The sequence below is a fragment of the Streptomyces sp. NPDC018026 genome (genome assembly GCF_044327745.1).
Lineage (GTDB): Bacteria > Actinomycetota > Actinomycetes > Streptomycetales > Streptomycetaceae > Streptomyces > Streptomyces rubrogriseus.
The window spans coordinates 890,508-945,654 of record NZ_JBIRFY010000002.1; the positions used below are offsets into that span (position 1 = coordinate 890,508).

The 55,147-nt window shown below is 73.0% G+C and carries 55 protein-coding genes (2 of these 55 only partly in view); 28 read left to right on the forward strand and 27 right to left on the reverse strand.

Features of this window, described 5'->3' with window-relative positions:
- Positions 1-640: the 3' portion of a polysaccharide deacetylase family protein gene (locus ACH4D3_RS09595; RefSeq protein WP_398318626.1), read on the forward strand. Its footprint begins 371 nt before the window's first position; the window shows 640 of its 1,011 coding nt (coding positions 372-1,011); the start codon falls outside the window, past its left edge; the stop codon is at positions 638-640.
- Positions 641-703: 63 nt separating this feature from the next.
- Here the strand turns inward: ACH4D3_RS09595 and ACH4D3_RS09600 are convergent, their stop codons facing one another.
- Positions 704-1,042, reverse strand: coding sequence for a MazG-like family protein (locus ACH4D3_RS09600; RefSeq protein WP_398318629.1), 339 nt, complete (start codon positions 1,040-1,042; stop codon positions 704-706).
- 30 nt (positions 1,043-1,072) lie between these two features.
- On the reverse strand, positions 1,073-1,615 hold the full coding sequence (locus tag ACH4D3_RS09605) for a DoxX family protein (protein ID WP_398318953.1): 543 nt from the start codon (positions 1,613-1,615) through the stop codon (positions 1,073-1,075).
- 186 nt (positions 1,616-1,801) lie between these two features.
- On the opposite strand from ACH4D3_RS09605, the gene ACH4D3_RS09610 reads away from it, so the two are divergent.
- Complete coding sequence (locus ACH4D3_RS09610) at positions 1,802-2,128, forward strand: nuclear transport factor 2 family protein (protein ID WP_398318632.1); 327 nt, start codon at positions 1,802-1,804, stop codon at positions 2,126-2,128.
- Between the two features lie 224 nt (positions 2,129-2,352).
- On the opposite strand, the gene ACH4D3_RS09615 is transcribed toward ACH4D3_RS09610, so the two are convergent.
- A complete protein-coding gene (locus tag ACH4D3_RS09615; RefSeq protein WP_398318635.1) occupies positions 2,353-3,198 on the reverse strand; it encodes an SDR family oxidoreductase in 846 nt (281 codons plus the stop codon).
- A gap of 132 nt (positions 3,199-3,330) precedes the next feature.
- On the opposite strand from ACH4D3_RS09615, the gene ACH4D3_RS09620 reads away from it, so the two are divergent.
- On the forward strand, positions 3,331-5,025 hold the full coding sequence (locus ACH4D3_RS09620) for an alkaline phosphatase D family protein (RefSeq protein WP_398318638.1): 1,695 nt from the start codon (positions 3,331-3,333) through the stop codon (positions 5,023-5,025).
- Here ACH4D3_RS09620 and ACH4D3_RS09625 read toward each other — a convergent pair.
- Positions 5,012-6,052 (reverse strand): Gfo/Idh/MocA family protein, encoded by a 1,041-nt coding sequence (locus ACH4D3_RS09625; protein WP_398318641.1) that lies wholly within the window; start codon positions 6,050-6,052, stop codon positions 5,012-5,014. The genes ACH4D3_RS09620 and ACH4D3_RS09625 overlap by 14 nt on opposite strands.
- Before the next feature lie 149 nt (positions 6,053-6,201).
- Here ACH4D3_RS09625 and ACH4D3_RS09630 point away from each other — a divergent pair, with 149 nt between their 5' ends.
- The 6 genes from ACH4D3_RS09630 (at position 6,202) to ACH4D3_RS09655 (ending at position 12,260) form a co-directional block, all read left to right on the forward strand.
- Entirely contained in the window at positions 6,202-7,497 is a 1,296-nt protein-coding gene (locus ACH4D3_RS09630) for a multidrug effflux MFS transporter (protein WP_398318644.1), read from the forward strand.
- Complete coding sequence (locus ACH4D3_RS09635) at positions 7,458-8,630, forward strand: serine hydrolase domain-containing protein (protein ID WP_398318647.1); 1,173 nt, start codon at positions 7,458-7,460, stop codon at positions 8,628-8,630. Before ACH4D3_RS09630 ends, ACH4D3_RS09635 begins: the two co-directional genes overlap by 40 nt.
- A gap of 404 nt (positions 8,631-9,034) precedes the next feature.
- Positions 9,035-10,015: a small ribosomal subunit Rsm22 family protein gene (locus ACH4D3_RS09640; RefSeq protein WP_398318650.1), complete on the forward strand. Its 981-nt coding sequence runs from the start codon at positions 9,035-9,037 to the stop codon at positions 10,013-10,015.
- A 31-nt stretch (positions 10,016-10,046) separates the two neighbouring features.
- Positions 10,047-10,709: a response regulator transcription factor gene (locus ACH4D3_RS09645; RefSeq protein ID WP_398318956.1), complete on the forward strand. Its 663-nt coding sequence runs from the start codon at positions 10,047-10,049 to the stop codon at positions 10,707-10,709.
- Between the two features lie 63 nt (positions 10,710-10,772).
- On the forward strand, positions 10,773-11,420 hold the full coding sequence (locus ACH4D3_RS09650; RefSeq protein WP_398318653.1) for a TetR/AcrR family transcriptional regulator: 648 nt from the start codon (positions 10,773-10,775) through the stop codon (positions 11,418-11,420).
- Positions 11,421-11,525: 105 nt separating this feature from the next.
- Complete coding sequence (locus tag ACH4D3_RS09655; protein WP_398318656.1) at positions 11,526-12,260, forward strand: bifunctional DNA primase/polymerase; 735 nt, start codon at positions 11,526-11,528, stop codon at positions 12,258-12,260.
- Between the two features lie 15 nt (positions 12,261-12,275).
- Here ACH4D3_RS09655 and ACH4D3_RS09660 read toward each other — a convergent pair whose 3' ends face one another.
- The 7 genes from ACH4D3_RS09660 to ACH4D3_RS09690 form a co-directional block, all read right to left on the reverse strand.
- The gene (locus ACH4D3_RS09660) at positions 12,276-13,265 is read right to left on the reverse strand and encodes a hypothetical protein (protein ID WP_398318659.1); all 990 of its coding nucleotides are present in this window, start codon (positions 13,263-13,265) and stop codon (positions 12,276-12,278) included.
- On the reverse strand, positions 13,225-14,097 hold the full coding sequence (gene efeU, locus ACH4D3_RS09665) for an iron uptake transporter permease EfeU (RefSeq protein ID WP_398318662.1): 873 nt from the start codon (positions 14,095-14,097) through the stop codon (positions 13,225-13,227). The genes ACH4D3_RS09660 and efeU overlap by 41 nt, the downstream gene beginning before the upstream one ends.
- A gap of 2 nt (positions 14,098-14,099) precedes the next feature.
- Positions 14,100-15,362: an iron uptake transporter deferrochelatase/peroxidase subunit gene (efeB, locus tag ACH4D3_RS09670; RefSeq protein ID WP_398318665.1), complete on the reverse strand. Its 1,263-nt coding sequence runs from the start codon at positions 15,360-15,362 to the stop codon at positions 14,100-14,102.
- 14 nt (positions 15,363-15,376) lie between these two features.
- On the reverse strand, positions 15,377-16,519 hold the full coding sequence (efeO, locus tag ACH4D3_RS09675; RefSeq protein WP_398318668.1) for an iron uptake system protein EfeO: 1,143 nt from the start codon (positions 16,517-16,519) through the stop codon (positions 15,377-15,379).
- Positions 16,520-16,739: 220 nt separating this feature from the next.
- Entirely contained in the window at positions 16,740-17,582 is an 843-nt protein-coding gene (locus tag ACH4D3_RS09680; protein ID WP_398318671.1) for a heme ABC transporter ATP-binding protein, read from the reverse strand.
- Positions 17,579-18,670: a FecCD family ABC transporter permease gene (locus ACH4D3_RS09685; RefSeq protein WP_398318674.1), complete on the reverse strand. Its 1,092-nt coding sequence runs from the start codon at positions 18,668-18,670 to the stop codon at positions 17,579-17,581. Before ACH4D3_RS09685 ends, ACH4D3_RS09680 begins: the two co-directional genes overlap by 4 nt.
- Positions 18,667-19,695 carry a hemin ABC transporter substrate-binding protein gene (locus ACH4D3_RS09690; protein ID WP_398318677.1) on the reverse strand — a complete coding sequence of 343 codons (1,029 nt, stop codon included), beginning with the start codon at positions 19,693-19,695 and terminating at the stop codon, positions 18,667-18,669. The genes ACH4D3_RS09685 and ACH4D3_RS09690 overlap by 4 nt, the downstream gene beginning before the upstream one ends.
- 103 nt (positions 19,696-19,798) lie before the next feature.
- Between ACH4D3_RS09690 and ACH4D3_RS09695 the strand changes: the two genes are divergently transcribed.
- Genes ACH4D3_RS09695 through ACH4D3_RS09710 form a run of 4 tightly spaced genes read left to right on the forward strand, consistent with a single transcriptional unit; the run spans position 19,799 to position 24,367 of the window.
- On the forward strand, positions 19,799-21,229 hold the full coding sequence (locus ACH4D3_RS09695) for an HtaA domain-containing protein (RefSeq protein WP_398318680.1): 1,431 nt from the start codon (positions 19,799-19,801) through the stop codon (positions 21,227-21,229).
- A 29-nt stretch (positions 21,230-21,258) separates the two neighbouring features.
- Positions 21,259-22,890: an HtaA domain-containing protein gene (locus tag ACH4D3_RS09700; protein ID WP_398318683.1), complete on the forward strand. Its 1,632-nt coding sequence runs from the start codon at positions 21,259-21,261 to the stop codon at positions 22,888-22,890.
- 53 nt (positions 22,891-22,943) lie between these two features.
- Positions 22,944-23,714 carry a hypothetical protein gene (locus ACH4D3_RS09705; protein WP_398318686.1) on the forward strand — a complete coding sequence of 257 codons (771 nt, stop codon included), beginning with the start codon at positions 22,944-22,946 and terminating at the stop codon, positions 23,712-23,714.
- A gap of 8 nt (positions 23,715-23,722) precedes the next feature.
- Positions 23,723-24,367: a PhzF family phenazine biosynthesis protein gene (locus tag ACH4D3_RS09710; protein ID WP_398318689.1), complete on the forward strand. Its 645-nt coding sequence runs from the start codon at positions 23,723-23,725 to the stop codon at positions 24,365-24,367.
- 1 nt (position 24,368) lies between these two features.
- On the opposite strand, the gene ACH4D3_RS09715 is transcribed toward ACH4D3_RS09710, so the two are convergent.
- Positions 24,369-25,016, reverse strand: coding sequence for a heme oxygenase (biliverdin-producing) (locus tag ACH4D3_RS09715; RefSeq protein ID WP_398318692.1), 648 nt, complete (start codon positions 25,014-25,016; stop codon positions 24,369-24,371).
- Between the two features lie 132 nt (positions 25,017-25,148).
- Positions 25,149-26,006, reverse strand: coding sequence for a type I methionyl aminopeptidase (gene map, locus ACH4D3_RS09720; protein WP_398318695.1), 858 nt, complete (start codon positions 26,004-26,006; stop codon positions 25,149-25,151).
- 58 nt (positions 26,007-26,064) lie between these two features.
- Here map and ACH4D3_RS09725 point away from each other — a divergent pair, with 58 nt between their 5' ends.
- Positions 26,065-26,307 carry a hypothetical protein gene (locus ACH4D3_RS09725; RefSeq protein ID WP_398318698.1) on the forward strand — a complete coding sequence of 81 codons (243 nt, stop codon included), beginning with the start codon at positions 26,065-26,067 and terminating at the stop codon, positions 26,305-26,307.
- A 15-nt stretch (positions 26,308-26,322) separates the two neighbouring features.
- On the opposite strand, the gene ACH4D3_RS09730 is transcribed toward ACH4D3_RS09725, so the two are convergent.
- Positions 26,323-27,666: an MFS transporter gene (locus ACH4D3_RS09730; RefSeq protein ID WP_398318701.1), complete on the reverse strand. Its 1,344-nt coding sequence runs from the start codon at positions 27,664-27,666 to the stop codon at positions 26,323-26,325.
- Positions 27,667-28,032: 366 nt separating this feature from the next.
- Positions 28,033-28,647: a hypothetical protein gene (locus ACH4D3_RS09735; protein ID WP_398318704.1), complete on the reverse strand. Its 615-nt coding sequence runs from the start codon at positions 28,645-28,647 to the stop codon at positions 28,033-28,035.
- Between the two features lie 131 nt (positions 28,648-28,778).
- On the opposite strand from ACH4D3_RS09735, the gene npdG reads away from it, so the two are divergent.
- Positions 28,779-29,498: an NADPH-dependent F420 reductase gene (gene npdG / locus ACH4D3_RS09740; RefSeq protein ID WP_398318707.1), complete on the forward strand. Its 720-nt coding sequence runs from the start codon at positions 28,779-28,781 to the stop codon at positions 29,496-29,498.
- Positions 29,499-29,551: 53 nt separating this feature from the next.
- The gene (locus ACH4D3_RS09745) at positions 29,552-29,752 is read left to right on the forward strand and encodes a hypothetical protein (protein ID WP_016326075.1); all 201 of its coding nucleotides are present in this window, start codon (positions 29,552-29,554) and stop codon (positions 29,750-29,752) included.
- Between the two features lie 22 nt (positions 29,753-29,774).
- Here the strand turns inward: ACH4D3_RS09745 and ACH4D3_RS09750 are convergent, their stop codons facing one another.
- Entirely contained in the window at positions 29,775-30,572 is a 798-nt protein-coding gene (locus ACH4D3_RS09750) for a site-2 protease family protein (protein ID WP_003976552.1), read from the reverse strand.
- Positions 30,573-30,784: 212 nt separating this feature from the next.
- Here ACH4D3_RS09750 and ACH4D3_RS09755 point away from each other — a divergent pair, with 212 nt between their 5' ends.
- The gene (locus tag ACH4D3_RS09755) at positions 30,785-34,696 is read left to right on the forward strand and encodes a BTAD domain-containing putative transcriptional regulator (RefSeq protein ID WP_398318711.1); all 3,912 of its coding nucleotides are present in this window, start codon (positions 30,785-30,787) and stop codon (positions 34,694-34,696) included.
- 35 nt (positions 34,697-34,731) lie between these two features.
- Here the strand turns inward: ACH4D3_RS09755 and ACH4D3_RS09760 are convergent, their stop codons facing one another.
- The 3 genes from ACH4D3_RS09760 to panB form a co-directional block, all read right to left on the reverse strand.
- A complete protein-coding gene (locus ACH4D3_RS09760) occupies positions 34,732-35,565 on the reverse strand; it encodes an ABC transporter permease (RefSeq protein WP_398318714.1) in 834 nt (277 codons plus the stop codon).
- Positions 35,562-36,599 carry an ATP-binding cassette domain-containing protein gene (locus tag ACH4D3_RS09765; protein ID WP_398318717.1) on the reverse strand — a complete coding sequence of 346 codons (1,038 nt, stop codon included), beginning with the start codon at positions 36,597-36,599 and terminating at the stop codon, positions 35,562-35,564. The genes ACH4D3_RS09760 and ACH4D3_RS09765 overlap by 4 nt, the downstream gene beginning before the upstream one ends.
- Positions 36,600-36,795: 196 nt before the next feature.
- Complete coding sequence (gene panB, locus ACH4D3_RS09770; protein ID WP_333753865.1) at positions 36,796-37,671, reverse strand: 3-methyl-2-oxobutanoate hydroxymethyltransferase; 876 nt, start codon at positions 37,669-37,671, stop codon at positions 36,796-36,798.
- Between the two features lie 319 nt (positions 37,672-37,990).
- On the opposite strand from panB, the gene ACH4D3_RS09775 reads away from it, so the two are divergent.
- The 5 genes from ACH4D3_RS09775 (at position 37,991) to ACH4D3_RS09795 (ending at position 42,490) form a co-directional block, all read left to right on the forward strand.
- The gene (locus tag ACH4D3_RS09775; protein ID WP_398318720.1) at positions 37,991-39,043 is read left to right on the forward strand and encodes an endonuclease/exonuclease/phosphatase family protein; all 1,053 of its coding nucleotides are present in this window, start codon (positions 37,991-37,993) and stop codon (positions 39,041-39,043) included.
- Between the two features lie 121 nt (positions 39,044-39,164).
- A complete protein-coding gene (locus ACH4D3_RS09780) occupies positions 39,165-40,391 on the forward strand; it encodes an MFS transporter (protein ID WP_398318723.1) in 1,227 nt (408 codons plus the stop codon).
- A gap of 73 nt (positions 40,392-40,464) precedes the next feature.
- Positions 40,465-41,376 (forward strand): alpha/beta fold hydrolase, encoded by a 912-nt coding sequence (locus ACH4D3_RS09785; protein ID WP_398318726.1) that lies wholly within the window; start codon positions 40,465-40,467, stop codon positions 41,374-41,376.
- A 44-nt stretch (positions 41,377-41,420) separates the two neighbouring features.
- A complete protein-coding gene (locus ACH4D3_RS09790; RefSeq protein ID WP_398318729.1) occupies positions 41,421-42,275 on the forward strand; it encodes a helix-turn-helix domain-containing protein in 855 nt (284 codons plus the stop codon).
- Positions 42,272-42,490 (forward strand): DUF397 domain-containing protein, encoded by a 219-nt coding sequence (locus tag ACH4D3_RS09795; RefSeq protein WP_398318732.1) that lies wholly within the window; start codon positions 42,272-42,274, stop codon positions 42,488-42,490. Before ACH4D3_RS09790 ends, ACH4D3_RS09795 begins: the two co-directional genes overlap by 4 nt.
- On the opposite strand, the gene ACH4D3_RS09800 is transcribed toward ACH4D3_RS09795, so the two are convergent.
- From ACH4D3_RS09800 to ACH4D3_RS09810, 3 genes are all read right to left on the reverse strand, one after another.
- Positions 42,474-43,148, reverse strand: coding sequence for a hypothetical protein (locus tag ACH4D3_RS09800; RefSeq protein WP_398318735.1), 675 nt, complete (start codon positions 43,146-43,148; stop codon positions 42,474-42,476). The genes ACH4D3_RS09795 and ACH4D3_RS09800 overlap by 17 nt on opposite strands.
- Positions 43,149-43,194: 46 nt before the next feature.
- Positions 43,195-44,022, reverse strand: coding sequence for an MBL fold metallo-hydrolase (locus ACH4D3_RS09805; RefSeq protein WP_398318738.1), 828 nt, complete (start codon positions 44,020-44,022; stop codon positions 43,195-43,197).
- Positions 44,023-44,177: 155 nt separating this feature from the next.
- Positions 44,178-44,402 carry a hypothetical protein gene (locus tag ACH4D3_RS09810; RefSeq protein WP_398318741.1) on the reverse strand — a complete coding sequence of 75 codons (225 nt, stop codon included), beginning with the start codon at positions 44,400-44,402 and terminating at the stop codon, positions 44,178-44,180.
- 472 nt (positions 44,403-44,874) lie between these two features.
- Here ACH4D3_RS09810 and ACH4D3_RS09815 point away from each other — a divergent pair, with 472 nt between their 5' ends.
- Entirely contained in the window at positions 44,875-46,968 is a 2,094-nt protein-coding gene (locus tag ACH4D3_RS09815; protein WP_398318743.1) for a WD40 repeat domain-containing serine/threonine protein kinase, read from the forward strand.
- A 24-nt stretch (positions 46,969-46,992) separates the two neighbouring features.
- On the opposite strand, the gene ACH4D3_RS09820 is transcribed toward ACH4D3_RS09815, so the two are convergent.
- Complete coding sequence (locus tag ACH4D3_RS09820) at positions 46,993-47,571, reverse strand: TetR/AcrR family transcriptional regulator (protein ID WP_398318745.1); 579 nt, start codon at positions 47,569-47,571, stop codon at positions 46,993-46,995.
- Between the two features lie 90 nt (positions 47,572-47,661).
- On the opposite strand from ACH4D3_RS09820, the gene ACH4D3_RS09825 reads away from it, so the two are divergent.
- A complete protein-coding gene (locus tag ACH4D3_RS09825) occupies positions 47,662-48,108 on the forward strand; it encodes an anthrone oxygenase family protein (RefSeq protein WP_398318747.1) in 447 nt (148 codons plus the stop codon).
- A gap of 33 nt (positions 48,109-48,141) precedes the next feature.
- Here the strand turns inward: ACH4D3_RS09825 and glnA are convergent, their stop codons facing one another.
- Complete coding sequence (glnA, locus tag ACH4D3_RS09830) at positions 48,142-49,503, reverse strand: type I glutamate--ammonia ligase (protein ID WP_003976572.1); 1,362 nt, start codon at positions 49,501-49,503, stop codon at positions 48,142-48,144.
- Between the two features lie 291 nt (positions 49,504-49,794).
- Here glnA and ACH4D3_RS09835 point away from each other — a divergent pair, with 291 nt between their 5' ends.
- The 3 genes from ACH4D3_RS09835 (at position 49,795) to ACH4D3_RS09845 (ending at position 52,932) form a co-directional block, all read left to right on the forward strand.
- A complete protein-coding gene (locus ACH4D3_RS09835) occupies positions 49,795-50,463 on the forward strand; it encodes a DUF3105 domain-containing protein (protein ID WP_398318749.1) in 669 nt (222 codons plus the stop codon).
- Positions 50,460-51,086, forward strand: a complete 627-nt coding sequence (locus ACH4D3_RS09840; protein ID WP_398318752.1) for a DUF305 domain-containing protein — start codon at positions 50,460-50,462, stop codon at positions 51,084-51,086. The genes ACH4D3_RS09835 and ACH4D3_RS09840 overlap by 4 nt, the downstream gene beginning before the upstream one ends.
- An 82-nt stretch (positions 51,087-51,168) precedes the next feature.
- Positions 51,169-52,932, forward strand: a complete 1,764-nt coding sequence (locus tag ACH4D3_RS09845) for an NAD+ synthase (protein WP_398318755.1) — start codon at positions 51,169-51,171, stop codon at positions 52,930-52,932.
- Positions 52,933-52,979: 47 nt separating this feature from the next.
- Here the strand turns inward: ACH4D3_RS09845 and ACH4D3_RS09850 are convergent, their stop codons facing one another.
- The 3 genes from ACH4D3_RS09850 to ACH4D3_RS09860 are packed head-to-tail and all read right to left on the reverse strand — an operon-like array spanning position 52,980 to position 53,997.
- Positions 52,980-53,426, reverse strand: a complete 447-nt coding sequence (locus ACH4D3_RS09850) for a VOC family protein (protein ID WP_398318758.1) — start codon at positions 53,424-53,426, stop codon at positions 52,980-52,982.
- Positions 53,427-53,482: 56 nt separating this feature from the next.
- On the reverse strand, positions 53,483-53,737 hold the full coding sequence (locus tag ACH4D3_RS09855; protein ID WP_003976577.1) for a Txe/YoeB family addiction module toxin: 255 nt from the start codon (positions 53,735-53,737) through the stop codon (positions 53,483-53,485).
- A complete protein-coding gene (locus ACH4D3_RS09860) occupies positions 53,734-53,997 on the reverse strand; it encodes a type II toxin-antitoxin system Phd/YefM family antitoxin (RefSeq protein ID WP_109031721.1) in 264 nt (87 codons plus the stop codon). Before ACH4D3_RS09860 ends, ACH4D3_RS09855 begins: the two co-directional genes overlap by 4 nt.
- Before the next feature lie 174 nt (positions 53,998-54,171).
- Between ACH4D3_RS09860 and ACH4D3_RS09865 the strand changes: the two genes are divergently transcribed.
- Positions 54,172-55,147, forward strand: partial view of a bifunctional [glutamine synthetase] adenylyltransferase/[glutamine synthetase]-adenylyl-L-tyrosine phosphorylase gene (locus ACH4D3_RS09865; RefSeq protein WP_398318763.1) — the beginning only. 2,036 nt of this gene lie beyond the right edge of the window; 976 of the gene's 3,012 nt are visible here — the first part of the coding sequence; it begins with the start codon at positions 54,172-54,174; its stop codon lies off the right edge, out of view.

A 55,147-nucleotide genomic window follows, 5' to 3' on the forward strand; every position in this document is an offset into this window, starting at 1 on the left:
GCAGGCCGTCGCGGGCGCCGGCGGCGGTACGCCCAAGCTGTTCCGGCCGCCGTACGGCGAGACCAACGCCACGCTCCGGTCGGTCGAGGCCAAGTACGGGCTGACCGAGGTGATCTGGGACGTCGACTCCCAGGACTGGAACAACGCCAGTACCGACGCGATCGTGCAGGCCGTCTCACGGCTCGGCAACGGCCAGGTCATCCTCATGCACGACTGGCCCGCCAACACGCTCGCGGCCATCCCGCGCATCGCCCAGACCCTGGCGGGCAAGGGCCTGTGCTCCGGCATGATCTCGCCGCAGACCGGCCGTGCGGTCGCTCCCGACGGCAGCGGCGGAGGAGGAGACGGCGGGGGAGGAGACGGCGGGGGCGGGGGTGCCTGTACCGCGACGCTGTCCGCCGGGCAGCGGTGGGGTGACCGGTACAACCTCAACGTCTCCGTCAGCGGGGCCGACGACTGGACGGTGACGATGAACGTGCCGTCCCCGACGAAGGTCATGTCGACCTGGAACATCAACGCGAGCTATCCCAGCGCGCAGACGCTGACCGCCAAGTCGAACGGCAGCGGCAACAACTGGGGTGCCACCATCCAGGCCAACGGCAACTGGACCTGGCCCAGCGTGTCCTGCAGCGCGGGCTGACCGAGCCGGGCCCCCGGTCCGTGCCCGTGAGCACAGCCCACGGGTACGGACCTCTCCGGTCACTCACTCACCCAGCGACCGACCCGCGACCCGCGCCAGATGCCGCCCGAACACCTCGCGCGCCTCGGGCGTCAGCGTCCGCAGGGCCACCATCGCCGTGATCACGACGTCGCACAGCTCCGCCTGCACGTCGTCCCAGGTGTGCGTGACGCCCTTCCTCGGGTTCTGGCCGGTCGCGCCGATCACCGCCTCGGCGACCTCGCCGACCTCCTCCGACAGCTTCAGGATGCGCAGCAGCAGGCCCTCCCTGCCGCCGACGGGCTGGTCCGCCTCCAGCCACTTCCACAGGTCGTCGACCGTGCTCCAGGGGTCGGTCGGCGGGCGGTCCGGGTCGTCGCTCATGTGGAGCAGCGTGCCACGTTCCAGCGGGCGTCAGTCGAACAGCGTCTCCTGGCGCCCCTCGGCCGCCCTGCGCAGCCGCCGGTTCCGCGCCCCCACGACCACCGTCGTGGCCGCCGCCGTCACCGCGAAGGCGGCCGGGACCATCCAGTTCCGGTTGACCGCGTGACCGAGGGCGTGGTCGAGGGAGAGCCGGCCGGGGCCCGAGACCGCGAGCCCGGCCGCCGTCAGGCCGAGGGAGACGGCGTACTCGTAGCCGCCCGACTGGGCGAAGAAGCCGTTCGGGGCGTGCACCGCCGCGGCGCCCGCCATCGAGCCGGCCGCGGCCGCACCCGCCGCGGGGGTGGCCAGTCCCAGCGCCAGCAGGGTTCCGCCGCCCGCCTCGGCGAGACCCGCCGCGGCGGCGCTGGCCCGGCCCGGCGCGTAGCCCATGGCCGCCATGGCCCGACCGGTCTCCCCGAGGCCGCCGCCGCCGAACCAGCCGAGCAGCTTCTGCGTGCCGTGCGCGGCCAGGACCCCGCCGGTCCCCAGGCGGAGCAGCAGCAGTCCGAGATCCCGCCGGTCACAGCAGTTCACGTCGACTCCCTCGCGTCCCTCGCGGACGGTGACGGCTCGTCCGTCCACCGTCCACCGTCCACCGTCGCCCGTCCGCGGCGTCCGGGCCCGTCGCCGGGCGCCGTTCGGGTGGTGGCGGGCGACGGCGGGTGAGGGCGGGCGGTACGCCCGGTGGCGGGGGCGCGGAGCCGGTGTGACGCTGCCGCCATGACGATTCAGACCACGCGACTCAGCGACCCGGCCGTCCGCGCCTTCGTCGCCGCCGTCAACGCCCACGACCGCGAGGCCTTCCGCGCGCTGCTCGCGCCGGACGCCACCATGGCCGACGACGGGGACGACCGGAACCTCGACCAGTGGATCGACCAGGAGATCTTCTCCTCCAACGGCCACATGGAGGTCGACAACGAGTCGAACGGCGGTCGCGCCCTGATCGCCCGCTACCGCAACGACACCTGGGGCGAGATGCGCACCCGGTGGGACTTCACCGTCGACGACGACGGCCGGATCGCCCGCTTCGAGACCGGGCAGGCGTAGCCGGGAAACGGTGCGGCAGCCGTTCCGCCCACCGGTGCGACCGGTGTGACTGAACGGCTGCCGCCTCCCCCCTCGGTATGGCATGTGGTGCGTTGTGGATGCCCAACGCCTCATATGTGAAAGTCTGGTGAAGGAGATTTGAGCATACGTCCGCCACCGGCCGCAATACGGCGGACCATGAAATTCCGATTGTATGAATCGATGTGTGTGTCCGCGGCCCGCGCTCAGCCGCGCCCCACGAACGGCATCGCCGTCGCCATGACCGTCGCGAACTGGACGTTGGCCTCCAGGGGCAGCTCGGCCATGTGCCGCACCGTGCGCGCCACGTCGGCGACGTCCATCACGGGTTCGGGTGCCGTCTCCCCGTTGGCCTGGAGCGCGCCGGTCTGCATCCCGGCCGTCATCTCGGTCGCCGCGTTGCCGATGTCGATCTGGCCGACCGCGATGTCGTAGGGACGGCCGTCCAGCGACAGTGACTTGGTCAGCCCCGTCAGCGCATGCTTGGTCGCCGTGTACGCCACCGAGTGCGGGCGCGGCGTGTGCGCCGAGATCGAGCCGTTGTTGATGATCCGGCCGCCCCGCGGGTCCTGCTCCTTCATCTGCCGGTACGCCGCCTGCGCGCACAGGAACGCCCCGTTGAGGTTGGTGTCCACCACGCGCCGCCAGGCCTCGTAGGGCAGTTCCTCGACCGGCACGCCGCCGGGGCCGAACGTCCCCGCGTTGTTGAACAGCAGGTCCAGCCGCCCGAACCGGTCGCGTACCGCGCCGAACAGGGCCGCCACGTCCTCCGGGCGTGACACGTCGGCGCGGACGGTGAGCGCCGTGCCGCCGCCCGCCGGTGCCGCCGCGGCCGTCTCGGCCAGGGGCTCGGGGCGACGGCCGGCCAGGGCGACCGACCAGCCGGTGGTGAGCAGTTCGACGGCGACCGCGCGGCCGATGCCGGATCCGGCGCCGGTCACGACTGCGATCTTCCGCGCGCCGGCGGCCTTCCGTGCTCCGGCGGCCTCCCGTGCTCCGGCGGCCTTCCGCGCTCCGGCGCTTTCCTCGTCGGTGGTTCTCACGGTGTTCATGACTCGGCAGCGTACGGGTCGCGGAACATGCGGAACTCATCCGTCCGACACGCGATCGCCATGTCCGTGCCAAACCGGGGTCGTTCCCGGCGCTTCGAATGCCCCTTGCAACCACCGCAAGGGGAGGAACGGATGACACCCGCGAACCACCAGGCACCGACCTCGGTCCCGACCCCGGCCCCGATCCCGGTCCCGGACCGGTCGCAGTCCTCGCACGCGCCCGAACTCCGCGCCGCCGCCCGCAGCCTGGGCCGCCGCCGCTTCCTGACCGTCACCGGCGCCGCCGCCGCGCTCGCCTTCGCCGTCAACCTGCCGGCCGCCGGCACCGCGAGCGCCGCCGAACTGGACGCCGCGCGGCTGCCCGCCGACCCCTTCACCCTCGGCGTCGCCTCGGGCGACCCGCAGTCCGGCTCGGTGCTGCTGTGGACCCGTCTCGCCCCGGCGCCGTACCAGGCCGACAGCGGACTGCCCGCCAAACGCGTCGAGGTGAGCTGGGAGCTGGCCCTGGACGAACGGTTCCGCCGCGTCGTCAGAAGAGGCCGGACCACCGCCCACCCCGAGTTCCACCACACCGTGCACGTCGAGGTCGACCACCTCGCGCCCGGCCACGTCTACCACTACCGGTTCCGCGCCGGCCGGTACGTCAGCCCGGTGGGCCGCACCCGCACCGCGCCCGCGCCGCAGAGCCGGGTCGCCGGCCTCACCTTCGGTGTCGTCTCCTGCCAGAAGTACGACCAGGGGTACTACACCGCGTACCGGCACCTGGCCCAGGAGGACGTGGACGTCGTCTTCCACCTCGGCGACTACCTGTACGAGTACGCCGTGAACGCCACCGGCGGCTCCCGCGGCTACCCCGCGGGCACGCTGCCCGACCATTTCAACCACGAGACGGTGACCCTGGAGGACTACCGACTGCGGTACGCCCTCTACAAGTCCGACCCCGACCTGCGCGCCGCGCACGCCGCGCACCCCTTCGTCGTCACCTGGGACGACCACGAGACCGAGAACAACTACGCCGACGAGACACCGGAGAACAGCGTCCCGCCCGAGGAGTTCCTCATCCGCCGGGCCGCCGCCTACCGGGCCTACTGGGAGAACATGCCGCTGCGCCGCCCGCAGCTGCCCGACGGTCCGGACCTGAAGCTCTACCGCCGGCTGCACTGGGGGCGCCTCGCCCAGTTCGACGTGCTCGACACCCGGCAGTACCGGTCCAACCAGGCCTACGGCGACGGCTGGCAGTTCCCCGGGCCCGAGTCCGAGGACCCGGGGCGTACGCTCACCGGCGACGCCCAGGAGCGCTGGCTGATCAACGGCTGGCACCGGTCCAACGCCCTGTGGAACGTGGTGCCCCAGCAGGTCACCTTCTCCCAGCGGTACAACTCGACCAGTACGCCGTCCAAGGTCTCCATGGACTCCTGGGACGGCTACCCGGCCTCCCGCGAGCGGGTGCTGGCCGGCGCGCAGGCCGCCGGGATCGAGAACCTCATGGTCCTCACCGGCGACGTGCACGTCTCCTACGGCTTCGACATCAAGCGCGACTTCGACGACCCGGACTCCCGGACCGTGGGCACGGAGATCGTCACCACCTCCGTCACCAGCGGCGGCAACGGTTCGGAGAAGCCGTCGAACTGGGACACCCTGATGGCCGCCAACCCGCACCTGAAGTTCTTCAACGGGCGGCGCGGCTACGCCACGGTGTCCCTGGGCCGCGAGTCGGCGCGCGCCGACTTCAAGACGGTGTCCCACGTCAGCACCGAGGGCGCGCCGCTCACCACCGCCGGGTCCTTCGTGACCCGGGCGGGGGAGCCGGGGCTCAGGCCGGCGTGACCACCGGCTCCGCAGGTTCCACCGGCTTTGCGGGTTCTCCCGGGTAGCGGACGCCCACGCGGTCCCGGATCGCGTCGAGCGTCCGCATCACGGCCAGCGTGCCGTCCAGGGGGACCAGCGGTGACTCGGTCTCCCCGGCGCGCAGGGCCCGCATCACCTCCTCGGCCTCGTGCCGCAGGCTCTCGCGCGGCCCGTCCGCCGGGTCGGCGCGGAACTCCTGCGGGTCCCGGCCGGTCCGGTGCAGCACTAGGCGGTCCGGGAAGAAGAAGCCGTCCGGGACGTCGATGCGGCCCTCGGAGCCGGTGATCGAGGCGGAGTTGGGCGTGCCGCCGGTGATGGAGCAGTGGATCGAGGCGAGCGCGCCGCTCTCGTAGGAGAGCAGCGCGCCCGTCTGGAGGTCGACGCCCTCCTCCGAGAGCACCGCCCGCGCCGCGACGTCCGCCGGCTCACCGAGCAGGAGCTGCGCGAACGACACCGGGTACACGCCCAGGTCCAGGAGCGCGCCGCCGCCCTGCGCGGGGTCGCGGAGCCTGTGCGCGGGCGGGAACGGGCCCGCCAGGCCGAAGTCCGCCTGGAGGCTGCGGACCTCGCCGATCGCGCCGTCGGCGACCAGCTCCTTCAGGCGCCGCACCAGCGGGTTGCAGTACATCCACATCGCTTCCATGAGGAAGACGCCCCGTTCGCGGGCGAGCGCGACCAGTTCCCCGGCCTCGCGCGCGTTCAGCGTGAACGGCTTCTCGCACAGCACGTTGCGGCCCGCCTCCAGGCACAGGCCGGCCGCGGTCCGGTGCGCCGAGTGCGGGGTCGCGACGTACACCACGTCGACGTCCTCGTCCCGCGCCAGCGTCTCCCAGCCGCCGTACGCCCGCGGTATCCCGAACCGCTCGGCGAACGCCTTCGCCGACGCCTCGGTCCGCGAGGCCACCGCCACGACCTCCGCGTCCGGCAGATCGACCAGATCCGCCGTGAACCTCGCCGCCATCCCGCCGGTCGCGAGAATTCCCCAGCGCACCTTCTGTCCGGTCACCGCTGACACCCTGCCCCACCCTCGCTCAGGTTCGTTGTCGTTCGTCGTTCGTCGTTCGTCGTTCGTGCGTCGTTCGAGTTTGTTCGTTCAAGTCCGTACGAGCTGAGAGCATAGGTGGCGGATCTGCAGAAGAGGGAGGGGCACATCACATGCCCGAGCGCGGGCCGTCCATGCAAACGCCGCAAACGTCTCAGTCGTCGCAAACAGGGCGAACAGGGCAAGCGCCGCCCGCCGGGCGGCGTATCAGTCTTCTGGTCACGCTCATCCTCGGCAGCCTCACCGCCACGCCGCCGCTGGCGATGGACATGTACCTCCCCGCCCTCCCGGAGGTCACCCGGTCCCTGGGCGCACCGGCCGCGACCGTCCAGCTCACGCTCACCGCCTGCCTGGCCGGCATGGCCCTCGGGCAGATCGTCGTCGGCCCGATGAGCGACAAGTGGGGGCGCCGGCGTCCGCTGCTGGCCGGGCTCGCCGTCTACGTCGTCGCCACCGCGCTGTGCGCCGTCGCGCCGAACGTGGAACTCCTCGTCGCCTTCCGGCTGGTCCAGGGACTCGCGGGCGCCGCCGGGATCGTCATATCCCGGGCCGTCGTGCGCGACCTGTACGACGGCGTGGCCATGGCCCGCTTCTTCTCCACCCTCATGCTGATCTCCGGCGTCGCGCCGGTCGTCGCGCCGCTCATCGGCGGGCAGATCCTGCGCGTGACGGACTGGCGGGGCGTGTTCGTCGTCCTCGTGGTGGTCGGGGTGGTGCTGGGCGTCGTCGTGTGGGCCCGGCTGCCGGAGACGCTGCCCGTCGAGGAGCGGCACGCGGGCGGTGTCGGCGACACCCTGCGCGCGATGCGCGGCCTGCTCGCCGACCGGGCCTTCACCGGGTACATGCTCGCGGGCGGCTTCGCCTTCGCCTCGCTCTTCGCCTACGTCGCGGCGTCGCCGTTCGTCATGCAGGAGATCTACGGAGCCTCCGCGCAGACGTTCAGCCTGCTGTTCGGCCTCAACTCCATCGGGCTCGTCGTCGTCGGGCAGATCAACGGCAAGATCTTGGTCGGGCGGGTCAGACTGGACCGGGTGCTCGGGCTCGGGCTCGTCGTCGTGATCGCCGCGGCGACGGTGCTGCTGCTGATGTCCCTGGGCGTCTTCGGCGAGGTCGGGCTCGGGCCGGTCGCCGCCGCGCTGTTCGTGCTGATGTCGGCGATGGGGCTCAGCCTGCCCAACACCCAGGCGCTCGCGCTGATGCGGGTGAAGAAGTCCGCCGGTTCCGCCTCCGCGCTGCTCGGCACGTCGTCGTTCCTGATAGGTGCGGTCGCCTCGCCGCTGGTCGGGATCGCGGGGGAGGACACCGCCGTACCGATGGCCGTGGTCCAGCTGGCGGCCGCGGTGGTGGCGCTCGGCTTCCTCGTGACCATGTGCCGTGGGGAGAGAGCAGGCAAGGGAGAAGACAACTGAGCGCTCCGAGACTGCGCAGCGACACCCCGGAGCGGGCCGGGCTCGACCCCGGGCAGCTCCGTCGTGCCGTCGCCCAGGTGCACGACCTCACCACCGGGGAACGCCCCTGGGCGGCGGGCGCCGTCGTGGCCGTCGGACGCGGGCCCGTGCTCGCCGCCGAGGCCGCGGCGGGCTGGGCCGTGCGGTACTCCTCCTACGACCCGCACACCGACGCGGGGGTGGAGCTGCCGGAGGGCTCGCGGGTGCCGATGAGCGTGGACACGCCCTTCGACCTGGCCTCGCTGACGAAGCTGTTCACCTCGGTGGCGGCCGTGCAGCAGATCGAGCGGGGCACGCTCGGCGTCGACGCGGAGGTCGGCGCCTACCTGCCGGACTTCCGGGCCGCGGCCGAGCACCGGGTCACCGTACGGCAGTTGCTCACCCACACCTCCGGGCTGCGGCCCGAACTCCCGCTGTACGACTGCGGCGCCCACGCCGACAAGGAGGAACGGCTGCGGCGGCTGCGGGCGGAGCCGCCGGTGGGGGTGCCGGGTACGTACTGCTACTCGGACCTGAACATGCTGCTGCTGCAACAGGTGCTGGAGCGCATCACCGGGCGGGGGCTCGACGTCCTGGTCCGGGACGGGATCACCCGGCCGCTGGGCATGACGGCGACGGGCTTCGGACCGTGTCCGGGCGCCGCGGCCACGGAGGACCAGCGGCGGCCGTGGGCCAAGGCGGACCGGGGGATGCTGCGCGGGGTCGTCCACGACGAGAACGCCTGGGCGCTGGGCGGGGTGGCCGGTCATGCGGGGCTGTTCTCGACGGGGCGGGATCTGGCGGTCTTCTGCCGCACGCTGCTGGCGGGCGGCTCGCACGGGCCCGCGCGCATCCTCGGGCCGGACTTCGTGGAACTGCTGCTGGCCGAACCGGGGCTCGGGTTCGCCCTGGACCAGCCGTGGTTCATGGGCGAGCTGGCGGGGCGCGGGGCGGCGGGGCACACCGGGTTCACCGGCACGATGCTGGTCCTCGACCGGGCGACGGACACGTTCGTGATCCTCCTTGCCAACACGGTCCATCCGCGCCGCCGTGCCCCGGACAACCGGGTCCGCGCGGCGCTGTGCACGCGGGTGGCGCGGGCGGTGCGAGCCTGATCGTCCGCGGGGTGGATGCCTGCGGCGGCCGGTGCGGGTGTGGTGGGGGTGCGCGTGGCGCGGTGTGTCCGGTGGGTGGGTCGGGGTCGCGCCGGGGGGTGTCCGTCCTCGGAACGGCGCGGAATCGGTCGGCTACGGAGGTGAACTCTGTTGACGCGCCAACCGCTGCGGGCGGACACCCCCCGACCCGCCCCCTTCGCGCCGTACGCGGCTCCCCCGCCGCCTCGCCCCCCGCCGCTCCGCGACTGCGGGCAGTCGTGCCGCTGGGGCGGCACGGGTGGGCGCAGCGGCACCCCGTTACGCCGGGCCGCGTCCCCCCTCGCGCCCACGCCGGGCACCGGACAACGCCGGGGGCCTCGCCCCACCCACCCCGCAACCCACGGAGTGCCTCGTACAATCTCCGGGTGAACGACCCCGCCGACACCCTGCGCGCCGCCCTCGCCGACCTCGTCGACGGGCTGCCGCCCCGCCAGGCCGCGCAGGCCGTGGAGCGGCTGATCGCCAGCTACCGCGGGGACACCCCCACCGACGCCCCCATCCTCCGCGACCGCGCCGACGTCGTCGCCTACGCCGCCTACCGCATGCCGGCCACCTTCGCCGCGGTGCGCTCGGCGCTGGACGCGTTCGCCGCGGCCGTGCCGGACTGGGTGCCCGGCAGCCACGTGGACGTGGGCGGCGGGACCGGCGCCGCGACCTGGGCCGTCAGTGACACCTGGGGCGGCACGCGACCGGTGACCGTGCTCGACTGGGCCGAACCCGCGCTCGCCCTCGGCCGGGAGATCGCCGCCTCGCTCCCCGCCCTGCGCGACGTCCGCTGGCAGCGCTCGCGGATCGGGGCGGCGCTCGCCGTCGAGAGCGCCGATCTCGTCACGGTCTCCTACGTACTCAACGAGCTGACCCCGGCCGACCGCACCGCCCTCGTCGACACCGCCGCCGGTGCCGCGCGCGCCGTCGTGATCGTGGAGGCCGGGACCCCCGCCGGGTACGCCCGCGTCATCGAGGCCCGCGACCGGCTGGTCGCCGCCGGGTTCCGGGTCGCCGCGCCCTGCCCGCACAGTGCCGCCTGCCCCATCGAGCCCGGCACGGACTGGTGCCACTTCGCGGCCCGCGTCAGCCGGTCCAGCCTGCACCGGCAGGTCAAGAGCGGATCCCTCGCCTACGAGGACGAGAAGTTCAGCTACGTCGCCGCCACCCGGCTCCCCGCCGAACCCGCCGCCTCCCGGGTGGTCCGGCGGCCGCAGATCCGCAAGGGCCAGGTGCTGCTGGACCTGTGCGAATCCGACGAGCGGTTGCGGCGGAGTACGGTCACCAAGCGGCACGGCGACCTGTACAAGGCTGCTCGTGACGCGGCCTGGGGCGACTCCTGGCCGCCCGGGGAGGATTGAGGAAGAAGTGGAACCTGACGTGCGGCGCGCCCTGCGGATCGTGATCGCCGAGGACGATCCGCTGCTGCGCGAGGGGCTCGCCCTGCTGCTGCGGGCCGAGGGCCTGGACGTGGTCGCCACCGCGGACACCGCCGAGTCGGTGCTCGCGGCCATCGACGAGCACGAGCCCGACGTGGCCATCCTCGATGTGCGGATGCCGCCCACCCACACCGACGAAGGGGTCCGCGCGGCGGTCGAGGCGCGGCGGCGGCGCCCCGGACTCGCCGTCCTGGTGCTGTCCGCGTACGTGGAGCAGTCCTTCGCCACCGACCTGCTGACCGGGGGAGTGGGCGGTCTGGGGTACCTGCTCAAGGAGCGCGTCGGGCGGGTGGAGGAGTTCATGGACGCGCTCGGGCGGGTCGCGGGCGGTGGCACCGCCATTGATCCCGAGGTCGTCGCCCAGTTGTTCACCCGGACGCGGCAGGACACCCGGATGGAGCGGCTCAGTCCGCGGGAGCGGGAGGTGCTCGGTCTGATGGCCGAGGGCCTGGGCAACAGTGCCATCGCCGGGCGGCTTGTCGTTACCGACGGTGCCGTCCACAAGCACATCCGCAGCATCTTCGCCAAGCTCGACCTCGCCCCGGCCGACCAGGTCGACCGGCGGGTGGCGGCCGTTCTGCACTACCTGGAGAACGCGCGGGCGCCGCGCCACTGAGTTCCGTTCCGGCGCTTGTCTTCGGCGAGACGTTCCGTCTTGCCGGCCTGGTAGCTTCGGAGCATGGCCACCACCCGGAAACGCAGCACCAACCCCGCCGCCGAGCGGCCGCACCCCGACGCCACCCGGCGCAGTCAGCGGTCCCGCCAGGCCATCTACGACGCCGCCCTCGCCCTGGTCGGCGAGGTCGGTTACCCGAAGACCACCATCGAGGGCATCGCCGCCCGGGCCGGCGTCGGCAAGCAGACGATCTACCGGTGGTGGTCCTCGAAGGCGGACGTCCTGCTGGAGGCCTTCCTCGACCTGGGTGAGCGGCTCGTGGAGGCCGCCGGTGAGGAGGCGTACACCATCCCGGACACGGGTGACGTCGCCGCCGATCTCAAGGTCGTGCTGCGCGCCACGGTCGACGAACTGCGGGATCCGAGGTTCGAGGCGCCTTATCGCGCTTTGGCCGCGGAGGGCGTCGTCAATGAGGAGCTGGGCCGGACCTTTGTCAGCCGGCTCCTGGAGCCGTCGCTCCAGTTGCACGCCGACCGGCTGCGGGCCGCCCAGGAGGCGGGCCAGGTACGGCAGGACATCGACCTGCGGATCGCGTTGGAGCTGTTCGTCTCCCCGCTCGCGCAGCGCTGGCTCCAGCACACGGGGCCGTTCTCCCACGCCTACACCGACACCCTCGTCGACTACGCGCTGCACGGGCTCGCCCCACGGTGACCGAAGACGCCTGACCAGGGAAGTTTGTCCCTTCGCGACCCCGAAGCGGGGAATGGTGCGACGATAGGGCATGCTGGTGCGCACGACGGTGAGGCAAGGGGATAGATGAGCGCGGAGTTCGGCGGTCGGAGCGGTCTGCAGGGCAAACTCTCCTCGTGGCTGCGCGGACGCCGCCCCAAGGAGGCCGCCGGAGACGGTGGCCGGGAGGATCTGCTGCTCGCCGCCGCCGGTGCCGGACTGCCCCTGGCGCCCGCCGCGCACCCCGCCGGTTACCGTTGCTCCTGCGACCGCGTGGGCTGTCCCACCCCCGCCCGGCACCCGGTGTCGTTCGCCTGGCAGACGCAGTCCACCACCGACCGCGCGCAGATCGAGCGCTGGGCCCGGCACCAGCCCGAGGCCAACTTCATCACCGCGACCGGCATGGTGCACGACGTGCTCGACGTGCCGCTGGAGGCCGGTCGGGAGGCGGTGCGCAGGCTGCTCGACGCCGGGGTCGAGGTCGGGCCGGTCGCCGAGAGCGACGACGGGCGCATGCTGCTGTTCACCCTCACCCGCGGCACCCCCGAGGACGAGGACGAGTGGTGGCCCTGCGAGCTGGACTGCCACCCCGAGACCATGGACGAGCACCCGGGGCTGCGCTGGCACTGCCGCGGGTCCTACGTGCTGGTGCCGCCGGCCCGGCTGCCTGGGGAAGGCCGGACCGTGCACTGGGTGCGCGGTCCCGAGCATCCGCTGCCGGACCCGCTGACGCTGCTGGAGACCCTCACCGACGCCTGCGCCCGGCACGCCGGTGCGGAGAGCGACGACTACGAGGGTGCCTCCTGGCCGCTGCGCCGCTGAGCGTCCCGGGCTCGCCTATTCGCCCTTGCCCGAGGTCAGGCCCTGGACCCGGCCCAGTACCGACACCTGTCCGTCCGCCGGGTCGAGCGCGACCTCGTTGGAGACGAACTCCATCGTCAGCGACTGCTTGATCTCGCCGTCCGTCAGGGCCAGCACGTCCTTGTTCGGCGTCGGCACGGACGCGCCCCGTGCGGCGGTCTGCTTCTCGAAGTGGCGCGAGGTGAAGAACACCAGCGCGCCGCCGTCCTCGGTGCGCAGTGCCAGCGGCGCGTAGTCGCCGTTCGCCAGCGGCTCGTCGATGTACTGGGTGACCAGGCCGGGGCGGGTCGAGCGCTTCTCGCGCAGCGCGCGCCAGGAGCTGGTGTGCACACCGTCGGCGAAGGTCTTGCCGCCGTCCTGGAGGTATGTCGTGTAGTCCTTGCTCAGGTCGGCCGGCGGGACGCTCACGTCGGTGGCGTTCGCGGGCACGGCCTCGGCCCAGCCGTCCTGGTCGGTCTTGAACTCGGGCACCTTGCCGGGGGCGACCAGCGTCAGGTACGCCGCCTCCCAGGTCTCCTCCAGGCCGTCCCGGGTGAAGACCAGCAACCAGCGTGCCTTGCCGCGCTTGTTGGCCTTGGTGTCCGCGACGAACCAGCGCGGCCAGCCCGCCTTCTTCGGGATCGTGAACTTCGCGTCGGTCAGCTCCAGCGGCTCGTGCGCCGGGTTGCCGTCCGGGTGGTTGGCCGCCCCCGCCTTCAGCCGCGCCGAGTCGATCGCGGCGAGGGCACCGGTCGTGTGGTCGGCGTCCAGGGAGGCGTCGTACGCCTTGTCGGCCGCGTTGTACGCGGTGGTGAACTGCTCCAGCGCCTTCGCGGCCTCGGCCCGGGTGGCCGAGGGGAGCACCTCGCGCTCACCGTGCACCACCACGCAGCCGCTCGCCGTCAGCGACAAAGCGGTCGCCGAGGCGGATATGAGCGCGTACTTCTCAAGCCTGCGGGGCCTTCGAGGGCCGCGATCCTGGCTCATCAGGTTCCTTCACCTTCCCCTTCCCGGAGGCGAACCCTACCGGGGCGAGGAAGAGCGCGAGCGTCGGGACCAGGTACAGCAGCCACACCGTGACCTGGAGGACGGTCGGATCGGGCTGGAAGTTGAACACGCCCTTGAGCAGGGTGCCGTACCAGCTGGAGGGGTCGATCGTGCTGCTGATGTCGAAGGCCAGGGTCGTCAGGCCCGGTACCAGGTCGGCCTCCTGGAGGTCGTGCAGGCCGTAGGCCAGCACCCCTGCCGCCACGACGACCAGCATGCCGCCGGTCCAGGTGAAGAACCGGGCCAGGTTGATGCGCAGCGCGCCCCGGTAGAACAGCCAGCCGAGCAGGACGGCGGTGGCCAGTCCGAGGGCCACGCCGATCAGCGGGCGCGGGGTGCCGTCGCTCGCCGCGTGCACCGACGCCCACACGAACAGCGCCGTCTCCAGACCCTCCCGGCCCACCGCCAGGAACGCGGTGGCCACCAGCGCCCCGGTGCCCATGGCGAGGGCCGCGTCCAGCCTGCCGTGCAGCTCCGCCTTGAGGTGGCGGGCGGTGCGGCGCATCCAGAAGACCATCCACGTCACCAGGACGACGGCCAGGATGGACAGCGAACCGCCCAGCGCCTCCTGTGCCTTGAACGTCAGCTCCTGCGAGCCGAACTCCAGCGCGCAGCCGAAGCCGAGCGCGATGGCGATCGCGACGCCGATGCCCGCCCAGATCGGTTTCAGGGCGTCCCTGCGGTCCGTCTTGACCAGGTAGGCGATGAGGATGCAGACGACGAGGGAAGCCTCCAGGCCCTCGCGCAGTCCGATCAGGTAGTTCGAGAACACGGTTACGCCTCCTTGCCGAACAGCGTGCTGCCCCACCAGTCGTCCGCGTCGCGGACGCCGGGCGGCACGGCGAAGACCGCCGAACCCACGTGCTGGATGTACTCGTTGAGCGCGTCCGTCGCCAGATTGCGCTGCACGGGGACGAAGCCCGTGCGGATGTCGCGCTGGTAGGCGAGGAAGAACAGGCCGGCGTCCAGGCGGCCCAGGCCGTCCGTGCCGTCGGTGAAGGAGTAGCCGCGGCGCAGCAGCGTCGCCCCGCCGTTGGAGTCGGGGTGCGCGAGCCGGACGTGCGCGTCGGGCTTCATCGCCTTCAGGAACGGCTCGTCGCGCTCCTTGGCCTTGCCGACGGGCGCGCCTTCGCCCTTGTCGCGGCCGAACACGTCCTCCTGCTCCTGGAGGGAGGTGCGGTCCCAGGTCTCGATGTGCATGCGGATGCGGCGGGCGACGAGATAGGAGCCGCCCGCCATCCACGGCGACCCGTCCTTCCCGGCGGCCCAGACGAACCTGTCCAGGCGGTCCTTCTCGGTGCCCGCGATGTTGCGGGTGCCGTCCTTGAAGCCGAGCAGGTTGCGCGGGGTCTGTTCGTCGGGCGTCGTGGACGAGGTCTTGCCGAAGCCGAGCTGCGACCAGCGCACGACGACCTTGCCGAAGCCGATGCGGGCGAGGTTGCGGATCGCGTGCACGGCGACCTGGGGGTCGTCGGCGCAGGCCTGGACGCACAGGTCGCCGCCGCTGCGGGCCCTGTCGAGGTTGTCCCCGGGGAACTTCGGCAGGTCGGCCAGGGCCTCGGGGCGCCGATCGGCGAGGCCGAACTTCGCGAAGAGGGACGGTCCGAAGCCGATGGTGAGGGTCAGCCGGGAGGGCTTGAGGCCCAGCGCCTCGCCGGTGTCGTCCGGCGGGGCCTCGGGCAGGCCGCCGTAGGCGCCCTCGCCCACCGCGTGACCGGCGGTCATCGCGCGGGCCGCCGCCGTCCACTCCTTGAGCAGCGCCACGAAGGCGGCGCGGTCCTCGGTCGTCACGTCGAACGCCGCGAAGTGCAGGCGGTCCTGCACCGGCGTGGCGATGCCCGCCTGGTGCGCCCCGTGGAAGGGGACGGCGGCGCCCGCGTCGGCGGCGGCGGGGTCCGCGTCGTCGCCGGTGCGGTCCATCGCCACCGCCCCGCCGGCCGCCGCGGCGGCGCCGAGCGCGAGGCCCGCGCCGCCCCAGCCGATCAGCGACCGCCGGGAGGGTGCGGGGGCCGGTGCGGGGGAGTCGGTGTCCGTCATCTCGCCCTCCACGCCTACTTCGTGACGACGGCGGCGGCCAGCTTGGACAGCGGCTCCGCGAGCGCGTTGACCGCGTCCGACAGCTCCTTGCGGTCCGCCTTGCCGACCTTGTCGTAGGAGGTGAACTCGTAGGAGGAGGTGCTCGGGCGGTACTGGTCGAGCAGCTTGTCCAGCGCCGCGAACTGGCGGTCCAGCTCCTTCGTCAGCGCCGCGTCGTTCTCCTTGGCGACCGGCTTCAGCAGTGCGTACGACTGCTGCGCGCCCTCCACGTTGGCTTTGAAGTCGACCAGGTCGGTGTGCGAGTAGCGCTCCTCCTCGCCGGTGACCTTGCCGGTGGCGACCTCGTCGAGGAGTTCCTTGGCGCCGTTGGCCATGGAGGTGGGGGTGATCTCGGCCTTGCCGACCCGGTTCTGCCAGTCCTTCAGGTCGGTGACCAGGGTCGTGGCCAGCTCCTTCTCCCGGTCGCCGATCTTCTTGTCCTGCCACAGCGCCTTCTCCAGGCGGTGCCAGCCGGTCCAGTCGGTCGCCGGGTCCTGGCCCTCCTCCAGACCGTCCTCGCGGACGTCGACCTTCGGGTCGATGTCGCCGAAGGACTCCGCGACCGGCTCGGTGCGCTCCCAGCCGACGCGGGAGATCGCGTACGCCTTCTTCGCGGCCTCCAGGTCACCGGCCCGGACGGCCTTCGCGAACGCCTCCGCCTTCGGCAGGGTCTCGTCGGCCTGCGCCTGCACGTACTGGCGGTAGGCGGCCACGGCCTCGTCGAGGCGCGGGTCGCGCGCGGCCGCCTTGCCGCCGGTGGCCTTCACGTCCTGGCGGATGCCCTTGCCCTTCATGCCGGGCTTGCAGGCGATCCGGTAGTCGCCCGCCTTCACCTCGGCGGTGACCCGCTGCTTGGTGCCGGGGCCGATGTTCTCCCGCTCGGTGACCACCCGGTCGTCGGGGAAGAGGAGGTAGACCTCGGTGACCTTGGAGCCCTTGTTCTCGACGGCGAGTTCGACGTGACCGGCCGGGAACTCCGTCTTCGACACCTCGCACTTGTCGTCCGTCGCCGTGACCGAGATGACGTGCTCGCCGTCCTCGGCGCCGCTCTTCTCCGTGCACCCCGTGACGGCGGCCAGGGCCGCGGCGGTGACGAGGGAGAGTCTGGCGGCTCGCATGCGGGCTCCAAGGGATGGCCGAAAGTGCGCGTGATGGGCCTCGTAGGGAAGGTGAGGCTGGCCTAACATACCTAAGGATTTCCTAAGTAAAACCCGTCCATACGGTGATCCGAATCTCATGGACGGTGTATGAGCACGGGCCGGTCACGGTGGCTCAATGAAGTGCTCATAGGACGGTCAAAGGTGCGTCAAGGACGGCCTCGTGGGGCGGTGGCGGGGGTCATGGCGAGCGGTGCGGGACGACGAGGAGCGCGCCCGTGCGCGGGTGCGGGAACACCTCCACCGGCTGGTCGTAGACCTCGGAGAGCAGCCCCTCGGCGAACACCTCCGAGGGCGGGCCCCCGGCCGCGATCCGGCCCGAGCTGAGGAGCGCCACCCGGTCCGCGTAGGCGGCCGCCAGCGCGAGGTCGTGCAGGACGACGACCACCGCGTCCCCGGCCCGCGCCCGCTCCCGGCACAGCCGCAGCACGAGTTCCTGGTGCCTGAGGTCCAGGGCCGCGGTCGGCTCGTCGAGCAGCAGGAGGGGAGCGCGCTGGGCGAGGACGCGGGCGAGGGCCACCCGGGCCCGTTCGCCCCCGCTGAGCGCGGAGAAGGGCCGTTCGGCGAAGCCGGACACCTCCGTGCGGGCCATCGCCTCGGCCACGGCCGCCTCGTCCTCGTCCTCCCGGTCGCCGCCCGCCCAGGGCGCCCGGCCCATCCGGACGACCTCCTCCACCGGGAACGGGAAGGACAGCGACGCCGACTGGGGCAGCACCGCCCGGCGCAGGGCGAGTTCGGACGCCGACCACTCCGTCACCCGGCGGCCATGGACGCGTACGACCCCCTCGGCGGCGGGGACGTCGGCGGCCAGCGCGCCCAGCAGCGTCGACTTGCCCGCGCCGTTGGGGCCGACCAGGGCGAGCACCTCGCCCGCGCGGACGTCCACGTCCACCCCGTCGAGGACCGGCCGCCCGCCGAGGTGCACGCGCAGTCCCTCGGCCGCGGCGAGCACGTCGCCCGGTGCGGCCGGGGGCGGCGGCGCCGGACGGGACGGCATCAGCCGCGGCAGCCTCACGCTTCTCATGCCCAGCCTCCCTGCCTGCGCCGGGTGCGGCGCAGCAGCCAGAAGAAGAACGGACTGCCCAGCAGCGCCGTCAGCACCCCGAGCGGCAGTTCGGCCGGCTCCGCGACCGTGCGGGCCGCCAGGTCGGCGGCGAGCAGCACCAGCGCGCCGAGCAGCGCGCTGCCCGGGATCAGGAACCGGTGCCCGGGCCCGGCCGCCATCCGCAGCAGGTGCGGGACGACGAGCCCGACGAAGCCGATGACCCCGGCCACGCTCACCGCGGCCGCGGTCAGCAGGGCGATCACCAGGACCAGGACGATCCGCAGCCGCTCCACGTCCACCCCCAGGTGCCGGGCCGGGCGTTCGCCGAGGGCGAGGAGGTCGAGGCGACGGGCGTGGAGCGGGGCGAGCCCGAGGCCGAGCGCCGCGCACGGCAGGACCGCCAGCACCTTCGGCCAGGTCGCCTGGGCGAGCGAGCCCAGCTGCCAGAAGGTGATCTGGTTGACCGCCGCCGTGTCCGCGAAGAACAGGAACAGCCCGATCAGCGCCCCCGCGAAGGCGTTCACCGCGATGCCCGTGAGGATCAGGGTCACGACCTCCGTACGGCCGCCCGAGCGGGACATCGCGTAGACGACCAGGACGGTGACCAGGCCGGAGACGAAGGCGAAGACGGACACCGTCCAGGTGCCCAGGAAGTTCAGGCCGAAGGCGATGGCGCCGACCGCGCCGACCGCCGCGCCGGAGGAGACGCCGATGACGCCCGGCTCGGCCAGCGGGTTGCCGAACACGCCCTGCATGAGTGCCCCGGCGCAGCCGAGCGAGGCGCCGACCAGCAGGGCCAGCACGATCCTGGGGAACCGCACGTTCCACAGCACCGACTCGGCCACCCGGTCCAGTTCCGTGCCGCCGAGTCCCGTCCGGTGCAGGAGCGAGCCGAGCACGTCGCCGACCGGGATCGGGTAGGCGCCGGTACCGGCCGCGACCGGGACGAGGACCAGCAGGCCGGCGGCGAGGGCGGCGGTCAGCAGCCAGGCCGTGGAGCGCCGGGCGCGGGGGGCGGCGGGGTCGGCGGGCCTCCGGGTGCCAACCGGCTTGTCCAGTACGGTCACTTGGCGCCGTCCTCGCCGTAGAGCTGGGCCACGACCGACTTCAGCACCTGGTCGGTGCGCGGGCCGTAGTTGAGGAGTACGCCGTCCTCCACGGAGACGATCCGGCGGTCCATCCCGGCCGGGGTCTGGGCGACGCCGGGGATCTTCACCAGGCCGTCCACGCCGCCGACCGATTCGAGTCCCTTGCTCATCACGAGGATCGCGTCCGGCGCGGCCTTGACCAGGGCTTCGCTGGTGATGGCGGTGAAGTCCTTGCCGAGGCCGGAGGCGGCCCCGGCGTCCACCGCACCGGCCGCCTCGATCAGTGAGCCGGCGCCGGAGTCCTTGCCGCCGATGAGGTAGACGGAGGCCGAGCCGCGCAGGTAGAGGAAGGCGACCCGGGGCTTGTCCCCGTGTGGAACGTCCTTGCGTACGGCCGCGATCCGCTGCTCCGAGCGCCGGGTCAGCTCCGTCCCGGCCGCCGGTACGCCGAGCGCGTCGGCGACCGCCCGGATGCGCGGGCCCACGTCGTCCAGGCCCCCCGCCGCCTCGACGAAGAGCACCGGGACCCCGGCGGCGCGGATCTGGTCCACCGCCTCCTCGGGGCCCGTGGTGGTCTCGGCGAGCACCAGGTCGGGCTTGAGCGACAGCACGCTCTCGGCGGAGACGTCGTGGCCCCGGGTGACCACCGGGAGTTTCGCCGCCTGTTCGAAGGTGGCGGTGACGTCCCGGGCGACGACCCGGTCGCCGAGCCCGAGCGTGAAGACGATCTCGCTGAGGCTGCCGGAGAGGGGGACGATCCGCTCGGCCCGCTCGACCGTCACCCGCTCGCCGTCGGCGGAGCGGACGGTGACGGGAAGCCGGGGTTCGGGTCTCTGCCCGAGTGGTTCGACCCGGTTCGCGACGGGCTCCGCCGCCGAGGCGGCCGCCGCGCCGGAACCGGCGCCGGACGAGGCGTCGGAGGAGCCCGCGCAGCCGGTCGCGGTCAGGGTGAGGGCGAGCGCGGACAGCAGTGCTCCCGCCAGTCGGTCTCGCAAGCGTCGCACTTTTCCGTCCGTCCTCTCCGGTCGACCGCCAGTGTCAGTCGGCTAGAGCTTAGGTTAGCCTTACCTTCGTTCGCTACCGGCCCCCCGATCCGGAGGACTTCGCATGCCCGCCCGTCTTCGCGCCCTGGTCACCGTGTTGTGCGCGGCGGTCCTCGCGGCGCTGCTCCCCGCGGCCGCCGCACACGCCGAGAGCCGGACCGTGCAGGGCGGACGGCTCGACTGGGGCATCAAGTCCTCGTTCCAGACCTATGTCACCGGCCCCGTCGCGAAGGGCAGTTACTCCCTCAGCGGGGGCGCGGCCACCGTCGGCCGCAGCTCGTTCCGCTTCCACTCGGCGACCGGCACCTACGACGGCGACACCGGTGCCTTCCGCGCCGCCTTCTCCGGTGGTGTGCACTTCCTCGGCCACCGCACCGGCACCGGCGCCCACCAGCTCAACCTCACCCTCAGCCGTCCCACCGTGAGCATCTCCGGCTCCACCGGCACGCTCCACCTGGACGTCGTCAGCAAGGCGAAGGACACCGGGGCGGTCACGACGTCCCGTCAGGTGCCCTTCGCCTCCCTCTCCCTCGGCGGCATCGACATGCGGGGCGGTGGCGACACCGTCGCCCTGAACAACATCCCCGCCACCCTCACCGCCGAGGGCGCCCGGTCCTTCGCCGGGTACTACACCGCCGGGACCGCACTGGACCCGGTGAGCCTGTCCGCCGACGTGCAGGCGTCCGCGCCGAAGCGGGAGACGCGGCCGTCAAGCACCCCCGCACCGTCCGCCGAGTCGCCGAAGCCCACGAAGACGTCGGACGGCACGGTCCAGGACGGCGCGGTCGACTGGGGCGTGCGCCGCACCTTCCGCGAGTACGTCACCGGCGACATCGCCGACGGCGAATGGGTCCTCACCGCGGGCGCCCAGGACGGCGGCGCGCTCTTCCGCTTCCCCGGCGGCCGGGGGGCGTACCAGGACGGCGACCTCACCGCCGCCTTCCGGGGCACGGTGCGCTTCACCGGCGCCCACGGCCTCGACCTGAGCCTCGGCAACGTACGGACCGTCGTCGAGGACGGCAGGGGCACGCTGTACGCCGACGTGAGGAGCCCGGACGTCCAGGAGGAGAAGGTGCCTCTGGTCACCTTCACCGCGGGCGGCCTGAAGCCGGCCGGCGGTCTGGTGAAGGTCACCGAGGCCCCCGCGAAGCTCACCGCGCGCGGTGCCAAGGCCTTCGGCGGCATGTACCGGGCAGGCACCGAGATGGACCCGGTGTCGCTCGCCGTCGCCCTCACCGCCGACGCGAAACTGCCCGCCCTGCCCGACCTCGGCAGCGAGCCCACACCCAGTGCGAGCCCGCGGCCCGAGAAGACCGGCGCGGACACCTCCGCCGCCCCCGTCGCGAGCAGCACCGACGACGGCGACTTCCCCGCACTTCCCGTCTCCCTCGCGGCCGGCGCCCTGCTGCTGGCGGCCGCGGTCCTCGTGGCCGTCGCCCTCCGCAGGCGCCGCACCCGGCCCGCCGCGTCCCCCGCGGACCCGGAGCAGGGCTGAACACCCCGACACCCAAGGAGAACCGAGCCATGCCCGTCAGACGACGCCGCTCCACCGCGCTCACCGCCGCCGTCGCCACGGCCGCCGCCCTCGGCGCGACCGCCCTCGCCGCACTGGGCGGCGCCACCGCCGCCTCGGCCGCCGGATCCCCGCTCTCCGACTACGAGTTGACGTGGGGCATCAAGCAGTCCTACCGGACGTACGTCGGCATGTTCGGCAGCTTCACCGCGTCGGAGGGCGCCACCCAGGCCGCCGGCAACGGTGCCTTCACCTTCACCGGGGGCACCGGCACCTACGACCACACGACGAACGCCGTCGACCTCGGCTTCAAGGGCAAGCTGGTGAGCGCCTCCGCCGCGCACCAGTTCGAGGTCACGCTGACCGACGTGCGCTTCGACAGCGGCGCCGGTGAGATCACCGCCGACGTGACCACGGTCGACACCTCCGGCGCGACGCCCACCAAGAAGGGCGACGACGTGCCGCTCGCCAAGGTCGCCGTGACCCGCGCGATGACGGACATGGCTACCACCCTCACCACCGAGGCGGGCGAATACCTCGGCAGCGCGGGCTACGCGGGCGCGGCCGGGGACCCGCTGACGGTGGTCAGGAAGACGCCGGAGCCGACCACCGGGCCGACCGCCGGGCCGACCACGGAACCCACCACCGGGCCGAGCGTGGAGCCCTCCACCGGCCCGACCGATCCGACCGATCCGACCGGCCCGGAGCCGACCGGGACCGACTCCACCGAACCCGGGCCGACCGACCCGCAGACCACGCCCGCCACCCAGGACCCGAGCCCCGCGGCGAGCACGAGCGCCTCGCCCACGGCCCCCGCGAGCACGGCCCCCGCCAAGGGCGAGATCGCCGACGGCACCCTCGGCTGGGGCGTGAAGGAGTCCTTCCGCGCCTACGTCGTCGGCACCATCGCCAAGGGCAAGGTCACCGTCTCCGGCGGCGCCGTCCAGGCCGCCGGGAACGGCGCGTTCACCTTCAAGGACGCCACCGGCACCTACGACACGGACGCCGACAAACTGACCGCCACCTTCAAGGGCGCCGTCAACTTCAAGGGCCACGAGTCGGGCGGCACCTACGGCCTCGACCTGACCCTGAGCAACCTCAAGGCCACCCTCGACGACGGCACCGGCAGGCTCACCGCCGACGTGAACAGCCTCGGCACGCGGACCGAGGGCGTGGTCCTGGCCGACCTCAAGGCGAACTCCGGCGACCTGAAGGCCGAGAAGAACGTCATCACGGTCGACGGCATCGCCGCCACGCTCACCGCGGCCGGCGCGAAGGCCTTCGGCGACTTCTACCCGGCGGGCACCGCGCTCGACACCGTCGACCTGTCGGTGGCGGTCAGCGACGACGCCCAACTGCCGGGCGGCGGCGGCTCGGACACGTCCGGCGGCGCGTCCGGCGGCTCCGGCACGGCGGGCGGCTCCACCGGCGGGGGCGCGGGCACCGCCGGAGGCACCGGTTCGACCGTCGGAGGCACCGGTTCGACCGTCGGAGGTTCGATCGGCGGCGGCAGTCTCGCCTCCACCGGTTCGGACATACCGGGCCCGGCCCTGGGCGCGGCGGCCGGTGTCGCGGTCGCGGTCGGCGCGGGCGCGGTGTACGCGACGCGCAGGCGGCGGGGCCAGGTGCGGTCCGCCGAGTAATCCCTTGCGGGCCGGGGCGGTCCGCGCCCGATACTGTCCGGATGGAACGGGCGGTGCGGGAAGCGACTCCGGGACCTCTGGTCCTGGACGTCCGGGGCCGCCCCGGCCCGCCGCCGCTGCGTTTCGTCCGGGCCCGGGACGGCGGCCCGCCCACGCTCCACCAGGGCGGCCGCCCCCTCACCCGGGCCCGGTGGCAGGGCGACGGCTGCTGCCGCGAGCTGCACCTGCGCCGCCTGCCCGGCCACCGCTCCCCGCTGCCGCCCCTGCGCGCCGCGTCGATGCGCACACCGGACGCCGACTGGCGCCACCGCTGTGCCCGGTGGCTGGAGGACAGCCCCGACGGCCCGCTGCACGACGGACGTTGGTCGCTCACCGCACGCGCGTCGTTCGCCCCGGGCATCTGGACCGAGGACTTCGTACGGGACTGGCCCGACACCGTCCTCGAACTGCTCTGCGGGGGCGGCTGGCACGGTGTCCTGCCCCTGCGCCCGCTCTCGCCCCCCGACGCGCCGCGCGTGAAGGCGTACCGCAAGCACGCCCGGGACGGCACCCTCGCCCCGGTCCTGCTGTGGTGGGTGTCGTTCCTCGACGGCTGGCTGATCCTGGACGGGCACGACCGGGCGGTGGCGGCGCTGGCGGAGGGCGCCGAACCGGCCTGCGTGGTGCTGGCCCGGCTGCCGGACGAGGCGGAGTGGCGCCGGATCGCCGACGCGGTCACCGAGGCGCACGCGGACGCGTTCCCCAAGGTGTACGCGGACGCGCTCGCGACGCTCCCGTACGACGAGGCCCCCACCCCGCTCTGGCCGCCCGCGGACGATGCTTGAATGCCCCGGTGACCGACTACGACGTACTGCGGGTCTTCTGCGCGCCGAACGGCGGATACGGCAACGAACTGGGCGTCGTCCGGGACGGATCCGTACTGCCGGAGCCCGAGCGGCGGCAGGAGCTGGCCGCCAAACTCGGCTTCAGCGAGACCGTGTTCGTCGACGACCCCGAGCGCGGCGTCGTCGACATCTACACGCCCACCCTGCGCCTGCCCTTCGCCGGACACCCCTGCGTCGGCACCGCCTGGCTGCTCGACGTGCCCGAACTCGTCACGCCGGCCGGGGTGGTGGGCGCCCGGCTGGACGGCGAGTTCAGCTGGATCGAGGCCCGGCCCGAGTGGGCCCCGCCGCGCACCCTGCGCCAGTACGGCACGGTCGGCGAGGTCGACGACCTCGCGGTGCCGCCTAAGGGGGAGTGGATCTATGCCTGGGCGTGGGAGGACGAGGCGGCGGGCCGGGTGCGGGCCCGTGCCTTCCCCGGGCGGGACGACGGCATCGACGAGGACGAGGCGACGGGCGCGGCGGCACTGCTGCTGACCGCACGGCTGGGCCGCGCCCTCAACATCACGCAGGGGGTCGGCTCCCAGATCCTCACCGCACCGCAGCCCGAGGGCTGGATCGAGATCGGCGGGCGGGTACGCCTGGAGCGGTGACTCAGGCGGACAGCGGGAACTCCTCGCCCAGTGCCCGGAACACCGCCGTGTTCAGGGCGAAGGCGCGCTTGCACTCGGCGACGACCCGCTGCTTCTCCAGGTCGTCGGCGCGGATGCCGTCCAGCAGTTCGCGGTACTCCCGCTTGAAGGCGGCCGGGTTGGAGATCTCCTCGAAGACGTAGAAGCGGACCCCGTCGCCCTTCCTGGCGAAGCCCCACGTCCGCTCGGCCTTGTCCCGGATGATCTGCCCGCCCGACAGGTCGCCGAGGTAGCGGGTGTAGTGGTGGGCGACGTACCCCGCCGGCCAGTCCTCGGCGCACTCGCGCACCCGGGCCGCGTACGCCTCGGTGGCGGGCAGGGCGGTCAGCCCCGCGCGCCAGTCGGCGCCGCGCAGGTGCGCCAGGTCCCGCTCCAGGGAGGCCAGCCGCAGCAGCTCCGGCCGGACGAACGGCCCGGCCACCGGGTCCGCCGCCAGCCGTCCGGCGGCGGTCTCCAGGGTCTCGTAGACGAACCACAGCTGCTCGGTGTAGCGCGCGTAGGCGTCGACACCGAGCCGTCCGCCCAGCAGGTCGCTCATGAACGTCGAGGTCTCCGCCTCCACGTGCTGCTCGTGGGAGGCGGTGCGGATGAGCGTCGAGAAGGAGTCCATGGGCATGATTTTCTATGGTTAGGCTTACCTAAGTCAATAGGCTTGCCGACGAGCTGTCGGTAAAAGCGTACCTACCCGGACGCGAAACGGCCCGCCCTCCGGGGAGAGCGGGCCGTCCGGGGGCGTGCGAGGTCAGGGCAGCGTGAGGATCTCCGCGCCCGAGTCCGTCACCACCAGGGTGTGCTCGAACTGCGCGGTCCGCCTGCGGTCCTTCGTCACGACCGTCCAGCCGTCGTCCCACATGTCGTACTCGTGGGTCCCGAGCGTCAGCATCGGCTCGATCGTGAAGGTCATCCCGGGCTGGATGACGGTCGTCGCGTGCGGGCTGTCGTAGTGCGGGACGATCAGCCCCGAGTGGAACGACGAGTTGATGCCGTGGCCGGTGAAGTCCCGCACCACTCCGTACCCGAACCGCTTGGCGTACGACTCGATGACCCGGCCGATGATGTTGATCTGCCGGCCCGGCCGGACCGCCTTGATCGCGCGGGCCAGCGACTCCCGGGTCCGCTCGACCAGCAGCCGGCTCTCCTCGTCCACGTCGCCGACCAGGTAGGTCGCGTTGTTGTCGCCGTGCACCCCGCCGATGTACGCCGTCACGTCCAGGTTCACGATGTCGCCGTCGCGCAGCACCGTGGAGTCGGGGATGCCGTGGCAGATGACCTCGTTGACCGAACTGCACAGGGACTTGGGGTAGCCCCGGTAGCCGAGCGTCGAGGGGTAGGCGCCGTGGTCGCACATGAACTCGTGCGCCACCCGGTCCAGCTCGTCCGTCGTCACGCCGGGCGCGATGTGCTTCGCGGCCTCCTCCATCGCCCGCGCCGCGATCCGCCCGGCCACGCGCATCGCCTCGATGGTCTCGGGCGTCTGCACCTCCGGACCGGTGTACGGCGTCGGCGCGGGTTTGCCGACGTACTCGGGCCGGCGGATGTTTCCGGGCACGGAACGGGTGGGGGAGAGCTCCCCTGGGACGAGCAGCGACTGGCCAGACATGCAGCGAGTCTAACCAGCGGCCATGGGGGAACATGTCGTTGGCGAGAGGAGCTGTCCCATGGCCCTGTTCAAGAAGCGCACGGTCGGCAAACCGGGCGAGTGGTACTACTGCCTGGAGCACCAGAAGGTCGAGGAGGGCCCGGACTGCCCGGGCAAGGACCGCTTCGGGCCGTATGCCACCCGGACCGAGGCCGAGCACGCGATGCAGACCGCGCGCGAACGCAACCTGGAGTGGGAGAACGACCCCAAGTGGCACGACGCCTCCGCCCGGGGAAGCGCCGACGCGGACCGGGACGACTGAGCAGGCGCGGACCGGTCACCCGCCCGCGGCGTCGGCTGCGCGCCTCTCGCGCAGCCGCACCGCGTGCTCGTTCGTCCGCGCGTCGTACGTCATCATCGTCGGCAGGCACAGCGCCAGCACCCCCACCGCGCCCGCGCACAGCAGTCCGCCCGACCACACCGACGCCCGCACCCCGACGAGCGCCGCCGTGCCGCCCGCCCTGACCTGGCCGAGCTGCGGACCCACCGAGTACGACAGCAGCTCGATCCCGGCGAGCCGGCCGCGCAGCTCGTCCGGGATGGTCTGGTTCCACATCGCGCTGCGGAAGACACCGCTGACCATGTCGCAGGCACCGGCGAGCACGAAGCACAGCAGCACCAGCCACACGTTCCCGGCGAAGCCCGCGGCGGCGATCGCCACGCCCCACCCGGCCGCCGCGAGCACCACCATCCGCCCGTGCCGGTGCACCCGCGACGTCCACCCGCTGCTCACGCTCACCAGCAGCGAGCCCGCCGGAATCGCCGCGTACATCAGCCCGAGCGACCACTCGGCGTCCAACTCGTCGGCCAGGAACGGCAGCACCGCGAGCGGCATCGCAAGGAGCATCGCCGCGACGTCGACCGCGTAGGTGCCCAGCAGCTCCTTGCGGCTCCACGCGTACCGGGCGCCCTCGGCGATCGCCGCCCACGACGGACTGCGCGCCTCGTGCGAGGCGGGCGAGGAGGCCAGCCCCGCCACCAGGGCCACCGAGGCGGCGAAGGTGACCAGGTCGACCGCGTACGCCCAGCCGAGCCCCGCGTACGCCACCACCACGCCCGCCAGCGCCGGTCCGGCGATCCCGCCGACCTGCCAGCGCAGCGCGTTCAGCGAGGCGGCGGCCGGCAGGTGCTCGTGGGCCACGATGCGCGGGATCAGCGAGTCCAGGGCCGGGCGCTGCACCGCGCCGATCGCCGCGGAGAACGCGGCGATCACGAACAGCGGCCACACGGCCGGGCTCGGCAGCAGCACGTTGACCAGCAGCGCCGCGCACAGCACGCCCTGACCGGCCTCCGTCCACAGGATCAGCCGCCGCTTGTCCCAGGCGTCGGCCAGCGCACCGCCGTACAGCCCGAACACCACCAGCGGCACCAGCTCCACGGCACCGATCGCGCCCACCGCCGCCGCCGAGCCCGTCAGCTCCTTGATCTGCACCGGCAGCGCGACGAAGGTCAGGAAGCTCCCGAAGTTCGTGATCAGCCCCGAAACCCAGAGCCGCCGGAAGTCCGGGGAGGCCCGCCAGGGCGACAGGTCGGGCAGCAGGGCACGCAGTCCGGTGGGCGCACCGACAGGCACGTCCGCGGGTCTGTCGGCGGGCGCGTCGGCGGGGGAGGTGTCGGTCACGAGGGCCCATCGTCCGACCCCCGCGCGAACCCGGGCAACCGATTTTCGCGACGCGGAACACCGACCGGGGCGGGTGGTAGCGGTACCGGGTGGGGTGGTGGTCGCGGGCAGGCGCGGCGGCGGGTTCGACCGAGTGGTGGTCCCGGCGGCGGGCGGTGGTGGTCAGTGGCAGGCGCAGCCGTCGCGCCTCGGGCGGTGCCGGTCCCGGTTCGAGTGGTGGTTGCGGGCGGGACGCGGTGGCCCTGGGCCGGGGCGTGGCGGTCCGGGGGTCGGGTGGTGGTGGGCAGTGCAGTGGCCACGGCGTGGCCGTCCTGGGTCGGGGCGTCGCCGGTCGAGGCAGGCTGGTCAGGCGTCGGGCCCCGGGTGTCACCAGCCGGACGGTGGTGGGGCCGTCAGGTGGTCGGCGAGGCGGGACAGGCGGTCGCGGAAGCGGCGGCGGCCCCGGGGCGGCGGCACCGCGTTCTCCCCGGCCGACGCGCTGACCAGGTGCTGCACCGTGTCCAGGTCCAGCTCGGCCCCGTCCGGGACGGACAGCGTCTCGTGCGCCATCGCCGTCAGCTCCCGCTCGCCCGGGGCGCGCTCGGTGCCCAGCGCCAGCACCGTCGCACCGGCCCGGCGGGCGTCGTGCACCCGCTCCAAGAGCCGGGCACCGGGGTCCTCGGGCGTGACCACCAGCAGCGTCTCCCCGCGCCGGGCCGCCGCCAGCCGCCCGAGACCGACCGCGAGATGCGCCGGGTCCGAGGGGCGCGCCCCGTGCCGGACCAGCGTCGGCGCCAGCTCCGGCGTCCCCGACCAGGCGGCCTCGTCCACCAGGTGCGCCGCCAGGTGCCAGGGCTCGTACTCGGGGGTGCCCACCAGCAGCAGACCGCCTCCGTGCGGCACCACCGACCCCCGCAGCGCCCCCGCGAACCGCCGGGTGGCCCCCAGCCACTCGGTCCCGGCGAGCACTTCCCGCAGCAGCGCGACCCGTACGGCGTCCATGCGGTCGCATCCTGCCGCAACGCACTGCGCGCGGTACGGCGTTCGCCCCGGATTCACCCGGCCCGGGGACCGCCTTCCGGCGGGCGGGACCCGCAGCCCTGGGCAGGCCGTCGCGGACGTAGGGTCGGCCCATGACCTCTACCGACAGTGCTGCACAGAAGGCCCCCGCCAAGGCACCGGCCAAGGACCCCTGGGACCTGCCCGACGTCTCCGGGCTGGTCGTCGGCGTGCTCGGCGGCACCGGCCCGCAGGGCAAGGGCCTCGCGTACCGCCTCGCCAAGGCCGGCCAGAAGGTGATCGTCGGCTCCCGCGCCGCCGAGCGCGCCGCGGCCGCCGCCGAGGAGATCGGGCACGGCGTCGAGGGCGCCGACAACGCCGAGACCGCGCGCCGCAGCGACGTCGTGATCGTCGCCGTACCGTGGGACGGCCACGGCAAGACCCTCGAATCCCTGCGCGGGGAACTGTCCGGCAAGCTCGTCGTCGACTGCGTCAACCCGCTCGGCTTCGACAAGAAGGGCGCCTACGCGCTCAAGCCCGAGGAGGGCAGCGCCGCCGAGCAGGCCGCCGCCCTGCTGCCGGACAGCCGGGTCGCCGCCGCCTTCCACCACCTCTCGGCGGTCCTCCTCCAGGACCCGGAGATCGACGAGATCGACACCGACGTGATGGTGCTCGGCGAGGAGCGCGCCGACGTGGAGATCGTGCAGGCGCTCGCCGGGCGCATCCCCGGCATGCGCGGCGTCTTCGCCGGACGGCTGCGAGGCGCACACCAGGTCGAGTCGCTGGTCGCCAACCTGATCTCCGTCAACCGCCGCTACAAGGCACACGCCGGGCTCCGCGTCACGGACGTATGAGGCGATGGGGGACACTGGTCGGTACCAGTGTCCCCCCGACAGGAGCCGTTCCCATGCCCCGCCTCGCCCTCTACGCCCTGGTCGTCTGCGTACTCGCCGTGGCCGCCGCCGTCGTCTCCTTCGTACAGGGCAGCGTCGTGATCGGCGTCGTGTGGGTGCTGCTGTCGGGGCTGTCGTCGAACATGTGCTGGTACTACGCCAAGCGCGGCCGGGACGCCCGCCGCGCCGCCTCCTCCACGTCCGTCACCGGCTGAGTCCGGCACCGGCCGAGCGGCGTCATCCGCCCGGCGTGCACAGCGGGTCGGTCTGCCAGAAGCGGTACAGCTCGAAGCCGCAGTACGTGTCGACCTCGCCGATCCCCAGGCCCCGCAGCAGCGCGTCGATCGCGTCGAAGAACACGCCGTTGAGCGCCGGGATCCACAGCAGCGCGAACACGATCAGCAGCCCGAACGGCGCGAGCGGCTCCACCTGCCGCCGCACGTTGTACGACAGCCAGGGCTCGATCACGCCGTAGCCGTCCAGGCCCGGCACCGGCAGGAAGTTCAGGATCGCGGCCGTGACCTGGAGCAGCGCCAGGAACGCCAGCGCCAGCCGGAAGTCGCGCGGCACGCCGTCCAGCGCGTCCAGCCAGAACGGCGCCGTGCACACGACGGCGAACAGCACGTTCGTCAGCGGGCCCGCCGCCGAGATCAGACTGTGCCGCCAGCGCCCCCGGATCCGCCCGCGCTCGATGAAGACCGCGCCGCCGGGCAGCCCGATCCCGCCCATGATCACGAAAAGGACGGGGAGCACGATGCTGAGCAGGGCGTGCGTGTACTTCACCGGGTTCAGGGTGAGGTAGCCCTTCGCGCCGACCGAGATGTCGCCGCTGTGCAGCGCGGTGCGGGCGTGCGCGTACTCGTGCAGGCACAGCGAGACGACCCAGGCGGCCGTGACGAACAGGAACACGGCGAGACCCGGCTGCTCGGCGAAGCCGGTCCAGGTGGCCCAGCCCGTGACCGCGGCGACGGCGACGATCCCGAGGAAGACGGGGCTGATCCTCCGGTCGCTGGGGCGGGCGGTGGCGGTGGACATGGAACTCCCTGACTGTCGGGCACGCGTGGCGGCACCCGCGGGGTGCGGGACCGCCCGACCGTACCGGGCGCACGGGGAGAACGTCTCGTGCGGGGCGGACGGTTCCGCGCCCGGGGGGATGGAAGGGGGAGGGGAAGGGCGGCGGAGGGCCGGGCACGCCGTGCGGACAAAACCCCGTGACCGGCTCCGACGGCAGCGGGGACAATGGTCCCGTGCGCTATCGCATCCTCGGCACCACACAGGCACTCCGTCCCGACGGCACGGCCGTCCCGCTCGGCGGGGCGCGGCTGCGCGCCCTGCTGACCGTGCTCGCCCTCCGGGCCGGGCGCGCGGTCGCCGCGGGGCTGCTGGTGGAGGAGGTCTGGGCCGGGGACCCGCCCGCCGACGCGACGGGCGCCCTGCAGGCGCTGGTCGGGCGGCTGCGCCGGGCGCTGGGCGCCGACTCGGTCGCCTCGGCCGACGGCGGTTACCGGCTCGCCGCCGCCCCCGACGACGTCGACCTGCACCGCTTCGACCGGCTCGCCGGTGAGGGCACCCGCGCCCTGGCCGACGGCGACCCCGCCAAGGCGGCCGTCGTGCTCGACGACGCGCTCGCGCTGTGGCGCGGGCCCGTTCTCGCCGACCTGCCCGACCGCACCGCCGAGGCGGCCCGCTGGGAGACCCGGCACTTCGACGCCCTGCGCGCCCGCCACACCGCCGCCCTGGACCTCGGGCAGGCCGAGCACGCCCTGCCCGAGCTGACCGCCCTGTGCGACGGCCACCCCCTGGACGAGCCCCTCCAGGCGCTGCGGCTGCGCGCCCTGCGCGACACCGGCCGCACCGCCGAGGCACTGGCCGCCTACGAGGCCGTACGCCGCCTCCTCGCCGACCGCCTCGGCACCGACCCGGGGCGGGAGCTACGGGCACTCCACGCGGAGCTCCTGAACCCTTCGCCCACCCCGGCCCCCGGCCCCGGCCGACCGTCCGGCCCGGGCGTTGCGTCCGGCACCGGCCCCGCGCCCGGCCCTGCCGCCGAGGGCTGGCCCGCCTCCGGTACGGCGCCGGGGCCCACCGCCGCGCCTGCCCACGGCACGGGTCCTGCCCCGGGCAGGTGGGCAGCATCCGAGACGGCACCGGGGGTCCCCGCCGGGCCGCTCCACGGCGCGGGCCCTGCGTCCGGTCCTGCCGCGGGGCCCGCCGCCGCGCCCGGCTCCGGTCCGGGTCCTGCCGGTGAGGGGTGGCCCGCCCCGGGTACGGCGCCAGGGCCCAGCGCCGCGCCTGCTCACGGCACGGGTCCTGCCCCGGGCGGGTGGCCTGCTTCCGAGACGGCACCGGGGGTCCCCGCCGGGCCGTTCGACGGCGCGGGCCCTGCGTCCGGTACCGGACCCGCGTCCGGCCAGGCGCCCGCCTCCCACTCGGCGGGCGAGTCCGCCACCGGACAGCAGCCGACCACGCCCCCCGCGCCCGGCACGCCCCCCGCGCCCGGCATGTCCCCCGCGCCCGGCGCGTCCCCCGTACCCGGTGCGCCCGCGTCGGTGTCGGCGGTGCCGCCGGGAGCCGTCGCCGCGTCGCCCGGGTCCGTCGCCGTACCCGTCCCGGAGGGATCCCGCCCCCGCGGCAACCTGCGTGCCCGGCTCACCTCCTTCGTCGGCCGGGACGGCGATGTGGAGACACTCCGTGCCGACCTGGCGGCCACCCGGCTCGTCACCCTCCTCGGGCCCGGCGGCGCCGGGAAGACCCGGCTGTCGCAGGAGGCCGCCGAAGGGGCCGGGGACGCCGCGCGCGACGGGGTGTGGCTGGCCGAGCTGGCCCCCGTGGACGACCCCGCCGACGTACCGGAGGCCGTGCTGACCGCCGTCGGTGCCCGCGAGACCGTGCTCTACCGCGCCGGCGCCGAGGAGATGCGGGCCGCCACCGCCTCCGAGGGGCAGGACACCGCCGTCGAGCGGCTGGTCGAGCACTGCGGCCGCCGCCGCATGCTGATCGTCCTCGACAACTGCGAGCACGTCGTCGACGCCGCCGCCCGCCTCACCGAGGAACTCCTCGCCCGCTGCCCCCACCTGACCGTCCTAGCCACCAGCCGCGAACCCCTCGGCGTGCCGGGGGAGTCGCTGCGCCCCGTGGAGCCGCTGCCCGAGCCCGCCGCGCTGCGGCTGCTCGCCGACCGGGGCGCCGCCGCCCGCCCCGGCTTCCGCGTCGACGCCGACGAGGAGACCGCCGCCGCCTGCGCCGAGATCTGCCGCCGCCTCGACGGCCTGCCGCTGGCCATCGAACTGGCCGCCGCCCGGCTGCGGATGCTCACCCCGCGCCAGATCGCCGACCGGCTCGACGACCGATTCCGGCTGCTCACCTCCGGCAGCCGCACCGTCCTGCCCCGCCAGCAGACGCTGCGCGCGGTCGTCGACTGGTCCTGGGACCTGCTCGACGCGGACGAGCGCGAGGTGCTGGGGCGGCTGTCCGTCTTCGCGGGCGGCTGCGACCTCGCCGCCGCCGAGGCCGTGTGCGGGCCCGCCGCACTGGACGCCCTCGGCTCCCTCGTCGACAAGTCCCTCGTCGTGGCCGCGCCGGTGACGGACCGCCTGACCGGCGACGGCATGCGCTACCGGCTCCTGGAGACCGTCGCCGAATACGCGGGCGAGCGCCTCGACGAGGCCGGCGGACGCGCCGCCGCGGCCCGCGCCCACCTGACGTACTACCGAGAACTCGCCCGCACCACCGACCCGTTGCTGCGCGGCGCGCGGCAGCTCGCCGCCATCGAGCGGCTGGAGCGCGAGTACGAGAACCTGCGCACCGCCCTGCGCCACGCCGTCGCCGAGCGCGACGAGCAGGAGGCGCTGTGCCTGGCGCTGTCGCTGGTCTGGTACTGGCAGATGCGCGACCTGCGGGTGGAGGCCCGGAACTGGTTCGTCGAGGTGATGGCACTCGGCCCGGACCCCTTCGCCGAACCGGGCACCCCCGCCCGGCCGGTGTGGGAGCGGTGCACGTCCGCCCCGCCCCCGATGACCGGCGAGGTCCTCGCCGAGGCGTGGCGCGGGGTGCACCTGGCCCATCTGGCCTGCATGGACACGGAGCTGGACGCCTGGCAGAACCCGGCGGCCCAGCGCAAGCTGCGCATCATCGCGGACACCTACGAGCCCGGGATGCCGCAGACCTGCTCCAGCCCCGGCCTGCTCTGGTTCTACTCCGTCATGCTCACCGGTGACATGGACCGGCTGCGCGTGATCATGGACGCCACCGTGCGCACGTGCCGGGAGACCCCCGGCTACGAGTGGGAGCTGGCCGGCGGTCTGCAGATGCGCGCCAACATGCTCGCCAACCGCACCGACTGGGCGGGCGACGCGGTCCGCGACGCCGACGAGTCGCTGGAGATCTACCACCGGCTCGGCGACGCCTGGGGCATGGCCGAGGCGCTCTCCGGGCGGGCCGAGGCCCGCGAGCGCGTCGGCGAGTACGGGCTCGCCGCCGCCGACTACCGGGCCGCCGCGGAGCACGCCGAGCGGCTCGGTGCCCACGCCCAGGTGGACGTCCTCGACGCCCGGCTCGGCAGTGTGCTGCTGGAGGCGGGCGACACGGAGCGGGGCGAGCGGGTGCTGCGCGCGGTGATCGACCGCACGGCCGGGACGGGCCACAACGGCGCGATGCCCGCCGCCCGGCTGTTCCTCGCCGGACACCTGGGCATGACCGGCCGCACGGCCGACGCGGGCGAGCAACTGCGGCTGCTGCGCGAGGAGTTCTCCATCGCGCACTTCGTGGTCTTCGACGCCTTCATCCTCGCCGCCGAGGCCTGGCTGGCCACGCTGGAGGACCGGCACGAGGAGTGCCTGACCTGGATCCGCAAGTCGCTGGCGCGGGCCGAGGACCCGCTGTCCGCCGCCATCGCCCCGCACATGCGCTCCGCCTACCTGACCATCGCCGCGATGGCCCTGGCCCGCCTGGACGGCGGCGACCGGGCCGCGGACGGCGCCCGGTGCCTGGGCGCCGCCGAGGCGATGCTGCCGCCGGGGCACGTGTCGACGGGCATGGAGCGGGACGCGCGCGGGCGGGCCGTCGAACGGGTCCGCGGGGCGCTCGGCGGCGAGGCCTACGACGCCGCGTACGCCGAGGGCGGCCGGCTCTCCCCCCAGGAGGCCGTCGCCCTCGTCTGACGCGTGCGGCGCGGGTGCCACGAACCCGGCCCCGCTCAGGTCTTCGTACGGAACTTGTGGATGGCGATCGGTGCCATCACCGCGGTGATCGCGGCCGCCCAGCCGAGCGTGATCCACAGGTCGTGCGCGACCGGGCCGCCCACCATCAGTCCGCGCGCCGCGTCGGCGAGCGTGGACAGCGGGTTGTAGTCGGTGAAGGACTGCAGCCAGCCCGGCATCGACTGCGTCGGCGCGAAGATCGAGGAGCCGAACTGCAGCGGGAACAGCACCATGAAGCCCATGGCCTGCACGGACTGCGCGTTCTTCAGGACCACGCCCAGGGTGAGGAACACCCACATGATCGACGAGGCGAACACCGCGGACAGACCCACCGCCGCGAACAGCCCCGCCCAGTGGTTGATGTCGAAGCCGACCAGGACGGCGACGATCATCAGCACCGTGGTGGCGAACAGCATCCGGGCCATCTCGACCGCGATCTTCGCGAAGAGCACCGAGCCGCGCCCGATCGGCAGCGACCGGAAGCGGTCCATGACACCGGAGTTGAAGTCCTGGCTGAAGCCGGTGCCGACGCCCTGGGACAGCGTCATGCTCATCATCGCGATCATGCCGGGGATCACGTACTGCACATAGCCGTCCTGCCCGCCGCCCAGGGCCTGGCCGATCGAGCCGCCGAAGACGTACACGAACAGCAGGGTGAAGACGATCGGCATCAGCAGCGCGTCGAACATCGACTCCGGGTCCTGCCGGATCCACAGCAGGTTGCGGCGGACCAGGGCGCCGGTGTGCCGCACGTGCGCGCGAAGCGAGATCCGCGCGTCGGGAGCGACCGCGGGGGCGGGGACGGGGGCGGGGGCGGTGGTGGCGCTCATACGGCGACCTCCTCGCGGGTGTCGTCGGTGCTGGTGGCCGGGGCGGGATCCTGCGGGGCACTGGCCCGGTGGCCGGTGAGGGACAGGAAGACCTCGTCCAGGCTGGGGAGTTCGGTGGTGACGGCGGAGACGGTGATGCCGCGCGCGGTGACCGCGCCGACCACGGCCGTCAGCTGCTCGTCGCTGAGGATCGGCACCAGCACGGCGCCGCGCTCGGCGTCCACCGTGGAACTGGCGAGCCCGGTGATGCCCAGCTCGTCCAGGTAGGCGGCGAGCGGGCGCAGCTGCAGCGGGTCGGCCGGGCGGACGCGCAGGGTGCGGCCGCCGACCTTGGCCTTCAGCTCCTCGATGCCGCCGTTCGCGATGACCTTGCCGCGGTCCACGACGGTCAGCTCGGAGGCGAGCTGCTCGGCCTCCTCCATGTACTGGGTGGTGAGCAGCACGGTGACACCGTCGCCGACCATGCGCTTGACCTCGTCCCACACCTCGTTGCGGGTGCGCGGGTCGAGTCCGGTGGTGGGCTCGTCCAGGAACAGCACGGCCGGGTGCCCGATCATGGAGGCGGCCAGGTCGAGCCGGCGCCGCATGCCACCGGAGTAGGTGGACGTCGGCCGCTTGCCCGCCTCGGTGAGCGAGAACCGCTCCAGCAGCTCGTCGGCGCGGGCGCGCGCGTCCCGGCGGGGCAGGTCGAGCAGCCGGCCGATCATGTAGAGGTTCTCCCAGCCGGGGAGCTTCTCGTCCACGGAGGCGTACTGCCCGGTCAGCCCTATGACGCGGCGCAGCTGCCGCGGCTGCCGTACGACGTCGTACCCGGCGACGTGCGCCCGGCCGGAGTCGGGGGTGATGAGGGTGGACAGGATGCGTACGAGGGTGGTCTTGCCGGCGCCGTTCGGACCGAGCACGCCCATCACGGTGCCCTCGCGCACGTCGAGGTCGACGCCGTCCAGCGCCTTGGTCTCGCCGTAGTGCTTGACCAGCCCCCGCACGGTGACCGCGCTGTCCGCGGCCCGGGGGATGTCGTCGATTCGCTTCATGCACCGGACGATGGCAGGGGCCACCGACAAACCGCCGACATCCCACCGACAGCCGCCGGGCCCCGCCGACATGCCGCCGACATCCGGTCCGGGGAACCACTCGGCCCCGCCGACGGGGGAAGATCGGCGGGGCCGGTGGCCGTACCGCGATGGCTTACTGGTGGACGGTGCCGGTGGACGGCGTCAGCGGAAGGCGTCAGTGGACGGAGTGCTCGTCCGCGGGGAACGTGCCGCCGACGACGTCCTCGGCGTATGCCTTCGCCGCGTCGCCCATGACCTTGCGCAGGTCGGCGTACTGCTTGACGAACTTCGGCATCCGGCCGCCGGTCAGCCCGAGCATGTCGGTCCACACCAGCACCTGGGCGTCGGTGTCCGGGCCCGCGCCGATGCCGACCGTCGGGATGTGCAGCGTCCGGGTCACCTCGGCGGCCAGCTCGGCCGGTACCAGCTCCAGGACGACCGCGAAGGCGCCCGCGTCCTGCACCGCCTTGGCGTCGCGCAGCAGCTGCTGGGCCGCCTCCTCGCCGCGGCCCTGCACCCGGTAGCCCATGGAGTTGACGGACTGCGGGGTGAGCCCGATGTGCGCCATCACCGGGATGCCGGACTCCACCAGCAGCTCGATCTGCCGGTGCGAGCGCTCGCCGCCCTCCAGCTTGACCGCCCCGACCCCGGCCTCCTTGACCAGCCGGGTCGCCGAGCGCAGCGCCTGCACCGGGCCCTCCTGGTAGGAGCCGAAGGGCAGGTCGCCCACGATCAGGGCGCGGCCGGTGCCCCGGACGACCGCGGCCGAGAGCATCGTCATCTCGTCCAGCGTGACGGGCACGGTGGTCTCGTAGCCGAGGTGGCAGTTGCCAGCGGAGTCGCCGACGAGCATCACCGGGATGCCGGACTCGTCGAAGACGGAGGCGGTCATCGCGTCGTACGCGGTGAGCATGGGCCACTTCTCGCCGCGCTCCTTGGCGGCGGTGATGTCCCGGACCGTGATACGGCGGTTGATCTTGCCCCCGTACAGCGCCCTGCTCCCGTCGGCGGGGGTGCGCTGCGGCGTCTGGGCAGCCGAAAGCTGCGTCATGGCAACGGCTCCTTCATGTCATCTCGAGGCGCCCTGACGGCGTCCCCGGATCCCTTCCATGGTGGCACTTGTGGCGGCCCGGAGGCTAGGGGACCCCGGTCACGGGCTCCGGTACGGGACAGCGAATGCCTCATGGGGGCAAATGTGCCCGTTCTGTCACAGAGCCGCCCGTCCCGGCACAGTGCGGAACTCCGCGGGACGGCCCGTACGTCCTCGTGCGCGTACGGCCGTCCAGGGCGGCGGGATCGGAACCGATCATCCCCTATGGTGCTGAGTCACAGGGGGCGACGGTGTGCACAGCAGGCAGTGAGGCAACGGTATGGCGCAGCAGGCGTACATGACGGAGACGGACGGCGGCGGCTCGGATCCCGAGCGCCGGGAGCCCCGGATTCGGCGCCTGTTCCACCGGGCGGTCAGCGGCTGGCGCGGCGACCGGCGGATCTGGCGCCGGGGCCTGGTCACGGCCGCGGTCGCGCTGCTCCTGTCGGCGGTCATGGCGGCCCACTCGCACATCCCGAACGCCATCGGCAACCTCGGCAGCCTCACCGAGACCTTCCTGCCGTGGTTCGGCCTGCTGATCCCGGTGCTGCTGGTGATCGCCCTGGTCCGCAAGTCGGCGACGGCGCTGATCGCGCTGGTGGTGCCGGTGAGCGTGTGGCTCAACCTCTTCGGCGGCCTGCTCTTCGACAAGACCGGCTCCGGCGGCGACCTCACGGTGGCCACGCACAACGTCAACGCCGACAACGCCGACCCGGCGGGCACCGCCCGTGCCGTCGCCGCCGCCGGTGCGGACGTGATGGCCCTGGAGGAGCTGAAGGCGTCCGCCGTACCGACGTACGAGAAGGCGCTGGAGGCGAAGTACCCGCACCACGCGGTCGTCGGCACGGTCGGGCTGTGGAGCAAGTACCCGATCAGCGACGTGAAGCCGGTCGACATCGAGCTGGGCTGGAAGCGCGCGATGCGCGCCACCGTCGCCACGCCCTCCGGACCGGTCGCGGTGTACGTCGCCCACCTGCCCTCCGTACGGGTGAAGCTGGAGGCCGGTTTCACCGCGCGGCAGCGGGACAAGAGCGCCGACGCCCTCGGCGAGGCCATCGGCGACGAGAAGCTGCCCCGCAAGATCCTCCTGGGCGACCTCAACGGCACCATGAACGACCGCTCGCTCACCGCGATCACCTCCCAGCTGCGCTCCCCGCAGGGCGCCGTGGGCGACGGCTTCGGCTTCAGCTGGCCGGCGTCCTTCCCGATGGCCCGCATCGACCAGATCCTGGTCACCGGCGTGGAACCGATGACCAGCTGGACCCTCCCGGCGACCGGCAGCGACCACCTGCCGATCGCCGCGCGTGTGAAGGTCGACACAACGGCTTCCTAGAATTCGTCTGCGGAATACCCGCCCTGAGAGTCTTTGTTCCGTACGGGAACATACAGTCGTCCCCGCCCGGCCCTCCCGGCCTCCCGTACGCGACCCCGCTCTCGAAAGGCGAGACCCCCTCATGCCCCTGGCCCTGCTCGCCCTTGCCGTGGGCGCCTTCGGCATCGGTACCACCGAGTTCGTGATGATGGGCCTGCTGCCCGACGTCGCGGACGACCTGGGCATCTCCATCCCCACCGCCGGCCACCTCGTCTCCGCCTACGCGCTCGGCGTCGTCATCGGCGCCCCGCTGCTCGCCGCGGCCACCACCCGGATGTCCCGCCGCGCCGTCCTGATCGCCCTCATGGCGCTGTTCGTGGTGGGCAACGCCCTGTCGGCCGTCGCCCCCGGCGAGATCTCCCTGCTCGCCGCCCGCTTCGTCAGCGGCCTGCCGCACGGCGCCTTCTTCGGCGTCGGCGCGGTCGTCGCCACCGGCATGGTCGCGCCGGAACGCAGGGCCCGCTCCGTCTCCCTGATGTTCCTCGGCCTCACCGTCGCCAACATCGTCGGCGTCCCGGCCGCCACCGCCATGGGCCAGCAGCTCGGCTGGCGGGCCACCTTCCTCGGCGTGAGCGCGATCGGCGTGGCGGCGATAGCGGCGCTGGCCTTCCTCATCCCGCGCGACAGCGCCCCCGCCCCCACCGCGGGCCTGCGCGGCGAACTGGCCGCCCTGCGCTCCCTGCCCGTCTGGCTGGCGCTCGGCACGACGGTCGCGGGCTTCGGCGCCCTCTTCGCGGCCTACAGCTACATCACGCCGATGCTCACCGACGCCGCCGGGTTCGCCGAGACCAGCGTGACGCTGCTGCTGGCCCTCTTCGGCGTCGGCGCCACCGCGGGCAACCTCCTGGGCGGCCGCCTGGCCGACCACTCCCTGCGCGGCACCCTCTTCGGCGGCCTCGCCTCCCTGGTCGTCGTGCTGGCGTCCTTCCCCCTGCTGATGCGCACGCCGGTCACGGCGGCGGTGTCGGTGGCCCTGCTCGGCATGGCCGCCTTCGTCACCGGCTCGCCCCTCCAGCTGATGGTCATGGAGAAGGCCGCCGCGGCCCCCTCCCTGGCCTCCTCCGCCAACCAGGCCGCCTTCAACCTCGCCAACGCGGGCGGCGCCTGGATCGGCGGCCTCGCCCTGGCCGCCGGATTCGGGGGCACCTCCCCGGCGACGGCGGGCGCGGCCCTGGCGGTCCTCGGCCTCGCGGTCGCGGCCACGGCACGGGCGGTGGACCGCCGCCGCGCCACCACCGCACCGGCGCCCAGCCGCGAGCGCGTGGTCGCGGGACACGTACCGGAGCCGGTGGAGGCGGTACGGCGATGACGGGCGCCCGCCCGGCCCACGTCGGCGGAAAGGGCGGTGCGGAGCGGCTCGCCCCCGCAGCATGATGGGGACCATGACCGTCCACACCACCACCCCCGCCCGCCTCGGTGAGACGCGGCTGCCGGACGGCCGCCTGCTCGGCTGGGCCGAGTGGGGCCCGCAGGAGGGCACGCCGGTCCTGCTGTGCCCCGGCGCGGCCACCAGTCGAAGCCTCGGCTTCGGCCCCGGCGCCGTGGCCGCCCTCGGCATCCGCCTCGTCTCCGTCGACCGGCCCGGCCTGGGCGCGTCCACGCCCGCACCCGGCCGGACCTTCGCCGACTTCGCCGCCGACGTGCGGGAGTTGTGCGCCCGGCGCGGCTTCGACCGCCCCGCCGTGGTCGGCAACTCGCAGGGCGCTCCGTTCGCCCTGGCCTGTGCGGAGGCGGGCCTCGCCTCCGCGCTGGCCCTGGTGTCGGCCGCCGACGAGGTGGCGGCCCCCGAGTTCGCCGCCGTACTGCCCGCCGAACTGCGTGCGTTGACCGAACGCGCGGTGCACGACCCCTCGGGCGCCGAGGAGTTCTTCGCGGGTTTCGACGCCGAGAGGATGTGGGACCTGGTCATGGACGGCAGCCCGGACTGCGACCTCGCCGTGTACCGGGACCCGGGCTTCTCCGCCGCCTACCGCCGCGCCCTCGCCGAGGGATTCGCCCGGGGCGCGGCGGCCGGCTACGCCCGCGACACGGCTCTGGCCATGGGACGGTGGCCCTTCGCCCTCGGCTCCCTCGCCCTGCCCGTCGACATCTGGTACGGCGAGCACGACACCGCCCACTCGCCCGACAACGGCGCCCTGCTCGCCTCCCGCATCCCCGGCGCCCGCCGCCGTGTCGTCCCCGGCATCGGCGGGGCCCTGCTGTGGACGCACGCCGAGGAGATCCTGACGTCGCTGACGCACGTCCGAGTGACAGGAGGCCCGCATCCCGTCACCCTGCGTCGCCACTCCGTCTAACGTGACGCGCATCGCGACAGGACGCGTACGGCGGAGGGGTGCGGATGTCGGTGAACGGCGAGGCGGACGAGCCGGGTTGGGAGGTCGACCCGGACGACGAGTGGGGCGTGGCCGTCCTCACCACCGTGGGGAGGCAGCTGAAGCTGCGCCGCGAGGCGGTGGGCATGCGGGCGGGCGACTTCGGAGTGGCGGTCGGCTACGGGGAGGATCTCGTCTACAAGGTCGAGGGCGGCAAGCGGATCCCCCGGCGGGAGTACCTGGAGAAGGCGGACCAGGTCCTCGACGCGGGCGGCCTCATCGCCGCGGCCTGGGAGGACGTGAAGAGGGTCCGGTATCCCAAGCGCGTCCGGGACTTGGCGAAGATGGAGTCGCAGGCGGTCGAGTCCCTTTCGTACGCCACCCACAACTTGCACGGTCTCGTCCAGACCGAGGAGTACGCCCGGGCCCTGTTGGCCACGCGGCGCCCGGCGCTGTCGGAGGGGGAGCTGGACAGGGCGGTCGCCGCACGGATGGCCCGCAGGGCGATTTTCGACCGGGACCCGGCTCCGGAACTCAGCTTTGTCCAGGAAGAGGCGACGCTGCGGCGCCCAGTAGGCGGCAAGATGGTCCTGCTCAGGCAGCTCGAACACCTGCTGGAGGTGGCACGGTTGCGGCACGTCGAGGTTCAGGTGATGCCGACGTCTCGCGGTGACCACCCGGGAACAGGTGGACGGATCCAAGTGCTCAAGTTCGGGGACGGCACGGCCGTGGGCCGGGCCGACGACGAGTTCGACAACCGTCCCGTGACCGATCCCCGTCAGTTGCGCATCCTCGAACTGCGCTATGGAATCATCCGGGCCGAGGCTCTGACCGCCAGGGAGTCAAACGCGTTCATCGAACAACTGCTGAGGGAGACATGAGTCCCACCGAGCCTGAAGACACCACCGACCTGCTCTGGTTCACGAGCAGCTACAGCGATAGCAGCAACCCCAGCGACTGCGTCGAGGTCGCGATAGCCCCCGCCACCATCCACATCCGTGACTCCAAGCGCCCCGACGGCTCTCGCCTCGCCGTCGATTCGGCGGCATGGACGACGTTCGTGGCCTGGCCGGGCGTGGTCAGTCCTCGGGTTTGATCTTCGAGGCCACGAAGAGCAGACCGGCCGTTGCCGCGATGAGGACTCCGGCCAGTTCTTCGTAACCGGTGAAATAGGCGACGGGGACGGCGAGCCCGCAGGCTGCCCCGAGCAGCTCGAAGGAGCCCCCGATCAGCCGCCGGGGGCGATTCGCGGGCGGCGGGTGATGGGGGTTCGGCGGGCTTCGCCAGTAGTGGAGGGGACCCGCCCTGGGCTTCCAGCCGTCCGCCCGGAGTTCCAGGTACTCCGGGTGGTGGCGGGCGTAGCCCATGCGGCGGGGCGCCAGGCGCTGCCACGGCAGCCGGCCCAGGCGGATCGCGATCCAGGCGAGCCCCGGCAGACAGGCTACGGCCGCCCAGACCGCCGCGACCACCCGCTCCCCGGTCGAGGACGACAGGATGCCCAGCAGCCGGTCCAGTTGGCCACTGGCGGCGTAGGCGATCAACGCGGCCAGGGAGAGCACCGCCGCGGTCCGCTCTATCTGGTGTCCGGTGTGGCAGCGGGCACAGCGGGGCACGGACACGATCTCCATACGCCAGGTGGTGCGCAGGACGATGATGAACGGGGTCATGGTGGTGTCCGCGTCCCTGTGCAACCCGAGGACGTGGTCGTGCCACGACGGTGGGGTGGCCTCGCCGCAGAACCAGCACTCCCGCATCACGAGTTCCCTTCCCCCGGCCGTTGCGCCGAACGGACCCTAGCAACTAGCCCTCTGTGCCGTCCCGTTCGCCGCGTCGCGCGATCCTGGCGGCCTGTCCCTCGTGGATGCCGTCGACCCACTCCCAGCCGGGCTCGACCGAAGACCCGAGCCTCGGGTCGTCCGGCGCGCGGCCGTCCCGCAACGCGTGCAGATACTCGCGGTCCTGGTCGATCCGCACCCGGACCTGATCGGCGCGGGCGACGGATCCGTGCCCCGGCACGAGTACTTCGACGTCGTCCGCCACGCTCTCCAGCAGCCGCAGCCCGGTGAGATAGTCCTCGACCGGATGCTCCGTGTCGTCGAGCATCGGAATGAAGAGATCGGACAGCATGTCGCCGGCGACGAGCACCCCGCGGTCCGCGACCAGCAGCGCCGCGTGGCCCGGAGCGTGCGCCGGATGTTCGATCACCCGCACCTCGGGCCCGTCCCACGGGATCCGCGCCGCTCCGGCGGGCAGCCCCGTGATGAGCCCGAACAGGTCCAGGGGTGTCTCTTCGGCGATTTCCGGCGGCAGCCCCTCGGCGACACCAGCCTTCCACTCCGCCTTCGACATGAGTTCTCGCAGGTACGCCGAACAGCGGGCCGTGCCGTAACGCGGCACCTGGCCGAGATCGGCGTGCCACAACACGTGATCCCAGTCCGGATGTGTCGCGAAACCCGCCACGACGGGCTGACCCAACTGCCGAAGGTCCTCCGCCAGGCAGCCCATCTCGCCGGTCGTCAACCCGGGATCGACGACCAGCACACCAGCCTCGCCCTGCACGACGACGGTGTTGTTCCGCAGCAACTCGCTCCGGTGTACCAGCACACCGTCCGCGACCGGTGTCAGCATGAGGTCTCCTCACATCAGCCCGCAAACTCTTGCCGAGACGGTAGTTCCGGACACTCGGGCAACGCAGGCCTTTGGACAACCCGGTTGCCCGGCGCACGAACCCGGCCCCGGACGCGGTGGTCCGGGGCCGGGTGTGGTGCGGAGCTGCGGTCGGGTCAGACGCTCGTCGTGTGGGCCTGGGCCGCCGCACCGCCGAAGGGGGCCGAGACGCCGAGGCCGCCGGTGAGGGCGAACGGGCCCGACTCCGCGTGGAGGCCGGCGGCGAACGCGCCGTCGCCCGCGACGAGGGCCGCGCCCACGCTGAGGCCGATGCCGCCGGAGACCCGGTCCAGGTCCGCGTCGGAGATCTCGGCCGTTTCGACCTGGGGGACAGTGTTCATGGCAGGTCTGTTCCTTTCGGGGGAAGTCTGGGGAAGGAAGAGCGGTGCGGTGCGCATGCCCGGGTCCGGAGTTGGGGGCCTCCGGCACGGGCCACCGGCGTGCCGCGCACCGATCAAAGCACGGGGGTCGAACGGTCCACCATCGTCGAGTCGTCGACGTCCGCCGCACGGCGTCGCCGTATGCATGAGTGTGTGAATGTGGTCAGGGAAAGCGTTCCGATCTTCACACCGCCCCCCGAGGCGCGGTGGCTCCCGGTGCCGTGACCCGCACGGCCCGACAGGTGGGCGGCGGCCGCACCCCCGGCGGTGCGGCGGGGTGACGAACTCTGTGGAGATTCACGGGTTTTCCGGGACCGATCCGGATGCCGGACCCCGGCCCTGGGGTGTGACACATCGGTTGTGGAATGATCCGGGCGCAGGTTCGCCGCCCCGGGCAGCGAGCCTTCGTCGAGCAGAGACTTGGGGGCGCCGGATGACGGACCGTAGGTCGGAACCGGCCACCGGTGGCATACCGGCCGAGATCGGTCCCTACCGGCTGGAGCGGCTGCTGGGCGAGGGCGGGATGGGCCGCGTCTACCTCGGACGCACGCCCGCCGGGAGCGCCGTGGCCGTCAAGGTCGTCCACCGGGCGTACGCCGCCGACCCGGAGTTCCGCAGGCGGTTCGCGCTGGAGGTCGCGGCGGCCCGGCGCGTGCAGGGGCTCTACACCGTGCCCGTGGTCGCGGCCGACCTGGAGGCCGACGAGCCCTGGCTGGCCACGGCCTACGCCCCCGGGCCCTCCCTCCAGCAGGCCGTCGGCGAACGGGGGCCGCTGCCCGCCGCCGAGGTGCTCGCGCTGACGGCCGGGGTCGCCGAGGCGCTGGAGACGATCCACGCCGCCGGAGTGATCCACCGCGACCTGAAGCCCTCCAACATCGTCCTCACCGCTGACGGACCCAAGGTCATCGACTTCGGCATCGCCCGCGCCGCCGACCACACCGCCCTGACCGCCACGGGCATGCGCGCCGGAACCCCGGCCTACATGGCGCCCGAGTACATCCGGGGGCAGGAGGTCACCGAGGCCGGTGACGTCTTCGCGCTCGGCCTCGTCGCCCACTTCGCCGCCACCGGACGGCTCGCCTTCGGCGGCGGCAGTGACCACGGCGTGGCGTACCGGATCCTGGAAGCGGCGCCGGACCTCGACGGCTGCCCCGAGTCCGTGCGCGGCGTCGTGGCGCTCTGCCTGGAGAAGGACCCGGCCCGGCGGCCGACGCCCGCCGAGGTGATCCGGCTCTGCGGCCGGGCCGCGAACGGGGACTTCGACGACGGCCGCACGCCCACCGTCGTCTCCACGCCCCCGGCGACCGGCCCGGACGCGCCCACCGCCACCGCCCCGGCGCGCACCCCCGCCCCGGACGCCGAGCCCGAGACCCCGTCCACCCCGCCGTACGCCGCCCTGCTCGGCGTCGTCGCTGCCATCGCGCTGGTCGTCGTCCTGGTCGTGACGCTGCTGCCCTCGTCCGGGAAGCCCCCGAAGAGCAAGCAGCCGTACCCCGTGGTCGCGGCGACCCACATCTTCGCCAAGGGGAGCACCGGCATCGCCTTCGGCCGGGACGGCAGGACGCTCGCCACCGGCGGCGAGGACGGCAGGATCAGGCTCTGGGACGTCACCACGCGCAAGGTGCGCGCCACCCTCACCGAGAAGGACTGGCGGGGGGAGCCGATGAGCATCCTCAACGTGACGTTCAGCGCCGACGGGAAGACGCTGGCCGCGAGGACCTACAACAACCTGGTCGGCGTCTGGGACGTGGCGGGGCGACGGGAGATCCGCCGCATCGAGGAACACACCTACGCCCTCGCCCTCAGCCCCGACGGCAAGCGGATCGCCTTCGGCAACATCGTCGGCTCCGAGCTGTGGGACGTCGACAGCCGCAGCGAGGACGCGCGCGCCCACTTCACCCAGGAGGTGCGCACGATGGACGTGGCGTTCAGCCCCGACGGGAAGACCCTCGCCACCGTCGGCGACCCCTCCGACAAGCGCAGGTTCCCGGACCACGAGCCGGTCAAGCTGTGGGACGTGACCCGGATCGACCCGAAGCCCTACGGGCAGGGCGACCCCCGCCTCACCCTCGCCGTCGACGACGTCACCTACGCCGTCGCGTTCAGCCCCGACGGCAAGACCCTCGCCACCGGCGGACCGCACAGCGACGTCCGGCTGTGGGACGTGGCCACCGGCCGCCTGAAGGCCACCCTCGCCAACGACCGCGCGGAGGTCCGGGACCTGGCGTTCAGCCCCGACGGCCGGAGCCTCGCCGTCACCGCCGACGGCGGGGTGCTGCTGTGGAACCTGGCCGACCGCAAACCGAGCGCCATCCTGTCCGACGACGACACCGGCTACGGCTACGACGAGATCCAGGAGCTGGCCTTCAGCCCCGACGGACGCCTCCTCGCCGGCACCACCCTCGGGGGCGTCGACGAACCCGACGAGGATTCCGACGCCCCGGACCAGTACGGCCCCGCGAACGACCCGAAGGCGAACCACGGCGTACGGCTGTGGAAGGTCCCGGCGGCCAAGACCGCTCACTGAGCGGGCCCGTCCCGTGCCCCCGGATCAGACCACGGGAAGCCGGTCCACCAGCAGCGTCACCCTGCGCTCGGTTTCCTCCGGCGGTAGCCGTCCCGACCGGGTCAGGGTCGTCACCCCGTGCAGGGACGCCCAGAACACCTCGGTGAACAGCCCCGGTTCGACGCCGTCCCCGGCGACCTCCGCGAGGCTCTCCAGCAGTGCGGCGAAGGCGTCCTTGAGGGGTTCGGGGGTGTCCTCCCGCGCGTACGCCAGGCCGCCGTCGAGTTGGAAGATGGCGTCGTAGACCGCCGGGTTGCGTTCGGCGAAGGCGAGGTAGGCACGGGCGAGGGCGTACACCCGGGCGCGCGGCCCGTCGGCGTCGGCGGTCGCGGCCCGCATCGCCGCGGCCATCTCGGCGGCGCCCTGGAGGGCGACGGCGCCGATGATCTCGCGTTTGCCGCGGAAGTGGCTGTAGAGGACGGGCTGGCTGTACTCGATGCGCTCGGCGAGCCGGCGGGTGGTGACCGCGTCCCAGCCCTGCTGCTCGGCGAGTTCACGGGCCGTCGCCACGATGAGGCGCTCGCGCTCCGCCCGTTCCCGCTGCTTGCGTTCCTGTACCGACATGACTCGATCCTAGCATTGCTAGACAATGAAGCGGTGACAGTACTAGCGTTGCCTTATCGGCTAGCAGCACTAGATTCCGAAGGGGTCGTCATGCTCAACGCACTCGAGGTCGTCACCACGCTCGTCGTCGGCGTGATGGTGGGGGTGGAGTTCGCCGTCGCCTTCGTCATGAACCCGATCCTCAACGCCCTCCCGGAGGACAGCCGTCAGCTCGGCCACGCGCACGGGGGCCGGATGCTCGGCGCGGTGATGCCGGTCTGGTACATCGGCTCGCTCGTCCTCGTCGCACTGTGGGCCGCGGCCGGGTGGCACCACCGCGGCACCGGCCTCCTCGTCACCGCCGGTGCGCTGCTGATCGTCAGCGTGGTCATGTCGCTTCTGCTGCTCGTCCCGATCAACAACCGGAACAAGACGTGGACCCCCGAGAACCGGCCCGAGGACTGGAAGGAGCAGACGCAGCGCTGGTTGCGCTGGCACTACGTCCGCCTGGCGGTCATCCTCGCGGCCTTCGCCCTGCTGGTCACCGCCCTCGCCTGAGCCCTCGGGGTCCGCCGGGCCGCCAGAGCCGCCCTACAGGACCGGCAGCGACTTCCGCAGCTCGAAGGCCGTCACCTGGGAGCGGTACTCCTCCCACTCCTGGCGCTTGTTGCGGAGGAAGAAGTCGAAGACGTGTTCGCCCAGGGTCTCGGCGACCAGGTCGCTGCGTTCCATCAGGGCGAGGGCCTCGCCCAGGTTCTGGGGGAGGGGCTCGATGCCCAGGGCGCGGCGCTCCGCGTCGGAGAGGGCCCAGACGTCGTCCTCGGCGCCCGGCGGGAGTTCGTAGCCCTCCTCGATGCCCTTGAGACCGGCGGCGAGGAGGACCGCGTAGGTCAGGTACGGGTTGGCGCCGGAGTCGATGGAGCGGACCTCGACGCGGGCCGAGCCGGTCTTGCCGGGCTTGTACATCGGGACGCGGACCAGGGCCGAGCGGTTGTTGTGGCCCCAGCAGATGTAGGAGGGGGCCTCGCCGCCCGCGCCGGCGGTGCGCTCGGTGCCGCCCCAGATGCGCTTGTAGGAGTTCACCCACTGGTTGGTGACCGCGGAGATCTCGGCGGCGTGGCGCAGCAGGCCCGCGATGAAGGAGCGCCCCACCTTGGAGAGCTGGTACTCCGCACCGGACTCGTAGAACGCGTTGCGGTCGCCCTCGAAGAGGGAGAGGTGGGTGTGCATGCCCGAGCCCGGGTACTCCGAGAACGGCTTCGGCATGAAGGTGGCCTGGAGGCCCTGCTCCAGGGCGACCTGCTTCATGACCAGGCGGAAGGTCATGACGTTGTCGGCCGTGGAGAGCGCGTCCGCGTAGCGCAGGTCGATCTCCTGCTGGCCGGGGGCGCCCTCGTGGTGCGAGAACTCCACCGAGATGCCCATCGACTCCAGCATGGTGATGGCCTGGCGGCGGAAGTCCATGCCGATGTTCTGCGGGGTGTGGTCGAAGTAGCCGGAGTTGTCGGCGGGGGTGGGCACCGAGCCGTCGACCGGCTTGTCCTTCAGCAGGAAGAACTCGATCTCGGGGTGGGTGTAGAAGGTGAAGCCCAGGTCGGAGGTGCGGGCCAGGGCGCGCTTGAGGACGTAGCGCGGGTCCGCGAAGGACGGCGAGCCGTCCGGCATGAGGATGTCGCAGAACATGCGGGCGGTGCCGGGGGCCTCCGCGCGCCACGGCAGGACCTGGAACGTCGACGGGTCGGGCTTGGCGATCATGTCGGACTCGTAGACCCGGGCGAAGCCCTCGATCGCGGAGCCGTCGAAGCCGATGCCCTCGTCGAAGGCCTGCTCCAGCTCGGCCGGGGCCACGGCGACGGACTTGAGGAAGCCCAGCACGTCCGTGAACCACAGGCGTACGAACCGGATGTCGCGCTCCTCCAGCGTCCGGATCACGAACTCCTGCTGCTTGTCCATCTTCCGCTTCCCCATCCTTGCTGGTCAGGCCGCCTGTCTCCGGTACGGCGGGAGGCGGTCGGGCACTTGAGCATCACACCACAGCGCCGTTACGTGTGCGTTGCGGACCTCCGTCGGCCGGCCCACCCCGTGACCGCAGCGTAGAGGCCACCTGTTCGATCGGGCCATTCCGGGGATCCGGCCGGGACAGATCCTGCGACCTCCCTACGAAGGACGGGCCCCGCGCCATTACGATCAGCGGACCTCACGGTCGTCCGTTCCCCAGATTCCTTCCCAGAAGGGCAACACCCCATGGGTTCCGCCAAGAAGAGCAGCAACACGGCGCGACAGGCCCGCATAGCCGAGATGCGGCGTGCCGAGGAGGCCCGCAACCGCCGCAACCGGATCCTCACGGTCACGCTCAGCACCGTGGTCGTCGCCGGTCTCGTCGTCGGCGGCGTCTTCCTCGTCCGGTCGCAGTCCGACGACTCCTCCGGCGACACCGCCTCCGACGGCAGTACCTCCGGCAAGTTCGAGACCGGCGCGGACGGCGTACGGACCTGGAAGGGCGACCTGGGGCGCAACCACGTCACCAAGAAGGTGACCTACCCCGTCGAGCCCCCCGTCGGCGGCGACCACAACCAGGTCTGGATGAACTGCAACGGCGACGTCTACACCAAGCCGCTGAACAACGAGAACGCCGTGCACTCCCTGGAGCACGGCGCCGTCTGGGTGACGTACACCGACAAGGCGCCCGAGGCCGACGTCGACAAGCTGGCCGCCAAGGTCAAGAAGACGCCGTACTCGCTGATGAGCCCCGACGACAAGCAGAAGGACCCGATCGTGCTGTCCGCGTGGGGGCACCAGCGCACGGTGACCGGCGCCGACGACCCGAACGTGGACAAGTTCTTCGAGAAGTTCGTCCAGGGACAGCAGACCCCCGAGCCCGGGGCCGCGTGCACCAACGGACTGTCCCAGTGACCACGAAACGGGCCGGCTGGATCGCGGGGGCCGCGGCCGCCGTGCTCGTCGCGGCCGGCGGGATCACCTACGCGGTCGCCGGGGACGACGGCGGGAGCAGGACCCCGGCCGCCGACTCCGCGGACGCCGGGTTCGCGCGGGACATGTCGGTCCACCACCAGCAGGCCGTGGAGATGTCGTACATCGTGCGCGACCGCACCGACGACGAGGAGGTGCGGCGGCTCGCGTACGACATCGCGCAGACCCAGGCCAACCAGCGCGGCATGATGATCGGCTGGCTCGACCTGTGGGCGCTGCCCAAGGTGTCGTCCGACCCGCCGATGACCTGGATGGGCATGGGCGACGCGCCGTCCGCCGGGGAGGGTTCGCTGATGCCGGGAATGGCCACCGACGCCGAGATGGAGAAGCTCGGGACGCTGGACGGGAAGCAGGCCGAGGTCTACTACCTCCAGCTGATGACCGAGCACCACAAGGGCGGCGTCCACATGGCGAAGGGGTGCGTCGAGAGGTGCACCGTCGGCGTGGAGAAGCGGCTGGCCCGCGGGATGGTGGAGTCCCAGGAGTCGGAGATCCGGCTGATGGCCGACCTGCTGGCCGAGCGGGGCGCGAAACCGCGGAGCTGAGACGGCGTGCGTGAGGTCCCGGACATCAGGCGGTAACACGCCTGACGCCCCATTGCGTCGTTCTGACGATTACAGTGGAGCCGTGCCTCGACTACGACTCGCCCTGAACCAGATCGACTCCACCGTCGGCGACATCGACGGCAACGCCGAGTCGGTCCTGCGCTGGACCCGGCACTCGGCCGGGCAGGGAGCGCACCTGGTGGCGTTCCCGGAGATGATGCTGACCGGGTACCCGGTGGAGGACCTGGCCCTCAGGTCGTCCTTCGTCGACGCCTCCCGCGCCGCCCTGCGCTCGCTCGCGACGCGGCTGGCGGACGAGGGGCTCGGCGGGGTCCCCGTCGTCGTCGGCCACCTCGACCGCTCGGCGACCGCCCAGCCGAGGTACGGCCAGCCCGCCGGCGCCCCGCAGAACGCGGCGGCCGTGCTGTACGGCGGCGAGGTGGCGCTGAGCTTCGCCAAGCACCACCTGCCGAACTACGGCGTCTTCGACGAGTTCCGCTACTTCGTGCCCGGCGACACCCTGCCCGTGGTGCGGGTGCGCGGCGTGGACGTGGCGCTGGCCATCTGCGAGGACCTGTGGCAGGACGGCGGCCGGGTGCCGGCCGCCCGCTCGGCGCGGACCGGGCTGCTGCTCTCCGTCAACGCCTCACCGTACGAGCGGGACAAGGACGACACCCGGCTGGAGCTGGTGCGCAAGCGATCGCAGGAGGCCGGGTGCACCACCGCCTACCTCGCCATGACCGGCGGACAGGACGAGCTGGTCTTCGACGGCGACTCGATCGTCGTCGACCGGGACGGGACGGTGCTGGCGCGGGCGCCGCGGTTCACCGAGGGCTGCGTGGTGCTGGACCTCGACCTGCCGGCCGCCGGAGCGGAACCGCCCACCGGCGTCGTGGACGACGGACTGCGCATCGACCGGGTGGTGCTCTCCGAAGCGGAGGCGGACCCGGTGCCCGCCGGTGAGCCGTGGCTGACCGGCGGCCACGCCGAGCCGCTGGACGACGACGAGGAGGTCTACTCGGCGCTCGTCACCGGCCTGCGCGCGTACGTCGCGAAGAACGGCTTCCGCTCGGTGCTGATCGGACTGTCCGGCGGCATCGACTCCGCGCTGGTCGCGTCGATCGCCTGCGACGCGCTCGGCGCGGAACACGTGTACGGCGTCTCGATGCCCTCCAAGTACTCCTCCGGGCACTCCAGGGACGACGCGGCCGAGCTGGCCCGGCGCACCGGCCTCAACTACCGCACCGTGTCCATCGAGCCGATGTTCGACGCGTACACGGGCGCGCTGGAGCTGACCGGCCTGGCCGAGGAGAACCTCCAGTCCCGGCTGCGCGGCACGCTGCTGATGGCACTCTCCAACCAGGAGGGCCACCTCGTGCTGGCCCCCGGCAACAAGTCGGAGCTGGCGGTCGGCTACTCCACGCTGTACGGCGACTCCGTGGGCGCGTACGGACCCGTCAAGGACGTGTACAAGACGTCGGTCTTCCGGCTCGCCGAGTGGCGCAACCGTGCGGCCCGGGACCGCGGCCGGACCCCGCCGATCCCGGAGAACTCGATCACCAAGCCGCCGAGCGCGGAGCTGCGCCCGGGCCAGGTCGACACGGACTCGCTGCCGGACTACCCGGTGCTGGACGCCATCCTCGCCCTGTACGTCGACCAGGACCGGGGCGCCGACGAGATCGTGGCCGCCGGGTACGACCGGGAGCTGGTGACGCGGACGCTGCGCATGGTGGACACCGCCGAGTACAAGCGGCGGCAGTACCCGCCGGGCACCAAGATCTCGCCCAAGGGCTTCGGCAAGGACCGCCGCCTGCCGGTCACCAACCGCTGGCGGGAGAGCCGCTGAGACGGCGGGGCGCGCGTACCGGCCGGCCCTCGCGCGCGAGGGCCGGCCTAGCCCTCCTGCTTGAGGTCGGCCAGCACCTTGTGCAGCGGCTCCGCCGCCCGGCGCCGGTACTCCTGGATCGCCCAGCCGTTGCCGTCCGGGTCCTTGAAGTACATGAAGGTGGCGCCGTCGTCCGGGGCGTACTGCACCGGCTCCGAGACCTCCAGACCACGGGCGGTCAGCTCCGCGTGGGCCGCCTTGATGTCGGCGACGCAGAGCTGGAGGCCCTGGTAAGAGCCCGGTTCCGGCCGGGTCTGGCCCTGCGCCATGTCCCAGATGGCGTCGCCGAGGGCGACCGAACAGCCGGAGCCCGGGGGCGTCAGCTGGACGATCCGCATGCCCGGCATGACCTCCTGGTCGATGTCGACGTGGAAGCCGACCTTGTCGCGGTAGAAGTCCCGGGCGCGGTCGATGTCGGTGACGGGGAGCGGGATGACTTCGAGCGTGAAGTCCATGGCGTGACTCCTTCGGCTGTCGCCGGTCGCGGGCGTCGGGTCCGCACCGGCGGGTGTCAGTAGTGGTAGCGCGCCTGGACGATGACCAGCTGGTCATCGGTGGGCTTGTACACAAGACGGTGCGTGTCGTCGATGCGCCGTGACCAGTAGCCGGACAGGTCGCCCTTGAGCGGCTCCGGCTTGCCGACGCCCTTGAACGGGTCACGGGCGATGTCGGCGATCAGTCTGTTGATCCGCTTGGTCACCTTCCGGTCGCTCTCGGCCCAGTGGACGTAGTCCTCCCAGCCGTGGGACGTGAAAGTGATCCTCACGCCCGCTCCGCGTCCGGGTCGATCAGCTCGTGCTGCCGTGCGTCGCCCGCCTCGGCCTCCGCGATCGAGTCGAGCAGACGGCGGGCGTTCCTCGGCGAGCGCAGGAGATGCACCGTCTCCGTCCACGCCGTGAAGTCCTCCTCGGACATGAGCACGGCGTTCCCCTTGCGGGAGGTGATGTGCACCGGGGCGTGGTCCTCGTTGACCTGCTCTATCAGCGGGAACAGATTCTGACGGGCTTCGCTGGCGGTGATGGACATACCAGTGCCTCCCTTCCTCGGCTTGTACAAGATATCGTACGAGTCCGGGGCGGTCCACCGGAAAGCGGGAGCGGTACGTCCCGGCGCCCGCACGCCGTTCCCCGGCTACGCTCAGCCCGTACGACCTTGATCCCACCCGGGCCCGTGTGCCCCGCAGTCCGACAGGAGGCCGAGATGACGGCGCCGGGGCGCAGGAGCAGTACCTTCACGCGACTGCTGCGGCACGGTTTCACCGACCCCTCGGCCGCCGAACGGCTGCTGGACGGGGCCGAGCTGGCCGAGCTGCGCGCCGATCCCGTCCTGCTGGAGGCGCTGGGCGCCACCGCCGACCCGGACCTCGCCCTGCACGGACTGGTACGGCTCCTGGAGGCGCAGCCCGACGCCACCGCCCGCCAGGAGCTGCTGGACACCCTGATAGCCGCCAAGCCGCTGCGCGACCGTCTCCTCGGTGTGCTCGGCGCCTCCGAGGCGCTCGCCGACCACCTCGCCCGGCACGCCGGGGACTGGCAGGCCCTCGTGACGTACGAGCCGCGCGACCTGCACCCCGGAGTCGAGGAGTTCGAGCGGGGGCTCGCCGAGGCCACCGACCCGGTGTCCCTGCGCGTCGCCTACCGGCGCTGCCTGCTGTCCATCGCCGCCCGCGACGTCTGCGGCACCATCGACGTCGCCCAGACCGCCGCCGAGCTGGCCGACCTCGCCACCGCCACCCTGCGCGCCGCCCTGGCCCTCGCCGAGGCCGCCGCGCCCGAGGACGCCGCGCGGTGCAGGCTCGCGGTGATCGCGATGGGCAAGTGCGGCGGACACGAGCTGAACTACGTCTCCGACGTGGACGTCATCTTCGTGGGCGAGGCGGTGGAGAGCCCGGTCGGGGGCGAGGACGCCGACGAGGCCAAGGCGATGCGGGCCGCGACCTCGCTCGCCGCGCACATGATGCGGATCTGCTCCGAGACCACCGTCGAGGGCTCCATCTGGCCCGTCGACGCCAACCTGCGCCCCGAGGGCCGCAACGGCCCACTGGTGCGCACCCTCAGCAGCCACGTGGCCTACTACCAGCGCTGGGCCAAGACCTGGGAGTTCCAGGCGCTGCTCAAGGCCCGTCCGGTGGCCGGCGACCCCGGCCTGGGCGCCGAGTACGTCGCCGCCCTCCAGC

Coding starts and splice junctions, on each gene's coding strand:
- ACH4D3_RS09600 (WP_398318629.1), bottom strand. CDS start 1,042: ATGAGCGACGACCCGGACCGCCCGCCGACCGACCCCTGGAGCACGGTC.
- ACH4D3_RS09610 (WP_398318632.1), top strand. CDS start 1,802: ATGACGATTCAGACCACGCGACTCAGCGACCCGGCCGTCCGCGCCTTC.
- ACH4D3_RS09615 (WP_398318635.1), bottom strand. CDS start 3,198: ATGAACACCGTGAGAACCACCGACGAGGAAAGCGCCGGAGCGCGGAAG.
- ACH4D3_RS09620 (WP_398318638.1), top strand. CDS start 3,331: ATGACACCCGCGAACCACCAGGCACCGACCTCGGTCCCGACCCCGGCC.
- ACH4D3_RS09630 (WP_398318644.1), top strand. CDS start 6,202: ATGCCCGAGCGCGGGCCGTCCATGCAAACGCCGCAAACGTCTCAGTCG.
- ACH4D3_RS09650 (WP_398318653.1), top strand. CDS start 10,773: ATGGCCACCACCCGGAAACGCAGCACCAACCCCGCCGCCGAGCGGCCG.
- ACH4D3_RS09655 (WP_398318656.1), top strand. CDS start 11,526: ATGAGCGCGGAGTTCGGCGGTCGGAGCGGTCTGCAGGGCAAACTCTCC.
- ACH4D3_RS09660 (WP_398318659.1), bottom strand. CDS start 13,265: ATGAGCCAGGATCGCGGCCCTCGAAGGCCCCGCAGGCTTGAGAAGTAC.
- efeB (WP_398318665.1), bottom strand. CDS start 15,362: ATGACGGACACCGACTCCCCCGCACCGGCCCCCGCACCCTCCCGGCGG.
- efeO (WP_398318668.1), bottom strand. CDS start 16,519: ATGCGAGCCGCCAGACTCTCCCTCGTCACCGCCGCGGCCCTGGCCGCC.
- ACH4D3_RS09680 (WP_398318671.1), bottom strand. CDS start 17,582: ATGAGAAGCGTGAGGCTGCCGCGGCTGATGCCGTCCCGTCCGGCGCCG.
- ACH4D3_RS09695 (WP_398318680.1), top strand. CDS start 19,799: ATGCCCGCCCGTCTTCGCGCCCTGGTCACCGTGTTGTGCGCGGCGGTC.
- ACH4D3_RS09700 (WP_398318683.1), top strand. CDS start 21,259: ATGCCCGTCAGACGACGCCGCTCCACCGCGCTCACCGCCGCCGTCGCC.
- ACH4D3_RS09715 (WP_398318692.1), bottom strand. CDS start 25,016: ATGGACTCCTTCTCGACGCTCATCCGCACCGCCTCCCACGAGCAGCAC.
- map (WP_398318695.1), bottom strand. CDS start 26,006: ATGTCTGGCCAGTCGCTGCTCGTCCCAGGGGAGCTCTCCCCCACCCGT.
- ACH4D3_RS09725 (WP_398318698.1), top strand. CDS start 26,065: ATGGCCCTGTTCAAGAAGCGCACGGTCGGCAAACCGGGCGAGTGGTAC.
- ACH4D3_RS09735 (WP_398318704.1), bottom strand. CDS start 28,647: ATGGACGCCGTACGGGTCGCGCTGCTGCGGGAAGTGCTCGCCGGGACC.
- npdG (WP_398318707.1), top strand. CDS start 28,779: ATGACCTCTACCGACAGTGCTGCACAGAAGGCCCCCGCCAAGGCACCG.
- ACH4D3_RS09745 (WP_016326075.1), top strand. CDS start 29,552: ATGCCCCGCCTCGCCCTCTACGCCCTGGTCGTCTGCGTACTCGCCGTG.
- ACH4D3_RS09750 (WP_003976552.1), bottom strand. CDS start 30,572: ATGTCCACCGCCACCGCCCGCCCCAGCGACCGGAGGATCAGCCCCGTC.
- ACH4D3_RS09760 (WP_398318714.1), bottom strand. CDS start 35,565: ATGAGCGCCACCACCGCCCCCGCCCCCGTCCCCGCCCCCGCGGTCGCT.
- ACH4D3_RS09765 (WP_398318717.1), bottom strand. CDS start 36,599: ATGAAGCGAATCGACGACATCCCCCGGGCCGCGGACAGCGCGGTCACC.
- panB (WP_333753865.1), bottom strand. CDS start 37,671: ATGACGCAGCTTTCGGCTGCCCAGACGCCGCAGCGCACCCCCGCCGAC.
- ACH4D3_RS09775 (WP_398318720.1), top strand. CDS start 37,991: ATGGCGCAGCAGGCGTACATGACGGAGACGGACGGCGGCGGCTCGGAT.
- ACH4D3_RS09780 (WP_398318723.1), top strand. CDS start 39,165: ATGCCCCTGGCCCTGCTCGCCCTTGCCGTGGGCGCCTTCGGCATCGGT.
- ACH4D3_RS09785 (WP_398318726.1), top strand. CDS start 40,465: ATGACCGTCCACACCACCACCCCCGCCCGCCTCGGTGAGACGCGGCTG.
- ACH4D3_RS09790 (WP_398318729.1), top strand. CDS start 41,421: ATGTCGGTGAACGGCGAGGCGGACGAGCCGGGTTGGGAGGTCGACCCG.
- ACH4D3_RS09795 (WP_398318732.1), top strand. CDS start 42,272: ATGAGTCCCACCGAGCCTGAAGACACCACCGACCTGCTCTGGTTCACG.
- ACH4D3_RS09800 (WP_398318735.1), bottom strand. CDS start 43,148: ATGCGGGAGTGCTGGTTCTGCGGCGAGGCCACCCCACCGTCGTGGCAC.
- ACH4D3_RS09805 (WP_398318738.1), bottom strand. CDS start 44,022: ATGCTGACACCGGTCGCGGACGGTGTGCTGGTACACCGGAGCGAGTTG.
- ACH4D3_RS09810 (WP_398318741.1), bottom strand. CDS start 44,402: ATGAACACTGTCCCCCAGGTCGAAACGGCCGAGATCTCCGACGCGGAC.
- ACH4D3_RS09815 (WP_398318743.1), top strand. CDS start 44,875: ATGACGGACCGTAGGTCGGAACCGGCCACCGGTGGCATACCGGCCGAG.
- ACH4D3_RS09820 (WP_398318745.1), bottom strand. CDS start 47,571: ATGTCGGTACAGGAACGCAAGCAGCGGGAACGGGCGGAGCGCGAGCGC.
- ACH4D3_RS09825 (WP_398318747.1), top strand. CDS start 47,662: ATGCTCAACGCACTCGAGGTCGTCACCACGCTCGTCGTCGGCGTGATG.
- glnA (WP_003976572.1), bottom strand. CDS start 49,503: ATGGACAAGCAGCAGGAGTTCGTGATCCGGACGCTGGAGGAGCGCGAC.
- ACH4D3_RS09835 (WP_398318749.1), top strand. CDS start 49,795: ATGGGTTCCGCCAAGAAGAGCAGCAACACGGCGCGACAGGCCCGCATA.
- ACH4D3_RS09850 (WP_398318758.1), bottom strand. CDS start 53,426: ATGGACTTCACGCTCGAAGTCATCCCGCTCCCCGTCACCGACATCGAC.
- ACH4D3_RS09860 (WP_109031721.1), bottom strand. CDS start 53,997: ATGTCCATCACCGCCAGCGAAGCCCGTCAGAATCTGTTCCCGCTGATA.